The following is a 55,508-nucleotide window of genomic DNA, read 5'->3' as shown; positions in this document are numbered from 1 at the left end:
TCGGTCCGGGGATGGGTTCGACGATCGATCCGGCAGTATGGCCGGCGACGCCACGGGCGACGGGAATGCCGACACGCCGGCTTCCCGCGCGCTGGCTCATGTGGCCGCCCAATGCGCGGGCGCGGCGGTCGACCCGGCGTGGCGCGTGACGCTGAACTTCCATCCGGACCGCCTGCATGACGGCGTGCCGTTGCTGGCGGCCATGGCGGCGGATGGGGTCTATCGTTCCCAGTTCGAGACCGGCACCAGCAATGGCGGTCTGACCGCCCATCCCGGCGGCGACCGCTGGCACTGGGAAAGCCGGATCTTCGGCCGCGCCTACGACGATGCGCCGCCATCGGACCGGCCCAAGTACGGGGCGCTGAATTACCGGAACCTGCCGGTCGGCGCATCGCCACGATTCGGCTCCGCGCATTTGCGGCTGGCGGCCCCGGTGCTGGCGCGCACGACGTTCTGCTATCCGGACAGCGTGTTCGAACCGATCCATTTCGGCGTCGCCGCCCGGCTGGATCTGGTCGCGCGACTCGAGGCGGCACAAGGCCAGGGCGACCCGCTCGATCACTATATCGAGGCGCACGTGCATGGTCCACTGGTCATCGCCCGGGATGTGGAGGCCATCGTGCTCGATCCTTGCTTTCGCGGTACCGAGACCGAGGCGCTGGCACGCGCGCTGCCCTGCGACGTGGAATGGCACGCGGGCTTCGCGGTCCGGGCGGAGGTGTTGCAGCAACATGCCGACTATCGCGGCGCGGCCATCGCCGCGATAGCAGTGGTCCTCGCGGCGGACGGCCAGCTGACCCCCGCAACAATCGGCGCGGCAGCGCGCGCGGGTCGGCACGATCCACAAGCGCTGAAGCGGGTGTGGCACTGCCTGGCTCGCTATGGCAGCCACGACCTCGGCAGCAGCGACCCGTGCACCTGACGACAATGCCCGCCCCCGTCCTCGAAACCGGCGCCAGCTCTGGCAGAATGCGTAGCATGAGCAAACGCGACGCCTCCTCCATGCTGCTGTCGGGCCACGCCTACAGTGCCCCGCGCTGGCGCTTCACGCGCTGGATCGCGGAGCCGGGGCGCGACACGCCCGCCGAAATTCGCAAGGCACTGGTCGGGAGTCTGTTCGGAACGCTGTCGATCTTCTTCGGCGGCGTGATCAATACGCTAATGGTGGCGCTGGTGATTACCCTCCATCTGAAGCGGCCCGAGTTCTATGCCTGGCTGGCGCTGGAGGCCGGCATCTGCGCGTCAAGGATCGTCGTGTTGTTCATGGCACGACGCGCCGCCCAAGCGGGGCGACCCACCCCGACCGACCTGCATCTAGTGCTGTCGCTGGCCTGGGCCGGCAGCGTCGGGCTGGGCGCCTACCTGAGCGTCACCAGCGGCGACTGGCTGGCGGCCGCGCTGGCCTGCCTGTCGTGCGCGGCCATGTGCGGCGGCATCTGCTTCCGTAACTACGGTGCGCCGCGCATGACGGCACTGATGATCCTGCTCAGTCTCGGCCCGATCTGCCTGGGCGCCATCGTCGCCGCCGAACCGTTGTTTCTGCTGACGCTGCTCCAGTTGCCGGTCTACATCCTGAGCATGACCAATGCGTCCTTGCGGATGAACGCGATGGTGGTGGCGACGATGCGATCCGAGCGCGAAAACGCCCATCGCGCGCACCATGACTCCCTCACGGGTCTGCTCAACCGCGCGAGCCTGCTGGCGGAGATCCGCGATGCCAGCACGCGGCGGCTGGCCGCGGGGCGCTTCCTGACCCTGCTCTACCTGGACCTCGACGGCTTCAAGCTCATCAATGATTCTCACGGCCACGGCTGCGGCGACGAGCTGTTGATCCGCGTAGGGGAACGCCTGCGCGGGGCCGTACCGGGGCGCGGCCTGGTCTACCGGATCGGCGGCGACGAGTTCGTGATCCTGCTGCGCAACGAGACCGAACACAGCGTGCAGGCGCTGGCGCAGGAACTGCTGCACGAGGTCGGCACGCCGTATCTGCTGCCTGACGGCCTGCAAGCGCAACTTGGCGTCAGCATCGGCATCGCGCACGTCCGCCCGGAGGCGCACACGGCTGACGCGATTCTCAGCATGGCCGACCGCGCCTTGTACCGCGCCAAGGCCCAGGGCAGGGGCCAGTATCGGTTTGCGGCGGCGTTATAGGTCAAATCGAATCGGTCATAGCTTCGAGTCCTGCAGATGGCCCGCGACGTCTCGGCGCGCAGTCTCGGCGCGTTCGACATCACCGTGGGGGCGTTCTCCGGCTGGGATTTCGACCCCGCGCACCCATGATCCCCAATCCCGTGGAAATCGCTCGCGAAATCCCACTAGTCAACTACCGTGACCTCCTGATCGACCCGGGACGTGGCACGGCATTCCTGCGGCGACATGGCATGCGCATCGACCTTGGCGGGATCGCCAAGTTGCCTGTCCTTCAGGCTGGCATGGCGGCATTACTGCGGCATCACGACCTGGCTGGCGCGATGATCAATGGCGGCGGCGACGTGCTGGTCAGTGGGCAGTTGCAGGGCCACGACTGGCGCATCGGTGTGCGTGATCCGCTTGCGCCCGGCCGACTGATCGGCGCGCTCGCGCTCAGCGAGGGCGTCGTGGCTTCATCGGGGGACTACGAGCGCGCCTTCGTCATGGCGGGACGACGCTATCACCATATCCTCGATCCCCGCACCGGGCAGCCTGCGGCAGGGCCGCATGGCGTGACGCTGGTGGCGCGCGGCGTCGAGGAGATCAATGGCCTTGGCGCTGCGATCATGGTGGCTGGCTCGCGTGCCGGCCGCCGCTTGCTGACCCCGTTGCGCGACGTCGACGCGTTGATCGTGGCGGGCGACGGACAGACGTGGATGTCAGACGGAATGGCCACGCGGTTGCGTGGCCTGACGATATTGCCCGCCTCGTCAGCACAACGAAAGACGTGTGATGCCGATGATTCATCGGCGCGACGCAATGTCTGGACAACTTGCCTCGACGCAGGGGCTTGCCTCCGATGGCGCGCCCTGCCGGGACCCGGCACGGGCCTCCGGGCGGGCCAGCGCGGTGGCTAGCCGGTACTGGAAGAAGAACAGGGCAACAATGGCAAACATCGCGATGGCCGCGATGCCGAACCGATAGGCGATCCACATGATGGCAACTTTCATTGACCTGTTGCCAGCGTAGAAAAATCCCGATTCAAACGGTGCAAAAAGCAAACGACGCTGCGTAAAGATCGCGTCAACATCAGTTCAGTCGACATCGCGTCTGCACATCCGTCGACGCCCTCCCCCACCGCCCGCACGTCAGAGATTTGCAGAGACCGGTCGGTCTAGTCACCGCGTCAATCTCCCCGGCATCTCAAAACGCTTAACTCGGATTCGAAAAGTCTGTGCGCTATCGTCTCCATTGATCAATACGATATGACTTGTCGCATTCCATCTGCGATAGTCCAGTTCAACTCCTGCCGGCGAGTCAGTTCCCCGGCGCCTTCCGTGCAGCCTTGCCCGCGCTGCGATTGACCCACAAACGTCCAGGCACGACACACCGGTGTCTGCCACCGCATCAAGGAACCGCTATGAAGAAATTAACGACCGCTTTCGGCGCGCCCGTCGTCGACAACCAGAATATTCAGACCGCCGGCCCGCGCGGCCCGGCTCTGCTGCAGGATGTCTGGTTCCTGGAGAAACTCGCCCACTTCGATCGCGAAGTGATTCCCGAGCGCCGCATGCATGCCAAGGGTTCCGGCGCCTACGGCACCTTCACCGTCACCAACGACATCAGCAAGTACACCCGCGCCAAGCTGTTCTCCGCCGTGGGCAAGCAGACCGAACTGTTCCTGCGTTTCTCCTCCGTAGCTGGCGAGCGCGGCGCGGCGGATGCCGAGCGCGACATCCGCGGCTTTGCCATCAAGTTCTATACCGAGGAAGGCAACTGGGACATGGTCGGCAACAATACGCCGGTCTTCTTCCTGCGTGACCCACTGAAATTCCCCGACCTGAACCACGCCGTCAAGCGCGACCCGCGCACCGGCCTGCGTAGCGCAGAGAACAACTGGGACTTCTGGACCGGCCTGCCCGAAGCGCTGCACCAGGTGACCATCGTGATGAGCGATCGCGGCATTCCACGTACCTGGCGCCATATGCACGGCTTCGGCAGCCACACTTACAGCTTCATCAATGCCAATTACGAGCGTTACTGGGTCAAGTTCCACTTCGTCACCCAGCAAGGCATCCAGAACCTGACCGACGCCGAGGCCGCGGAGATCACCGGCCGCGACCGCGAATACCATCAGCGCGACCTGTATGAATCGATCGAGCGTGGCGACTTCCCGCGCTGGAAGCTCTGTGTGCAGATCATGCCGGAGGCGGAAGCGGGCAAATATCGCTACAACCCGTTTGACCTGACCAAGGTCTGGCCGCACAAGGACTACCCGCTGATCGAAGTGGGCATCATGGAACTGAACCGGAATCCGGAGAACCATTTTGCCGAGGTGGAGCAGGCCGCGTTCGCGCCGTCGACCATCGTGCCGGGCATCGGCTTCTCGCCGGACAAGATGCTCCAGGGCCGCCTGTTCTCATACGGCGACACGCAGCGCTACCGCCTGGGCGTCAACCACGCGATGATCCCGGTGAACTCGCCGAAGGCCGCCACGCACGTGAACAGCTACCACCGCGACGGCACGATGCGCATCGACGGCAACCGGGGCGGCACCACGTCCTACGAGCCGAACACGCGCGGCGAATGGGTGGAGCAGCCCGACTTCCGCGAGCCGCCGCTGACGCTGGAAGGCACCGCCGACCACTGGAACCACCGCGTCGACGACGACTACTTCTCGCAGGTCGGCGCCCTGTTCCGGCTGATGACGCCGGCTCAGCAGCAGGTGCTGTTCGAGAACACGGCCCGCTCCATCAACGGCGTGTCGCGTCCTATCCAGAAACGCCACATCGAACACTGCACGGCGGCCGACCCCGCCTACGGTGCCGGCGTGGCCGCGGCCATCGAGAAGATCGAGAGTCAGAAGTAAGCAAGGCGCGCGCTTGCCCGGGCCGGCGTGGCCGGGCAAGCGCGGCAACATAGCGACGATAGCTTCAGGAGGTGCCATCGAAACGAACCGGCAACGGTGCCAAGGTCTTTTCGAGGCGACCTCATAAAGGAATGACATGGACAAGGCGAAGACCGATACACGAGACAAGCCGCAGGACACCAACCGCCCCGACACCCTGACAGCGGAAGACGAAGCGCGGATCGTCGCGGCACTGGGGCAAGTCTTCGAACTCGCGCGCAACGGTGACGGCGCCACGCTGGCCGGGCTGATAGCCAAGGGCATGTCACCGGACCTGCGCAACGAGAAGGGCGACAGCCTGCTGATGCTGGCGGCCTACCACGGTCACGCGGAAGCGGTCCGCATCCTGCTGGAACACGGCGCCTCGCCCGATCTCCGCAATGCAGCCGGCCAGACGCCGATTGCGGGCGCGGCCTACAAGGGCTATGTGGACATCATCGGACTATTGCTGAGCCACGGCGCGGATGTGGAAGGCGCCTCGCCGGACGGCCGGACGGCGCTGATGACCGCCGCCATGTTCGACCGGACCGAGATCGTCGAACTGCTGATTGCGCACGGTGCGAATCCCGACGCTCGCGATCAGCGCGGCATGACGGCCGCGGACGCCGCCGCCGCGATGGGAGCGGGCAAGGCTGCCGCGCATCTGGGGAAACCCCAGACGCGCCACTAAGCCATTCCGCTCAGCCGCGTCCCACGAACGGCATCTTGGTAGCCATCACCGTCATGAACTGCACATTGGCATCCAGCGGCAGGTTGGCCATGTGCAGCACCGAGCTGGCGATGTGGGCCACATCGATCAGCGGCTCCGGCCGAATCTCGCCATTGGCTTGCGGAACACCTCGCGCCATGCGATTGGCCATATCCGTCCCGGCATTGCCGATGTCGATCTGCCCGCAGGCGATATCCCATGCGCGGCCGTCGAGCGACAGGCTCTTGGTCAGCCCGGTGATGGCGTGCTTGGTGGCGGTATAGGGCACGGTGTTCGGGCGCGGCGCGTGCGCGGAAATCGAACCGTTATTGATGATCCGCCCGCCACGCGGGTCCTGCGATTTCATCATCGCAAACGCGCCACGCGCACACAGGAAGGCACCGGTCAGGTTGGTATCGACCACGGCCTTCCACTGCTCGACCGACAACTCGTCGATCGGAACGGCCGGCGCATTGATGCCGGCGTTATTGAAGAGCACATCTAGGCGGCCAAAACGCTCGCGGACGCGGGCAAAGAGTTGGTCCACCGACGCCGGATCGCCGACATCGCACTGCACCGCCAGCGCGGTCTGCCCCGCAGCGTTGGCCTGGGCGGCCAGCGCCTCCAGCGTCTCCGCCGTCCGGCCCGCCAGGACCACGCGATAGCCATCGGCCAGCATCGCTTGGGCCACGGCCTTGCCAATCCCACGGGCAGCGCCCGTTACCAATGCGACTTTTGTTTCTTGAGTCATGCTGTTGTCTCCGTTTATCAGGGTGTGCAGGGTGTCTCCGCCCGGTCGGTCGACTGGAGGCGCAGGCGTCGTCCGTTGATGTCGAGGTCCGGCATGGCCGGCGCCGTCGCCCGGTAGCTGCCCTGTGCCAGGGCCTCGCCCATCATGGCCTCGCAGCCTCGTGGCATGTAGAAATTGGCCGTGACGCGCCAGAGGCCCGCTTCATCGGCCTCCAGCAACACGCCGAAGCGCGTCGATGCCTTCACCAGCATCACGGCGGGTCCGCGCTCCGGAGCCAGATCCACGATATACGCATCGCACCGTTCGCCGGCCGATCTCAGGCAATCCGGCAGCCCACCCTGCGCATTGCCGCTTCGCCAGTCGTTGGAAACAAAGGTAGCGGGCAACGCGCGCCCCGTGGTGCGAACCGTCAGATTCTTGCCGATGGCGGCGGCGTCCAGTGGCGCGGCGGGCGGCACGATCTTGCCGGCGGCTCGCTTCTGCGTGACCGCTTCAATGCGCTCACGAATCGTTGCCGCGTTGGGCCCGGACGTATCGGCCCGCAGGCTCGCCAGTGCTTCCCGGCCGTAACGCGCCGCACGGAACTGCAGGTACTGGAAATCGAACTGTTCGGGCGATACCTTGCCGGCCTTGAGCCGTGCCACCTGGTTCCACACGGACAGCCGCGCCGGGTCCGCCACCGGCGTAAAGACAGCCACCAGCACCGCCAGCGTCACCCATGCCGTCAGCACATTGGTCGGCGCGATGCGCCGCAGCGAGCCATGACGCTCCAGCGCCGCCCACGCATAGCCCACCGCATAGCAACCCGCAACGATCAGCGCGGCCGCCACCAGCACCCGGCGATCCGACAGCCCATACTGGCCGATCCGCAGCGCCAGTGCGTAGCCAGCGATGGCGACCAGCGGCGCCAGCGTCAGGCAGCCGACGTACGTGGCCCGGCGCAACAGGCGGGGCAGCGGGCCCTCGCCCAGGCCACTCTTATAGACCGCGTTGATCAGTACGATCTGCACCGCCGCCACGCCCAGCAGCAGCGAGGCCGCCCAGCGCGTGGCCCAGAGCGGCGCCAACCCCTTGACCAGCAGCGAGAGCAGGAAACCCGTCACGATCAGCACCAGCAACGGCAATATCCACGACAACAGCGTCAGCACCAGCGTGCGCAGGCCACGGATAAAGTCATCGCGCACATCGGTGATATGGAGTCCGACTGCAAAGGCAATCGTCAACACGGGAATGTTGAACCACGCTTCCCGTAGCAACTCGCCCAGGAATTTGAGTTGTAGCAACAGGAACAACCCCGCGCCCAGCCAAAGGCCAGATAAAGGACGACAGCAAACAATGCCGCCAGATGGATTTGCAGACCCAGTTTCCAGCCCGTGCCGAAATACGCCGGATATGGCGCAAACCATGTGCCGGCCGACTCGCCGGCGACGATCAGCGCGTAACTAATAAAGACGAAGACGCTGGCATAAAACCATGCCGTCGCGCCGGGAAACACCGCCGCCCATGCGCCTGGGATATCGACGGGCGGGCCCGCGTCCTGCCCCGGACCGGCCAGTCGCCATGCGCTATGCCAGGCCAGCCAGGCCACCACCGCGCCGAGCGCGACGCACCAGACGGTCAGCCGGGACGCCCGGAGTTGCGCAAAGCCGAGGTTGGCCACCGGCGGAATCAGCAGCGATACCAGCAGGAGGGGACCATAAAACGGGCTCTGCGCCAGCAAGGTGCGCGCGGCCAGTTCCCGAAATAGCCAGTAGAGGAGAATGCCTTGTCCGGCACCCACCAGAATGCGCCCGAGTAATAGCGAGGTATTGCCCTGCCCGGCTTCGCTGCCGCCGCCTCCTGCCGAAATTGCGTGCATCGGTGCCCCTTTTTTTGATGTTTGGATTTGGCAATGCAGCGTCATGATAATCAGGTTGCGGCAGAAATGGCGCCCACTGCACCCCGCCATCTGATCTAAAGATATAACAACAAAGCATTTGGCCGTGCAGTGGCCTTCGCTTACGATCGGGCGGTCTTTTTCTCGCAGGACGGGCCGATCACGCCTGTCCGCCGCGCCTTCATCAGCCGCCCCCAATCATCATGTCAGCCGATCTCGCCCTGTCGCCTGCCTCCGCCACGCAGGCCGCCTCCCCGGCGGCCGCCACGGCCAAGGCAACCATCCGCTCCGCCGCCGATGTGGCCAAACTCGTCAACCAGGGCGGCGCAGCCGTCAGCAATGCACGCATCGTCGTGGCAATTGCGCTGGGCGGCATTTTCCTGGACGCCTACGACCTCGGCGCGCTGGCCTTCGGCCTGAAGGACGTGGCGCGCGAGTTCAACCTGTCCCCGGCGGGCACCGGCATGGTGGCGTCGGCCATCACGTTCGGCGCCATCGTCGGCGCGTTCCTGGGCGGGTACTTCACCGACCGCATTGGCCGCTACCGCGTGTTCATGGCGGACATGGTCTTCTTCGTGGTGGCCGCCATCGCCTGCGCGTTTGCACCCAACGAATACGTGCTCGCGGGCGCCCGCTTCGTGATGGGGCTGGGGGTCGGCATTGACTTACCCGTAGCCATGGCATTCCTGGCCGAATTCTCGAAACTGCAGGGCAAGGGCAACAAGGCCGCCCGGGTGGCGATGTGGTGCCCAACCTGGTACGCCGCCATCTGCGTCTCCTACCTGCTGGTGCTGCTTTGCTATTCGGTACTGCCGCAATCGCACAGCGGCCTGCTCTGGCGCATCATCCTGGGCTTCGGCGCGGTACCCGCACTGGTCATCATCGCCGTGCGCAGCCGTTACATGAGCGAATCGCCGGTCTGGGCCGCCAACCAGGGCGACCTGCAAGGCGCCGCGAAGATCCTGCGGCAGTCCTACGGGATCGACGCCGTCGTCGCGCCCGATGCCGTGGTGGAGCCGCCCAAGCGGCCGGCGTCGTGGCGCAACTACGGCCTGCTGCTGAAGGGTGTGTATGCACGCCGCACCGTGCTGGCCACGGTGATGTCGATCGCATCGTCGTTCGCCTACAACGCCGTGGCCTTTGGCCTGCCGGTCATCATCGCCAGCTTCCTGGCGCAATCGATGCTGACCACGATCCTGGTGTCGCTGGCGCTGAACCTGCTGTTCGCGTTTGTCGGCGGCCTGATCGGTGTGCACCTGGTGCCGAAGACCGGCGCCTGGAAGCTGACCGTGACGGGCTATGCCTTCCAGCTGGCCGCGCTGATCGGCCTGGCGCTGGTCGGCAAACCCGCCGGTGCCCCGCAGGTGGTGGCCGCCATCGGCTTCCTGGCGCTGTTCCTGTTCGGCCAGGGCTTTGGCCCGGGCGCGCACACCATGACCTACGCGTCGCTGAGCTATCCGACCTCGCTGCGCGGCGTGGGCGTGGGCTTCAACCAGACGCTGATGCGCGCCAGCTCCACGGTGTCGCTGTTCTTGTTCCCGGTGCTGGCTGCCGCACTCAGCACCAAGGTGTTCTGGGTCATCGCGCTGGCCCCGCTGGCCGGGCTGATTGCGCTGCTGGCGATCCGCTGGGAACCGGCCAACTACGACGTCGACGCGGAAGATTTCTGACGCGCGAACGCAAGACTTCGCGCAACATCGCACTACGGCCCTTCGGGGCCGTTTTTCGTTTGTGGTGTGCACATTCGTGGACATTGCAATCGGGGCTACAGCGCATGTGGAGGGCCGCCGTTAAAGGCGTCATCGCGGATCTCTCCCCTGCCATGTTCAACAAGCTCTCCATCCGTCTCCGCCTCAATGCCGCGCTCACGTTGCTCGCCGCGCTGCTGACCGCTATCGGCATCATCGGCGTCGTCGGCATGCGTGCGTCCGACGCCGACATCCGCGAAATCCATACCAACCAACTGGCTTCCACCGCATCGGCGACATCACCGGCGTGATCGAAGGCATCGCGTTCCAGACCAATATCCTCGCCCTCAACGCCGCCGTGGAAGCGGCGCGGGCGGGCGAACAGGGCCGCGGTTTCGCGGTGGTTGCGGGAGAAGTCCGCGCGCTGGCGCAGCGCTCCGCATCGGCCGCCAAGGAAATCGTGCAACTCATCAACGATACGGTGAGCCGCGTGGATGCCGGCACGCGCCAGGTGGATCAGGCGGGCTCGACGATGCACGACGTGGTGCAGGCCGTTCGCCGCGTGACGGACATCATGGGCGAAATCAGCGCGGCGTCCACCGAACAGAGTGCCGGCATCGAGCAGGTCAGCCTGGCCGTCAACCAGATGGACCAGGTCACCCAGCAGAATGCCGCGCTGGTGGAGGAAGCCGCCTCCGCCGCGCAGGCACTCGAAGAGCAGGCCGGCGTGCTGCGGGCGTCGGTGGCGTCGTTCCGGCTGCCGGCGGCCGTGGTCCGCTGAATCGCTGAATCGTGCTCAGCGGGCGGCGGCTTCCACCACTTCCGCCCGCTCCGCCACGATCCGCAGGCGATCGAAGTTCATGTTGGCGCCGGAGGTGATGGCAACCAGCGTTTGCGGCGCCCCGCCAGCCTGTTCGGCAAATCGCTTCAGTCCGGCCACGGCCAGTGCGCCGGCCGGCTCCACCAGGCTGCGCGTGTCTTGGAACACATCCTTGATGGCCGCGCACAACGCGTCGGTATCCACCGTCAGCACATCGTCCAGATGGGCCCGGCAGAGCCGGAAGGTCTCCTCGCCGACGCGCTTGACGGCGGTTCCATCGGAAAACAGCCCCACCTCGTCGAGCGTGATGCGCTCGCCAGCCGCGATCGACCGTGCCATGGCGCAGGAATCCTCAGTCTGCACGCCGATGACGCGGATCTCCGGCCGCACGGCCTTGACGTAGGCCGCTACGCCTGCGGCCATGCTGCCGCCGCCGATCGGCACGAAGATGGCATCGAGCGGCCCGCGATGCTGCCGCAGAATTTCCATGCCGACCGTTCCCTGCCCGGCGATCACATCGGGATCATCGAAGGCGGGGATGAAGGTCATGCCGTGCTCGCGCTGCAGGATCAGCGCGTGGTCACAGGCTTCGCTATACGATTCGCCGGCCTGGACGACCTCCACCATCGCCCCGCCATGGGTCCGCACCGCATCAATCTTGACCTGCGGCGCCGTGAGCGGCACCACGATGATCGCCCGCACGCCGAGCCGGGCCGCCGACAGCGCCACGCCCTGCGCATGATTGCCCGCGGAGGCGGTGATGACGCCGCGCGCCAGCGCATCCGCCGGCAGGTTGACCATCTTGTTGTACGCGCCGCGCACCTTGAACGAGAACACGGGCTGCTGATCCTCGCGCTTGAACAGGACCCGATGGCCCAGGCGGGCGGACAACCCGGGGGCGGAGTCCAGCGCGGTCTCCCTGGCCACGTCGTAGACGCGCGCGGTCAGGATGCGCTTGAGGTAGCCATCGGCGTCCCGGGCTCGGGGTTCTGGCGGACGGGCGGAGGATGGCGGTGCGAGAGGCGGCGCGGCGGAAAGCGTGGAGGGCCGCGCGGTGCGCGCGGCGGATGGCGGGGTGGTTCGGGCGGCGGTTAACGACATGGGGCGCTCCTTCCTGAAGGGGAAAATACCCGGGAGGCGGCCACAAAAAACCCGCCTCGGTGGGCGGGTTGTGTTGTCTACCTGTCGACGCGCGCTAACCCACCATTCGAGGAATGGTGCGAATAATCGCGGCAATGCGGGCGGCACTACGGACGTCGAGATGGACGTCGCTGCGGGAGCCGGTGCGGATGTCGAGGTAGCACATGAAGGTGAGTGTCCGCATTTCGCGTAACGGTGTCAATCCCAAAATCGCCGCGGCCAGCCCATGCACGGGGCGTCGTGTTGTAGCCGCGCCGACGACAGGGTGCGCATCGCCACCGCGGACGTCAGCGTGGCGCAAGGTCGTATTAGAATCGTCGCTGTCGATCCGTTCGGCACTGACGAAGCCAGTGGTCATGTTCCGGGTGCGGAATTGCCCCGGACTGGCTTTGCCCGGGTGTCGCAACGTTTTCCCCATTTTTACCGTTATCAGGCCAGCGACCATTGGGTCCCGGGCCGAGGAAAACATGACCGCGTTTTCATACGATGTTCCCCTGGCGCCAGACTCCGCGGACCGCGGACGTACCGGCGCCCGCCCGGCCACGGGCGAGGCCGGGGCGCTGCTGGAAGCTTCCGGCGCGCTGGCCATGCGGGTCGACATCCAGGGTCGCATCCTCGAAGCCACGGAAGCCACGGCCGATCTGCTGGTTTACCCCCACGAATACCTGCTGCGCACCTCCGTGCTGGACATCATCGCGCTGGAATCGCGCGACCGCGTCGCCCGGTTGCTGCACGACACGGCGCAGGATGGCGCCCCGCGCCGGGAGCGCGTGCGCATCTTCGGCGGGATTGGCGCGAGCGGCTGGCTCGACCTGCGCATCGTCCATCACCCCTCCGGAACCGGTGAACCCAGTCTGCTGCTGTTCGGCTACGACATCACCGAGTGGGTGGAGAGCGAACGCGAGCTTACCGAGCGCGCGTTCCTGGACCCGCTGACCGGCGTCGGCAACCGGGCGTTTATCCGCAAGCGGATCGAAGAATATGCATCCGGCCCCGACGCGGGCCAGCCGTTCGCGGTCGCCCTGATGGACCTGGACGGCTTCAAGAACATCAACGATTCCCTCGGCCACGAATTTGGCGACGCCCTGCTGAAGGAAGTGGGCGCGCGGCTGGAGGACATCGTGCGCGGTCGCCAGAGCGTGGCACGCCTGGGCGGCGATGAATTCGTGCTGATGCTGGACGGCCTGGAGGCCGAGGCCGACGCCATCCGCATCCTGGAGCGCGTCATCCATGTCTGCCGCCAGCCGTTCCTGCTGGGCGGCTGCCAGGTGCGCATCACCACCAGCATCGGGCTGGCGTTTGCTTCCGGCGCCATGCAATCGGAGTCGCAGTGGCTGCGCCGCGCCGACCTGGCCATGTACGAGGCCAAGGCGCTCGGCAAGAACCGCTACTGTGTCTATTCCCCGGAGCTGGATCGCCGCCTGGACGAGCAGTTCCAGATCGAGCAAAGCATGTTCGAAGCCGTGCAGAACGGCGAGTTCCTGCTGCACTACCAGCCGATCGTCTGGCCGGGGTCGGCTCAGGTCTGCGCGGTGGAGGCGCTGATGCGCTGGGAACACGCGGGCAAGGAGATCCGGCCCGACGTGTTCATCCCCGTGGCCGAGAAGAACGGGCTGATCAAGCATCTCGGCGCCTGGGCGCTGCGTTGCGCGTGCGCGCAGCTCGCGGCCTGGGACGCGCAGGGCATCCACGTGGGCCACATGTCGGTCAACGTCTCGGCGGTGCAGTTCCTGCATCCGGGCTTCTTCGAAAGCGTGCGCAACGCAATCCACGACGCGCGCATCGGCGCGGACCGCCTGGTGCTGGAAATCACGGAAAGCGCGCTGATGACGGACCCCAAGGCGGCGGAAGACCTGCTGATGTCGCTGCGTGCGCTGGGCATCCGCTTTGCCGTGGACGACTTCGGCACCGGCTATTCCAGCCTGTCCTACCTGCGCCGCTTCCCGCTGTCGGCGCTGAAGGTGGACCGCAGCTTCGTGGCGGACATGGTGGACTCCCCGCATGCGCGCACGATCGTCTCCGCCGTGCTGTCGCTGGCGCGCGAGCTTGGGCTCGTGGCCATCGCCGAAGGCGTGGAAACCGACGCGCAGGGCGACCTGCTGGCCGCGCAGGGTTGCGACCTCGTGCAGGGCTGGCGCTACGCCCGCGCACTGAGCCCCGTGGACTTCGAACTGGCCGTGACCGATGGCCGCCTGGTCATGGGCCAGGGCGAAGTGTTCCTGCAGCGGGTGGCCTGATGTCCAAGACGGAGTTCTTCGAGACGTTGTGGGCACGCATGGCGCAGCAGGGAGACTTCCCGACGCTGCAGTACTGCGTCGACAACATCTTCAAGACACTGAACGCCGACCTGACCGTCGGCGAGATGGCCACGAGCGTGCTGTCCGATTTCAGCCTGTCCCAGAAGGTGATCCGGCTGGCCAACTCGGCCATGTACCGGTCCTTCGGCGGCGAAGTCACCACGGTCTCGCGTGCGATCCTGGTGCTGGGCGTGGAGGCCGTCAGCCACCTCACGCTCGGCATCCAGCTGCTCGACTATTTCCACGGCGTGGCGCCACAGCGCCCGCAGGCCGCCAAGGCGCTCCAGCGTGCGCTGGTCGCCGGCGAGATCACGCGCGCGCTGAGCCAGGCGCACGGCATCAACGAGGGCGAGGAAGCGGTCGTCTGCACGCTGATGCACCACATGAGCCGCCTGCTGCCGGTGTTCTATTTCCCGGATGAATGGGAGCGCGTGGAGGCGATGTGCGCCACGCATCCGATGACCGAGAACGAAGCCTGCCAGGAAGTCCTGGGCGTATCGATGGAAGAGATCGCCGAGGGTGCCGCGCGCAAGTGGCGCCTGCCCGGCCTGATCGCCCATGCGATGAAGCCCAGGACGCTGTCCCCGGACACGGTGCTGGAAACCCATGCCGACTGGCTGGCCGCCATCGCCCAGGTCTCCGCGCAGGCTGCCGCCACCATGGTGCGCGATGGCACGACTGACGCCGTCGAATCGTTGCTGATGGCGCACGCCAAGGTGCTCGGCCTGCATGGCAGCGACGTGGGCAGCGCGGTGCGCCAGGCGGACGTGCTCAATACGTCCATCGCAAAGGCCGAAGCGCCGGCGCACGACAACGCGCCCGCCACGCACCCCGGCAAGCCCGACGACACCCTCGAACGGCTGCGGCAGGGCTTGGCCGAGGTCCGGCGCGAAGGCGCCGGCCTGTCGGTGTCGCAACTGGCGCCAATGGTGCTGGAATCGACCATGCGCGCGCTGAATTGCTCGCGCTGTTTCCTCATGATGCTGAACCCCGCGACCAAGCGCTTTCACGCACGGCTGGGTTTTGGCGACGGCATGCGCGAAAAGCTGGCCGCCCTGTCCTTCGAGGAAGGCTTCGTGCCGGACATCTTCCACTTTGCCGGCTTGTCCGCCAGGCCCATGCTGGTCGAGGATTCGACCGACCCGGAAATCGCGCCCCGCATCCCGCGCTGGTACCGCGACGCGATTCCCGATGCGAGATCGATCCTGCTGGCGCCCGTGAAGATGCGCAACCGCTGCATCGCCCTGATCTACGGCGACTGGGGTGCCACGCGCCTCAATGGCGGACTGGGCGATCCGGAACTCGACATGGTGGACCAGCTGATGCAGGAGATCGCCGCCGGGGTGCTGCGCGCCGCGCCGCAGCGATAGCGTCTTCCGGGGCCGCGCCTGCGGGCGCTGCATCCACACGGCATCTCAGCGACATCTCAGCTCATAGCGGCACCTGGCCGATTGCCGACCGCACGCCATTGACGTGCCGGACCAGATTTGGCCGGGACGATACATGCTGCTTCAGCGGCGTGTCGATGTCGTAGCCGTAAATATTGGCGATGAACCCATAGATCGCCGCATCGACGCTGGTCGGCACGGCCCCGAACAGGAAGGGCTGCTCCCCGATCAGGTTGGCGACCACCGTCAGGTCCGCGATGCCGCGTGCGTACACCGCTTCCGGCTCGTACCGCCCGATCCCCTGGTAGTAATAGCGCTCGGCGTTGTACGCCTTGGCCGCCTGCAAGTCGGCCTCCTTCAGGTCCGGGTGGGTCTGCAGCAAGGCATCCCTGAAGCGCGGCCAGTAGCGCTCGTCGCGCCAGCGCGAATACGACATCACCCAGTACAGATCGTCCAGCGTGCGGCGCACCATGTGGTCCGTGTCGCGCTGCGCATCCGTCAGGGTGTCGTCGATGGTGAGGCGGTGGCGCGTCTTCAGATGGCGGATGATCGCGTCGCTGTCGCCGATCGTCTCGCCATCATCGTCCACATACGGCAACTGGCCGCGTGGCGCCGCCCGGGTGTCCAGGATATGCCGATGTGTGAACGGCAACCGGCACAGGTGAAGGACCGCGAACACCTTGAGGCCGTAGGGATTGTTGTCCTCCAGGCCAAACAGGTCCGGGTACGAATACAGGGTAATCATGTCGCTGCCCCCTTCCGCCTTGAGTCGCCGGTCTTAGCTTAGTCCATCGCCCCGCTACCGGCGTCGTGCGGCAACCCGCGCAACCCCGCCAAGCCTTCCCCCGTCACCCCATGTCACGCCGCGCCGCGAGACTCCCGGTGCATCAGCACCAGCACGCTATCCATGCGCATGTCCGCGCAGGCCACGGCCTCCGGGAGTACCAGCTTGCCCAGGCGGGTCAGCACGTTGCCCGGTGGCATCTCCACCGCCAGCCGCATCTCGCAGGCGCGCGCCAGCAGCAGCGTCTCGTGCCAGCGCACGGGCATGGCCATGTTGTGGGCGAGGTCCGCCGCAATGCGCACCGGGTCGCGCAGCTCCCGCGCCGCGCTGGCACTGAACACCCGTAGCCGGGGCCGATGCAGTGCGATGCCGTCAAACGCGCGCGCCAGTTTGGTAGCCGCATCATCCAGCAACGGGCAATGCGACGGCACGGCAATCGCCACCGGCTTGGCGGCGTGCGCGCCCGCGGCCAGCGCCAGCGCGGACACGCGAGCCATGGCATCGTGTGTGCCGGCGATGACCAGCTGCGTCGGCGCATTCAGGTTGGCAAGGTACACCGGCGATGCCTCGCCATGCACCAGCGCCAGGATTGCTTCCAGCGGCCCGCGTTCCAGTCCGAGGATCGCCGTCATGCCATAGCCCTGCGGGTAGGCCTCCTCCATCAGGCGGCCGCGCAGCGCCACCAGTCTGGCCGCGTCGTCGTATGCGATCACCCCGGCGATCACCGCCGCCGCAAACGCGCCGATCGACAACCCCGCGACGGCATCGGGCCGCCCGCCTTCGGCCAGCAGGGCACGTGCCGTCGCCACGCCGGCCGCAAGCAGGCAAAGCTGCACGGAGACGGTCGACGTCAGGCTCGCCGCATCGTCCATCGACAGGACATCGCGCCCGAGCGCCTCGCTGGTTTGCGTCAGGGTTTCGTGGACGGAAGGATGATCCGGCAGCGCATGGAGCATGCCGGGCCGTTGCGCGCCCTGCCCCGGAAAGGTCAGCAGCGTGCTCATGCCGGCTGCCACGGGTCCGCGCGGAGGACCGGGCCGGTGGCGGTCCTCAGCAAGACGCGGCCGCCAGTGCGCAGGCGCTCGCGCAGCGTGAACGCGCCGAATGGTGTGGCCACCTGAATGTCGAGCCGCGCCTCGTGCGCGCCGTCGATCAACGCGCCGAGCCATTGCGTCTCGGCATCCGACAGCGCTGTCGGGGAGGAAATGAGCAAGTCCACGTCGCTCCCCGGATGCAGCACGTCGATGTCCGACGCGAGCGCAAATCCGATCGCCCCGGTCACGCCCCAATCGAGTTGGCGATCATCGAGCCGTGGCGCCACGCGCGACAGTTCACGCAACGCTGGTATCTCCGCAAGGCGCGGATGATCGCGCCAGCGCGCCTGCCGGGCGATTGCCTCGGGCGACATGACGCGCGCGCACTGCGCGGCCGTCAGCCACGCGGCATGACGCTGCGCGCGCGAGCGCCCCCGCAGGCCGACCGGAATCCCGCCGTCCGATGCCTGATCACGCCGGACCACCACTGGCGCCCGCGCCAGCCATGCCACATCGGCCCAGTCCGGCAGCGACTCACCGGCAACGAAGGCTTCCGGGTCATCGATCCAGATCAGGTCGTGGGGCTGCGGGGTGCGCATCCGCGTTGTCGCCATGTTCATGTCGTCGCCATGCCGTCCTTATGTCGCCCTCGCCTCCGGCTTCACTCCCGCCATTGGCGCGCCAGCAATTCCCGCGTACGCGCCGATGCCTGGCGGTTCTCGCCACCCAGCCGGCTGCGCAGATCGCGATGCGGATCGGCGTCGATATCGGCGAGCGCGGCCTGCAAGGCATCGCGCACGGCAACCACGTCCTCGCCACGCGGCGCTGCCGCGTCGGCCACCTTCACACGCTGCCACAGCAAACCCAGCGTGGCGTAGTTGTCGATGTCATAGGCCATCGGCGGCACGGTCGCGGCAAACGCTTCCAGGTCGTCGACGCTGCGCATGGTGATGCGCGCGGCCGCCTCCTTGCCCATCGCATGGACCTGCACTCCCGGATCGGCCAGCGCCAGGATCCGGTTGGCCTGATAGCCGTGCGCGAGAAACGCGCCGGACATCGCCTTGCCCACCAGCAGCGCAATCACCGGATGGCCCTGCAACCGCGCCGTCGCGTAAGCATCCGCTGCGCTGGCCAGCGACTGATGGATGCCGAACGCCTCCTCGCGGCGGCCATAGGCCTGGCTGGGCGTATCGACGATCGCAATGATGGCGCGCTTGACCGGCGCGTCGCGGTCCGCGGCGACCACCTCATGCACGGCACGGGCCAGCGACCAGCCCTCCAGCAGGCCCACCTCGCCCTGGCGCGCACGCGGATAGGGGCTGTCCGCATCCGGCACGACGGCGATCAGCCGCGCCATTCGGCCGGCGATTTCGGCATCCGCCACCTGGATCGACGGCGGATAGCCGGGCAGGCGCGATGCGTTGCCACTCAGCGCGGCGAGCCACGCCTCGCCCCGGGACGTCTTGATATCGGTGCTCATTGCGAATCTCCGGCAACCAGGGGCGCATAAAGCGTACGGACCGTCTCCGGCGTGGCCTGCACCGCGGGGTTGTAGCCCGCCAGACGTTCCAGATAAGCGTCCTGCCGCGCGCTGCGCGGCACGGACGGCGTCGGCGATGACACCAGCTCCGCCACCACTTGCCGGATGGTCGCGCTGTCATCGTCGACATAGCGATCCGCCAGACTCGTGGCAATGCGCTGTTCGCCGCCCGTGAAGCTCCAGATAAACGGCCGGTCGCGCGAATCGTATTCGGCGATGCCCGCTTCCTGCTCGATCACCGCCGGGCCATTCAGGCCCAGCCGGGCTTCACGCGTCACCACCAGCGCGCTGCACAGCCCCGCCGCAATCGACATGCCGCCGAAACACCCCACCTGGCCGGCGATCACGCCGATCACGGGCTGGTAGCGCCGCAGGTCGACAATGCCGGCATGGATCTCGGCAATGGCGGCCAGGCCCAGGTTGGCTTCCTGCAACCGCACGCCACCGGTCTCGAACAGGATCACCGCGCGCATGGGGATGCCCTGCCGGTTATCCTCGGCCGCCAGCTCCAGCGCGCCGGCGATCTTGGCGCCGCCGACTTCGCCAAGGCTGCCGCCCTGGAAGGCGCCTTCGATGGCTAGCACGACGGCCGGGTGCCCATCGATCGTGCCTTTGGCGACGATGACGCCATCGTCACCCTGTGGCACCACGCCCTGGCGCTCCAGCCACGGCGACCTCAGGCCATCGAACGGACCGGCCAGTTCACGGAACGATCCGGCATCCAGCAAGGCGCGCGCCCGCGCACGCGCGCCGAGTTCGACAAAACTCTCGCGGGCCAGCAGTGCGTCGCGGTTCATGCGTCCCCCTTGCCGGCATTGCCAGACGAGTCGAGGGCTTCGAAGGCTTCGGCCAGCCGCATGCCGACCACACCCGGCGTGGCCCCGAAATCATGGATGCGGATGCGCATGGCCGCACGCGGCTCCGCGCTGAATACGCGCGTGAGCTGCGCATCCCACACGCGCGCATAGCCGTCGACCGAGGTCGTCACGTGGATCGATGTCTTGCCGGCATCGCCGGGTTCGATCATCACTTCGAGGTCGCCGGAGCCCACCACCCCTACCAGCACGCGCTGACGGGCCGGTGCGCCGGCAGGATATTCGAACTGGAGCTGTTCCATCATTGGTCTCCGCGTTGGTTGCCGCGTGCGTCGTCGCGTGCGTCGTCGCGTTCGTTGCCGCGTGGGTTGCCGCATTGGTTGGCGAATTGAGCGGCTTGCAGCCGGTCGAGGAAGAGCGTGGCGGCGAGCAAGTCCGCCGCGCCGCCCGGCGATGCGTTGCGGGCCAGCATGCCCGCTTCCAGCGCGCGCAGGCCACGACGCCCGGCCAGCGTGCCGATGCCGCCCGCATCGAGGATGGCGGCGGCGCCCGCCTGCATATGCGCCAGCCCTTCGCGCCCGGCACGCGCCAGCACGCAGGTATCGTCCAGCGACGCCATGATCGCCAGCAGCGCGTTGACGCGCGCGCTGGGCTCCGCGTCGCCGCGTGCGCGGCTGGCGTGCAGCATCGGCAGGCCGTAGCGCAGGACCTGCGGGAATCCCGCCTCGGCCTGCGCCCGCGCGCCGCCCACGTTGTACGCGCTGCATGCAAGCTCGCCCTTGTTACCGGTGTGCGAGGGGCGATGCCGATCGCTCAGCCGCGCGATGGCGCCCGCCGCGTCGGCAATCGCATGGACGCCGGCGCCAGCACGCAGCCAGCCCGCGGCGCCAGCCAGCAGCCCGAGGCACCAGATCGCGCCACGATGCGTGTTGACGCCACCGGTCGCGGCGAGCATGGTCGCCTCCGCCTCGCGGCCCAGCGCGCCAAGCCGCTCGCGCAATCCGCCATCGAGACCGATGGCATGCCGCCCCGCTTCGGCCATCGCCACGAACGCCTCACGCAGACTGTGCGCGGAGGTGATCATCAGCGAGAGCGTGAGATCGCGGTGTGCGCCGCTGCCGCGCGCATCGACGAGTCCCGGCTTCGGCGTCAGCGTGGCCTCGTCGACCAGCACGCCAACCGCCAGATCGCCGATGGCTTCCGCCGCCGGATCGGCCTCGATTTTCGCCAGCCGTTGCAACCCTTGCCGTGCCATCACCAGCTCCTGAAGCGTGCCGGCGGCGTGTACAGGCCGCCGGACCATTCGACGAGGTCGGCCATGCTCTTGGCCGCCAGCAGAGACCGCGTGGCGTCCGCGCGATGCACGCCCAGGTCCTCCGGCAGCGCGATCAGCCCATCGCTGCGCATCTTGCGCGTGGTGGCCGGATCATGCCGCATGCCGATCGGCGTCACGCCGGCCACGGCGGCGATCATCGCGCGACGCTCTTCCAGCGAGCGCGCCTTGTAGAGATAGGCGATGCCTTCCTCGGTCAGCACGTGCGTCACGTCGTCGCCATAGATCATCACGGGCGCGAGCGGCATACCGCTATCTTTCGCCACCTGCACCGCATCCATCGATTCGACGAACGTCGGCTTGCCGCCGGCCTGGAACGTCTCCACCATCTGCACCACCAGCTTGCGGCCGCGCGCGAGCGGGTCGTCGGTCTCGATCAGGTCCAGCCATGCCGGCGTGGCATGGCGCCGCCCGCCGGGGTTGTGGCCCATGTTCGGCGCACCGCCAAAGCCGGACAGGCGGCCGCGCGTGACGGTAGACGAATGCCCGTCGCCATCGATCTGCAACGTGGAGCCGATAAACAGGTCCACCGCGTACTGGCCCGCCAGCTGGCAGAACGCGCGATTGGAGCGCATCGCGCCGTCCGCGCCGGTGAAGAAGACGTCGGGCCGCGCGGCCACGTAGTCTTCCATACCCAGTTCGCTGCCGAAGCTGTGCACGCTCTCCACCCAGCCCGATTCGATGGCCGGAATCAGCGTCGGGTGCGGGTTCAGCGTCCAGTGCTTGCAGATCTTGCCCTTGAGCCCGAGCGATTCGCCGTAGGTCGGCAGGATCAGCTCGATGGCTGCGGTATTGAAGCCGATGCCGTGGTTGAGCGATTGCACCTGATGGCGCTCGTAGATGCCACGGATGGCCATCATTGCCATCAGCACGTGCACCGGCTTGATCAAGCGCGGGTCGCGCGTGAACAGCGGCTCGCAGAAGAACGGCTTGTCCGCCTGCACCACATAGTCGATCCAGGAGCCGGGAATATCGACGCGCGGCAGGTCGGCCGGATCGTCGACGATCTCGTTGACCTGCGCGATCACGATGCCGTCGCGGAACGCGGCGGCTTCCACGAGCGCGGGCGTGTCCTCCGTACTGGCGCCCGTATAGAGGTTGCCGTCACGGTCGGCCTTGTAGCCGGCGATCAGCACGATCTGTGGCGTCAGGTCGACATAGAGCCGCGCATACAGCTCGATATAGGTGTGGATGGCGCCAACCTCGAGCTGCCCGTCCTCCAGGAACTGGGAGATCCGCACGCTCTGCGTGCCGGCAAAGGCGAAGTCCAGCTTGCGGGCGATGCCGCGCTCGAACAGGTCCAGGTGTTCCACGCGGCTCACGCTGGGAATGATCATGTGCAGGTCGTGCACCTTCGCGGCGTCGACCTCGGCCAGCGAGCGGGAGAGGAAGTCGGCCTGCTTCTGGTTGTTGCCCTCCAGGACCACGCGGTCGCCAGGCATCGTGATCGCTTCGAGGAACGGGACCATGTCCTCGGTGGGCACCACCTTGCCGCTGGCCAGGCGTGCGCCCAGGCCCTGGCGGCGACGTTTCTCCGCGCGGCGGGTGTCCCATTGTCGGGTTGGATCTGGCATCGCGTCGTCTCCGTGGCTTCGCCGTGTGTCTGTCGATGCTGGACACGATACGTCCGGTCCGCAAGGCAAACAATCACGCCCGGCGACGGATCGTTACGCTGGGTGTAATGGCGCGCACGCGGGGGATTAACCAGAGCGTAACGATCCACGCGCCGGGTTGATTGATGCGACCGGGCCGGCTCCCTAGCATCCAGCCGTGCCCCCTGCGCCCTTCCCCTGCGCTTCCCCTCCCCTCGCTGGCGGGCACGACCGAAAACATCAGGCTGCGAGCCCCGGCCCCCTCACACCACGCCGATGCCGACAGCCACACAGGAGACACAACATGATCATCTATGGGACTGCGCTGCTGGCGCTCTGCCACCTCGCCGGCCTGTTCCTGGGCGACCTGCTTGGCATTGCCATCGGCGTCAAGGCCAATGTGGGCGGCGTGGGCATCGCCATGCTGCTGCTGATCGCCATCCGCCTCTATCTGCACAACCGCGGACTGCTGCCGAAGGAGACTGAAGCCGGCGTCGGCTTCTGGGGCGCGATGTATATCCCGGTGGTGGTGGCCATGGCGGCGCAGCAAAACGTGGTGGCCGCGCTGCGCGGCGGGCCCGTCGCGCTGCTGGCCGCCGTGCTAGCCGTGCTGGCCGCGGCATGCTGCATCGCGGTATTGAGCCGCACCGGCGACCACGAGCCGCTGCCGCCCCTGTCGGACGACGGGGCCACGCCCCCGCCCGCGCCGGTATCGACGCAAATGGCAGCCCATCGCTGATCCGGGAGACGAACATGGCCTCGATTTCGCTGATTCACATGCTTCAGGATGTATTGCTGCACAACGGGCTGGTGACGGCCTTCGCCACGGTGGGCATTGTGATGTGGGTATCGTCGCAAGTGTCGCGACGCCTCACCGCCGGCCGCATCCATGCGTCCGCCATCGCCATCCTGATCGGGCTTGGCCTCGCGTACTACGGCGGGGTGATGACGGGCAAGGAAAAGGGCCTTGCCGACTTCACGCTGTTCTCCGGCATCGGCCTGATGGGCGGCGCGATGTTGCGGGACTTCGCCATCGTCGCGACGGCGTTCGAAGTGCAGGTTACGGAGGCGCGCAAGGCGGGCCTGGTGGGCGCGGTATCGCTGCTGCTGGGCACCGTGATCCCGTTCGTGGTCGGGGCGACGGTCGCGCACGCGTTCGGCTACAGCGATGCGGTGAGCATGACCACGATCGGCGCGGGCGCGGTGACCTACATCGTGGGTCCGGTGACCGGTGCCGCGCTGGGCGCCAGCTCGGACGTCATCGCACTGTCCATCGCCACCGGCCTGGTCAAGGCGATCATCGTGATGGTCGGCACGCCGTTCGCGGCGGGCTTCCTGGGCCCGAACAATCCGCGCGCGGCGATGGTATTCGGCGGTCTGGCCGGCACGGTCAGCGGCGTCTCCGCAGGCTTGGCCGCGACCGATCGCCGGCTGGTGCCCTACGGCGCGCTGGTGGCCACGTTCCACACCGGGCTCGGCTGCCTGATGGGCCCCTCGGTGTTGTTCCTGGCGACGAAGGCGCTGGTCAACTGATGCGCGCAGCGTCCGATTGAGTCAGCATGCGGCAGACGGCGGCGAGCGCGAGCAGGTTTGGATCGCGCTCGCGCCGTCGCAGGAAGCTCAGCCCGATCGTCTGCTTCAGGCCGTACTCCGGCGTCAGTGGCACAAAGGCGACGTTCTTCGCAAACACGTCGCGCACGCGGCCCGGCAACAGCGTGTAGCCGATGCCGCCGCCCACAAGGTTCATCAGCGAGAAAATATCGCCGACCTTCATCACCACGTTCGGCATGAAGTCGGCGATGCGGAATGCTTCGGCAAATCCACTCGAGGTCACGAAGCCCTCGCCCAGCGAGACGAACGGCTCGTCGCGGCAGGCGCGCAGGTCAATGGCTTCAAGCTGCGCATAGTGGGAATCCGCGGGCGTGGCAAAGAAGATGTCGTCCTCGAACATCGGGATCGACTCGATCTCCGCGTCGGGCTCCGGCAGTGCCATCAGCGTGGCGTCGATGGTGCCCTGCCTGAGCTTGTACAGCAGGTCCGCGTTGGAGCCGAGCACCAGTTCCGTCTGCAGCGCCGAGCGGCGCATCTTGATGCCGATCACCACCTGCGGCACCGTCCTGATGGTGAGCGAATAGAGCGAGCCGATCTTGAGCTGATCGGCCGAATAGCCCGCCGCCTCGCGCGTGATGCGGATGCCGTCCGACATCGTTTTCAGCACGTCGCGCGCCACATCGGCCAGCACGTGGGCGGCTTCGGTCGGCAACAGGTTGCGCCCCTCGTGGCGGAACAGCGCGCAGCGCATGCCTTCCTCGAGGGAATGCAGCGCACGATGCACGCTGACCGCGCTGACGTCCAGCGCTTCGGCGGCCTTGGCCAGGTTGCCGGTCTCCATGAAGGCCAGCAGGGCCTCAAGCTTGCGGAAGGTGATTTCTTCGCTGATGCGCGGGGGCATGGGGGCAATGGCGGCGAGGTGAAGACACCGCCATGATACGCCGGCCGGGAAGTCTGCAGACGGCCCTGTCTTAGTCGATGGTGCCCAGCAAATCGACGGCATCGCTTCGCTGCCGGATGCGGTACTTGTCACCGGTGAACGCTTCAAAGATTTGCTGATGCGCCAGGAAGGCGCTGGACCCGTCGCGGCCGCGGTAGCTTTCCGCCCACGCAATCAGGTCCGCGAACGATTGCTCGCTCGCGCCCCCGCGCATGCCGCGCTGGTGGATATTCGCGACGCATTCGTCCTCGTCGACGCACAGCCAGATCAGCGCGGTGGCATGGCCGACAATCTCGCGCACGATCCACCCGTAGATGCCCTCGATGACCCAGCGCGGCTGCGCGGCCTGTTGCTGCGCCAGCGCGAGCACCACCTCGCGCGGACGCGATAGGTCATAGCCACCGGGCTCGAAGTTGAGCCCATCCAGGTCGATCCATGGGGCCTGCATCCGCTGCGCAATACGCGCCGCCAGCCAGCTCTTGCCGGCGCCGGAATTGCCAATAACGATGGTGCGGACGAGGTCCATGCGCGGTGGCGCCACGTTGGTGCGGCTACTTGATGAAGAAGATCGTCTCCACCGCATCGTCTTCCGACATCACGATGTTGGTCGTCGTCTCATCGTCAAAGTAGTACGTGTAGCGGGTGCGCCCGGCAAAGTTGTTGACCTTGACGGGCTCGCCCAGAAGCTTCCTGAGCTTGCTGACGTCGTCGCCGATTTTCACGCCGCCCACGCTGCCACGGAACGGTGCGTCGATGCGATACGTCACCACACGGTCTTTTTCGAAGAAGACCCAGATACCCCGGGTCTTCAGGCGGAGCTGGAATTTCTTCGGGCGGCCCGGCATATTGGGCACCGCACTCTCCATCGGCTCCGGTTCCAACGTCGTGCCCAGTGCGCGCTTGACGTCTTCCACCGAGTCGCCGAGCTTGACCGGCAGGTCCGTGATCGTCGGCGCGGCCGCCAGGGCGCCATGAGAGACACTGCACGCAACGGCTACGGCAACGGCTGCAACAAGACCCCTGAATCGCATGTACGCCTCCGACTATGTTGTGGGATGAGGACTGCACCCGGCAGCGTATCAGGCGCACGCCGCCGCGCAATTTGGATTGAAGGGGGTATGTTGGCTGCCTGCAACGCGGCTGGATGTCTTCCATTCAGGACATCCAGCCATGCCGCACCGCAAGATTGCGGGAGCTTCGATTCGCGTTCTTGTGGGATTGACGCGAGGTCAGGCCGAGATCAGGCCGTCCTGGCTTGCGCGCTCGCGGGCGTCGCGCAGACCTCCGGATGGTCCGCCAGCGGCACGAACCTGCCGGTCCTAGCGTCGAGAGCGAGGATGCCGCCAGTCTCGATGTCGTAGATCCATCCGTGCAGGTCCACGCGGCCCTCGGCCAGCGCCTGCGCCACGGAAGGATGGGTCTGGATATGGGCGAGCTGCTCGACCACGTTCTCGCGCACCATGTCGTCCACGCGATCGCGGTCCGATGCGTGCGGCCGGGCCAGGCTGATGCGCCTGGCGCCATCGGCGTGGCGCAGCCACTGGGCCACCGCAGGCATATGGTCGAGACACTGGCACGTGGCCACCGCCGTCATCGCACCGCAGTCGGAATGGCCACAGATCACGATGTCGCGAACCTTCAGCCCCGCCACGGCGTACTCCACGCTGGCCGACACGCCACCGGGCTGCAGCCCGTGCGCTGGCACGATATTGCCCGCATTGCGGATCACGAACAGCTCGCCGGGCTCGGATTGCGTCAGCAGCTCGGGCACCACGCGGCTGTCCGAGCAGGCGATGAACAGCACGCTGGGATGCTGCTGCGTCGCCAGCTGCCTGAACAGCTGCGAGCGCTTGGGGTATTCCTCGCGCTGGAACTTCAGAATTCCTTCGATCAGGTCTTTCACCGGATGCTCCCTCTGGCTGATTCGGCTGGGATCACGTCGGATGCAAGCATGGCGGCAATCGGCCATTGGGTCAAAGACCGGTTTATTATCCTTGCCATTGGCAATACCAATACCTCTACCCATGCTGCTACGTCACGTTCGCTACTTCCTGGCCGTTGCCGAGGCCGGCAACTTCACGCGTGCGGCGGAGGCGCTGCACGTCTCGCAGCCCACGCTGTCGCAGCAGATTCGCCAGCTGGAGGAAACGCTTGGCGCGCCGCTGTTCGACCGCTCCGGCCGCACGGTACGGCTGACCGATGCCGGCGAGGCCTACCTTATCCATGCGCGCCGCGCGCTGCAGGACCTGGAAGCCGGACGGCGCGCCATTCACGATGTGGGCGAGCTGACGCGCGGGAATCTGCGGCTGGCGATGACGCCCACGTTCACGCCTTACCTCGTCGCGCCACTGATCGTCGCCTTCAACGCGAAATATCCGAACATCACGCTGAGCGTGCGGGAAATGCCGCAGGAACGCGTGGAGCCGTTGCTCGCCGACGACCAGATCGACATCGGCATCGCCTTCGACGATATCCATCTGCCCGATCTGGAAGCCACGCCGCTGATGGAAGAAGCGCTGGCCTATATCGTGGGCGCCACGCACGCGCTGGCGCGGCGCCGCACGCCGCTGGACGCGACGGCGCTGGCGGACGAATCGATGGCGATGCTGACGCGGGAGTTTGCGACGCGCGGCTATATCGCCCGCTACTTCGGCTCACTGGGGATCGCGCCGCGCATCACCATCGAGGCCAACTCGGTGAGCGCAGTGCTTGACGCCGTGCGCAGCGGGCGCCATGCCACGGTGCTGCCCGCCGCCATCGCGGCGGATCATGCGGACCTGCGGATACTGCCACTGCACACGCCGCTGCCGCCGCGACGCGCGGCGCTGCTCCAGCGAAAGGGAGCCTACCGGACCGCTGCGGCGCGAGCCTTCGTCGAATTCGCGCTAAACAGCGACCTCATGCCGAAGCCACGCAAGGCCGCCCGGACCGGGGCGGCGAAGGTGGCGATGCAGCCGACAGGCTTGGGAAAGAAACCGGGCCGATGAAGGGGAGATGAAGAGGGATGAGAAGGGACCGATGATCGCATCGACAACCGCGTCGACCATCCGCCCCGTCATTCCTCCGGTGTGCCCAGCACGCGGTTGATGCGCAGCGCCACCAGCGTGCCGACGACGCCGGACAGCAAATACACGCTGACCGCGCCGAGCCCGAACTGGGAAGACAGGCCGAGGGCCACCAGCGGCGCGAAGGCGGCGCCGAACAACCAGCCGAAGTCCGTCGTCAACGCGGCCCCCGTGTAACGGTAGCGCCGTTCGAAGTTGGACGTCACCACACCTGCCGACTGGCCGTACGACAAGCCAAGCAAGGCGAAGCCGACCAGGATGAACAGGTCCTGCCCCGTCGCGCCTCCATCGAGCAGCCACGGCGCGAACAGGCTGAAGATGCCGATAAGGACCGCCATCACCGCCAGCGTGGTACGCCGGCCGATGCGGTCCGCGATCCAGCCCGAGATCAGCGTGCCGATGAACGCAATCCCCGCGCCGGCGATCTGGACGGCCAGCACATCGCTGATGTCCTGCGTCCGATGCAGGCTGACCCACGACAGCGGAAACACGGTCACGAGGTGGAACAGCGCATAGCTCGCCAGCGCGGCAAACGCGCCCAGGAAGATGTTGAAGCCCTGGGCATTCACCATCTGCAGCGTGCTGATCGGCTCCAGTTCCCCTTCATCGAGCAGTTGCGTGTATTCGTGCGTCACCACCAGCCGCAGCCGCGCAAACAGCGCCACCACGTTGATGGCGAATGCCACGAAGAATGGATAGCGCCAGCCCCATTCGATGAATTCCTTCGGGTCCAGGCTGGCGTGGAGAAACAGGAACAGCGATCCCGCCACGATGAAGCCCGTGGGCGCGCCGAGCTGGCCCACCATCGCGTACCAGCCCCGCTTGTGCGCCGGCGCATTGAGCGCCAGTAGCGACGGCAAGCCATCCCACGATCCGCCGAACGCGATGCCCTGCAGGAAGCGGAAGAACGCCAGCAGATAGATCGATGCGCTGCCCAGCGACGCGTACGAGGGCAGGAAGGCGATGCCCACCGTGGCCGTGCCCAGCAGGAACAGCGACGCCGTCAGCTTGATGCCGCGCCCCCACCGGCGCTGGATCCGCATGAACAGGCCCGTGCCGAACGGCCGGCCGATGAAGGCGAAGGAAAAGATCGTGAAGCTGTAGAGCAGCCCGGCCAGTTCTCCCGCAAACGGAAAGTAGACCGAGGGAAACACCAGCACCGAGGCAATGCCGTAGACGAAGAAGTCGAAGTATTCGGACGCGCGGCCAATGACAACCCCGGTGGCAATTTCGGCGGGCGCCACCTGATGGTGGCCAGGCGCCGGAGGTGCAGTCGGCGATGCGCGATGCTGGTGAGTCACGCTGGGCATCGTGGGGTCTCCTTTGGCACGCGAGAGGGATTTCGTACTGCACTCAAAGTCCGTCACTGACAAGAATAGCGCCTAAACTGCCATAGGAAATCGAAAGATAGTTGCGTCGAGCGGCGCTCGACGTTCCTCAAACGCCACTTCCGCGACCATGCGACGCTTCGATTCTGCGGCACAACCGCAACGTGCGACGGGAAGACTGCTTTTGCGATGTGCTGCGCTCGGCCTGTCCGCGGGGCTGGCCGGGTGCAATGCAGTGCTGCTTTCGCCATCCGGCGACATGGCCGTGCGCCAGCGCGACCTCATCCTCATCGCCACCTGCCTGATGCTGCTGATCATCGTTCCGGTGATCGTGCTGACCTTGCTGTTTGCGTGGCGCTATCGGGAAAATGCCAAGAACGCCCCATACAGCCCCGAGTGGGACCACTCCACCGTGCTGGAACTGGCGATCTGGGCCGCGCCGCTGCTCATCATCATCGCGCTTGGCGCCGTGACCTGGGTGAGCACCCACCAGCTCGATCCGTATCGTCCGCTGAAGCACCTCGACGCAAATCGTACGGTGCCCCCGGACGCCACGCCGCTCACCGTCGAGGTGGTGGCGATGGACTGGAAGTGGCTGTTCCTGTATCCGGAACAGGGCATCGCCACCGTGAACGAACTGGCCGCGCCGGTGGATCGCCCGATCGCATTCCGGATCACTGCCACGTCGGTGATGAATGCCTTCTTCGTGCCTGCGATGGCCGGCATGGTCTACGCGATGCCCGGCATGGAAACCAAGTTGCACGCCGTCATCAACAAACCCGGCGTCTATGACGGACTCTCGGCCAACTACAGCGGTGCGGGCTTCTCGCACATGCGCTTCAAGTTCCACGGCCTGTCCAATGAAGAATTCGACCGGTGGATTCAGCAGGTCAAGGCCGCCGGCACGCCGCTGTCGAAAGAGACCTATCTCAAGCTGGCCGAGCCCAGCGAGAGCGTGCCCGTGCAGCGCTTTGCGAGCGTGGCGCCGGATCTCTACAACACGATCCTGAATCGCTGCGTGGACGGCGGCGCGTGCCGTTCAGACACGATGGCGCTGGACACCAGTCGCGGCAAGTTCGATCCCTCGGCATACATCTGCACGGCCAGCAACACGGCCATCGATGCGCCGGATTTCGCGGCCGGCCCGGTGTCGAACGACGGCACGCGGCTGCTGCGATAGCCGCCACCGGCCGTCCACGACCCGAAACGCTTTCGCCAATTTTCATCGGCCACCGGCCCAGGTAACGACCATGCCCGAGCGCTCCGATCTCGCCACGACGATGTTTGGCCGCCTCTCCTGGGAGGCCATCCCGCTGCATGAACCCATCCTGCTTGCCACCTTCGCCGCCGTGGCGATCGGCGGGCTGGCGCTGGTGGGGGCGCTGACCTACTACCGCGCCTGGGGCTACCTGTGGCGCGAATGGTTCACCAGCATCGACCACAAGAAGATCGGCGTGATGTACATCGTGCTGGGGGTGGTGATGCTGCTGCGCGGCTTTTCCGATGCGGTCATGATGCGGCTGCAGCAGGCCGTGGCGTTCGGCGACAACCTCGGCTACCTGCCACCGCACCACTACGACCAGATCTTCACCGCGCATGGCGTGATCATGGTCCTCTTCGTGGCCATGCCGCTGGTGACGGGACTGATGAACTTTGTCGTGCCGCTGCAGATCGGCGCGCGCGACGTGGCGTTTCCCTTCCTCAACAACTTCAGCTTCTGGATGACCACGGGTGGCGCCATCCTGGTGATGATGTCGCTGTTCATCGGCGAGTTTGCCCGCACCGGGTGGCTGGCCTATCCGCCGCTGTCCGGCATCCTCCACAGTCCGGACGTCGGCGTCGATTACTACATATGGTCCTTGCAGGTGGCGGGGATCGGGACATTGTTATCGGGGATCAACCTGCTGGTGACCATCGTCAAGATGCGCGCGCCGGGCATGACGCTGATGCGCATGCCGATCTTCACGTGGACGTCGCTGTGCACCAACGTGCTGATCATCGCCGCCTTCCCGGTGCTGACCGCCGCGCTGGCGCTGCTGGCGCTGGACCGCTACGTCGGCACCAACTTCTTCACGGCCGACCAGGGCGGCAGCGCCATGATGTACGTGAACCTGATCTGGATCTGGGGCCACCCGGAGGTCTACATCCTGGTGCTGCCGGTGTTCGGCGTGTTCTCCGAGGTCGTGGCCACGTTCTGCCGCAAGCGCCTGTTCGGCTACGCGTCGATGGTATACGCCACCGTGGTGATCACCGTGTTGTCCTACCTGGTGTGGCTGCACCACTTCTTCACGATGGGGTCCGGTGCCAGCGTCAACTCGTTCTTCGGCATCACGACGATGATCATCTCGATCCCCACCGGGGCCAAGATCTTCAACTGGCTGTTCACGATGTACCACGGCCGCATCCGCTTCGAGGTCCCAATGCTGTGGACCGTCGGTTTCATGATCACGTTCGTGATCGGCGGCATGACGGGCGTGCTGCTGGCGGTGCCGCCCGCGGATTTTTCGCTGCACAACAGCCTGTTCCTGATCGCCCACTTCCATAACGTGATCATCGGCGGCGTGCTGTTCGGCCTGATGGCCGGCATCACCTACTGGTTTCCCAAGGCCTTCGGCTTCCGGCTGGTGTCGTTCTGGGGCAAGTGCTCGTTCTGGTTCTGGTTTGTCGGCTTCTACTTCGCGTTCATGCCGCTGTACTGGCTGGGCCTGCTGGGCGTGACGCGCCGCATGAACCATTTCGAGGACACCTCGCTGCAGATCTGGTTCCAGCTGGCCGCGTTCGGCGCGTTCCTGATCGCGCTGGGCATCGGGTGCTTCCTGATCCAGCTCTTCGTCAGCTTCCGCCGCCGCGACGCCCTGCGCGACACCACCGGCGATCCGTGGGATGGCCGCACGCTGGAATGGTCCACCTCCTCGCCGCCGCCCCAGTACAACTTCGCGTTCACGCCGCTGGTCCACGATGCCGACGCCTGGTGGCAGATGAAGCAGTACGGCTACCAGCGGCCGGAGCAAGGGTTCATTCCCATCCACATGCCGAAGAACACCGCCGCCGGCATCATCCTGGCGGGCCTCAGCACCCTCTGCGGCTTTGCGCTGATCTGGCATATCTGGTGGCTGGTGGTGGCGTCCTTCGCGGCCACACTGATCACGGCCATCGTCCATACCTTCAACTACAAGCGCGATTACTACATTCCGGCCGAGGACGTGGTCCGGACGGAAGCCTCGCGCACCACCCTGATGGCCGGCCATGGTTGACACGACCCTCCCCCTCTCCACGGGCGGCGCCGCGGCGCCCGGCAGCGCACAGCCCACCGAATTCCAGTTCTACCTGACGGAGGAGCACCATCCGCAGAACGGCACACTGCTCGGGTTCTGGCTGTACCTGATGAGCGATTGCCTGGTCTTTGCCTGCCTGTTTGCCGCCTACGGCGTGCTGGGGCGCGAATACGCCGGCGGGCCCAGCGGCGCCGAACTGTTCGAACTGCCGCTGGTGGCGCTGAACACCACGTTCCTGTTGCTGTCGTCGATCACGTATGGCTTTGCGATGCTGCAGATGCAGCAGAACCGCGTGGCCCCGACCCAGATCTGGCTGGTCATTACCGGCGTGCTGGGTGCGGCGTTCCTGTCCGTGGAGCTGTACGAATTCGCGCACCTGATCCACGAAGGCGCCGGGCCGCAGCGCAGCGCGTTCCTGACGTCGTTCTTCGCGCTGGTCAGCACGCACGGGCTGCACGTCACGTTCGGGATCGTGTGGCTGATCACGTTGATGATCCAGGTCGGCAAGCATGGCCTGATCGCGGCCAACAAGCGGCGGCTGATGTGCCTGTCGATGTTCTGGCACTTCCTGGACGTCGTGTGGATCGGCGTCTTTACCTTCGTCTACCTGATGGGATCGCTGCCATGAGCGCGCATGAGGACACGCTGGGGGGCCACGCCGGCGGGCATGGCCACGACCATCATGAAGAGATCGGGCCGCACGCCACGCTGGGCGGCTACCTGACGGGGTTCGTGCTGTCGGTGTTCCTGACGGCGATCCCATTCTGGCTGGTGATGGCCAAGGTGTTCGACAAGACGTCGACCACGGCCATCGTCATCCTGCTGCTGGGCGCGGTGCAGATCGTGGTGCACATGATCTACTTCCTGCACATGAACGCGCACTCGGAAGGCGGCTGGAACATGCTGTCGCTGATGTTCACGCTGGTGCTGGTGGTCATCACGCTGACAGGATCGCTGTGGGTGATGTTCCACCTGAACAGCAACATGATGCCGTCCATGCAACATGCGGACCAGCTGCCGGCCCGGGGCGCGATGGTCCCGCCAAAGGCCCCGTAGCCGGCAACCGCGAGATCCCGGTGGCGGTCAGGCCGCCAGCCGGAACGTCGACACCGCTTCCTTCAGACGCTGGGCCTGCTCTTCGAGCGAGCCCGCCGCCGCAGCGGCCTGTTCCACGAGCGCCGCGTTCTGCTGCGTCACCGTATCCATCTGCGTGACGGCCAGGTTGACCTGTTCGATGCCGGCGCTCTGCTCGGCGGATGCCGCGCTGATCTCGCCCATGATGTCGGTCACGCGCTTCACGGCGCTGACGATCTGCTCCATCGTCAGGCCAGCCTGCGACACCAGCTGGGACCCCTTCTCCACGCGCTCGGCCGAATCCCCGATCAGCGACTTGATCTCCTTGGCAGCCGTGGCGCTGCGCTGCGCCAGGCTGCGCACTTCGCCTGCCACCACCGCGAAGCCGCGGCCCTGCTCGCCGGCACGCGCCGCTTCCACGGCGGCATTCAGTGCCAGGATGTTGGTCTGGAAGGCGATGCCTTCGATCACGGCGATGATGTCCACCACCTTGCGCGACGACACATTGATCTCTTCCATCGTGTGGACCACCTGGCCCACCACCTCGCCGCCCTGCGTCGCCACTTCGGACGCGTTCACGGCCAGCGAGCTGGCCTGCCTGGCGCTGTCCGCATTCTGGCGCACGATGCTGGTCAGCTCTTCCATGCTCGATGCGGTTTCCTGCAGCGACGACGCCTGTTCTTCCGTGCGCTGCGACAGGTCCGTATTGCCGGCGGCGATCTGGCTCGTGCCGGTAGCGATGGACTCGGTCCCGTTACGCACTTCGCGCACGATGCCCAGGATGTTGTCGTTCATCTCGCGCAGCGCGTCCAGCAGCTGGCCGGTCTCGTCCGTGCTGTCCGAATCGATGCGGCTGGTCAGGTCGCCGGCGGCCACGGTGCGGGCAAAGCCCACGGCGCGGTGCAGCGGGCGCGTGATGCCGATCGTCAGCCACCATGCAAAGGCCACGCCGATCGCCAGCGCCACGATGCCCAGCGCGATCAGCCCGTTGCGGGCGGTCTGGTAGATGCGGTTGATCTCTTCGGCGGTGCTGTCGATCGACTCGCGCTGGATATCGAGCAGCTTCTGGATCTCGCCCAGGTAGGCGTCGCCGGCAGGCACGAACTCGGCCTCCAGGACCTTGTTGGCGTCGTCGGTCAGGCCATCCTGCTTGAGCTTGGTGATCTTGTCGCGCGAGTCGTTGTACGGGTTGCGCACCGTCAGGATCTTCTGGAATGCGGCTTTCTCCGCATCGGACGTCAGCATCGGCTGGATCTTGTCGCGCAGCGCGGCGATCGTATCGGCGGACGTCTTGGTTTCGGCGGCGAAGAACTTGCCGAGCGTGGGATCGCTGCTACGCGCCACAGCCGTGGTCCGGCGCACGCTGGCGTACATCAGCCGATACCAGTCGCTGACCAGGCGTTCCTTCGCCAGCGGCTGCTGCATCATCTCGTGCGTACGTCCGGCCACTTCCTGCAGGCGCAGCACGCCCAGCACCGTCATGAGCGTGCACAACAGCAAGACCACGCCAAAGCCGATGCCAAGGCGTACACCAATACCGAGATTCTTCATGTCTTCTACCTGATTCACTGGTGAGTGGCATGCCGTGGCGCCAGAAGGCACCCGGCCGCTCCATTGTCTGCACTGCGCCTGAATGTCAGCACATACGGACGTTGGATACCCTAACGGCAGTCGGCAGAAGAACTTAAGGGAAAACCCGAAGAGGCACTAGCGCGACTTCGTCGGCAGGCCCGTGGGGCTGAAGATATAAGGCACCAGCGACAGCGCCACCAGCACCACGGCCGAGAGGAAGATCGCCGCATAGGTCCCCGGCACCGTCCATCCGCCCAGATGCCCGGCGTTCGCGATCAGGCCAAAGCCCCAGGACGTCAGCGCCGAGCCCAGGAACACGAACGTGTTCAGCAGGCCCAGGCCGCGGCCCCGGAGCGGTGCGGGAATCAGCGCACGGCCCTGCGCCATCACCAGCGGATGCAGCATGCCGATTGTGGACAGCAGCGCCATCAGCGCGACGGCGGCAGCGACGCCGGTGTCCGGCCAGATCGCCAGCAGGATGCCGCCCGACATCGCCAGGCAGGCCCAGCCGCCGATCGTCGCCTTGAGCGAGCTGCCGCGCACCAGCACCGGCAGGAGGAATGCGGTGGCAAAGCCGGCAAGGCTCAGCAACGTCAGCGCCACGCCGCGCGTGCCAGCATTCAGGCCATAGACATTGGCGAGATACGGTCCGCTCCACGCATTGCGGAATGCCGTGCCGGCGGCCATCGCCACGCATAGCGGAATCAGCGTCCACAACGGCCGCAGCGCCAGCAGCTTCGCGCTTCCGGCCAGCATCGCGCCCATCGGCACGTGACGTGCCTCGGCATGGCCCTCGTCGCGGACAAAGCGCCACACGCCATAGCAGGCCCCGACCATGCAGACGGCCGACAGCCCCATCGCGGGGCGCCATCCCATCCATTGCGAGGCCCAGCCCAGCGGCGCCGTGGCGCACAGCGCGCCGATCATGCCCATCGCATTGGATCGGCTGACCACCCGCATGTATTGCTTTTCGGAGAGCTGCTCCGACGCATAGTGCAGCAGCCCCATGAACACCGGCGCACAGGCCAGGCCGAGCCCCATCTGCGCGAGCATGGCCACGGTGCCGCTGGGCGCGAGCACAAACCCGATGGCCGATGCCGCACCCACGCCCAGCAGCAGCGCGGTGGGACGGCCCACGCCGAAGCGGTCGAACGCGATGCCGACGGGAATCTGCGCCACCGCAAAGGCCAGGAAGAAACAGGAGGACAGCGCACCGAAACCGGCCGGGGACAGCCCGAAGTCGTGCTGCAGTTCGGGGGCCATCACCGCCAGGCAGCTGCGGTAGAACTGGCTCAGGATGAAGGCGAAAGTCAGGAGGGCGATGCCGCGTCGGGCGACGACATCGGAACTGGCGGACACGGCATCCTGCACAAAATTCGAAGGGTGGGGGCGATCGCGCCGGTCGCTGGCCGGGGTGTTCAACTCGGAGGCTCGTCAGGATGGGGGGACATGCTGCGCCCGGCGCGCACGGACCGCGGTCGGTCCGACTGTCCGACTGTCCGACTGTCCGAGTCCGACGATAGCGGGGGGCGCGAACGCCATCGTCCTGAAGGTGCAGGCCACTATTCTACGCGGCCTGCATGCGTGACAAGCACCCGTTATTCGCGCGCCGGCAACAAATCCTGCAAATCGCGCAGCGTCGTTCCGCCTGGCGAAACCGGCGTACCGGGAGGGAGGTTGGCCACGCGCGCGGTGCCGGCCGGACTGGCTGCCGCAGCAGCCGGCGTGCGCTGGACGCTGGCGATGGTCGGATCGATCCGGCCATCTCTGCCAACCGACACCATGCTGCAGCCGGCGAGGATGCCGTCTTTCTTCAGGCTGTTGCTGACGTCCGCGGCAAACACCATGCCGCGTTCCGCCAGGGAGACGTCGGGATGGCCGCGCTCGAAGGTGAAGCTGCCCCGCCACGCATTGCGTGACGAGCGCACGTCGTCCAGCGTGGCGCCGAACACCACGCGGCTCTGCGTGGCGCTGCCCGCGGCCCCGGTGATACGCAGCACTGCGTTGGCCCGGTTCGCACTGGCCCGGGCAAGCTGGCCAGCCTGATCCAGCGCCGGATCCGCCGGACTCTCGAACTGCGCCTCCACGCCGCATTGGGACGCCAGCTCCTGGAACTTGGCGCGGAACGCCGTCGCAAACGGCCGGCCATATCCCATCTGCGCCCCGGTCACGACATAGATGCGCGTCGGGCGTTGCTCATACTCGGGCGCGCGGCTGGAATTGACGCGGGTCCGCATCGAACACGCGCCCAGCGTCAGCGCCGCCAGCAACAGCGCGCACACGGGCCCGCGACGGGAAAATCGAAATCGCACCATGTTCAGAGATCCCCGCGCGCGTAGGTGAAGTGATAGGGGCTCGCAACGGACTGCATGCGGAATGTCTCGCCAGTCTTCAACACGCGGTAGCAGGCATGCATGTCATCGAACTTCGGATTGCTGACCAGCAGGCAGACTTCGTTGGCATCCTGCGCCACCCGCACGCGCCCGCCCGAGTACTGGCGGGTCCGCGTGTTCTCCACGGAGAACCCGCCGTTGGCGGCAAAGTTCATGTTCAGTGCCGTACCGGACGGCGCGTAGACGGTGATGCGTCCGAGCTTGGCGACGTGCGCGCTCAGTTCGCTGCCGGTCAGGCGACGGCTGCTGCCTGATGGCGACGCGGGAGCGGGGGCGGCGGCGGCGGCCGCAACGTTGGCCGCGCGAAACGCCGCCAGCGCGGCCACCGCGCGCGTCGGGGCTTCGGCAATCCACGCTGCCGGCACCGCGCCCGGCGGACGCTGCCCCTGGGCGTCGTCCAGATCGCGCACACCGACGAGGCGCCCCTCCATGTCGAAGACCCCGCCGCCGCCAGCGCGCTGCGCCAGCGCGGCAGTCAGTCCTATCCGCTTGATATTGCCGGCATCGTCGCGATCCAGCGTCGCCACCAGCCCGTCGCCAAGCGTCAGGTCCCTGCCCGATGCACCAATGGCGATCACACGCTGGCCCACTCTCAGCGTGCCTGCCGGTGCGATCTGCACGGCAGGCGCCGGCAGGCCCTTCGCCTCGATCAGGCAAACGTCGCGCTCCACATCGGCATGCACCAGCCGTGCGCCCAGCACGGTGCGCTCCCGGGACACGGTGATGGACTTGCCGCGCGCCAGCGCATCGCACGCCGTGACAAGCTGGTCTGGCCCGATAACGATGGCACTGTCATTGCGCAGGCTTTGCCCCTGCGCATCCAGGACATTGAGCGTCCACACACTTGCGGCGCGCTTCTCGAAGATGGCTGCCGGCTCCATGGCGACGGCATAGCCGGTTGCCGCCATGCCCGCCAGTGCGGCGATGCCGAACCTCAACCGGCGCCACAACGCGCCGGATCCGGAGTCATGACCCATTTTTGTGCTTGCTCCCATTCGCCTTGTTCATTGTTGTTCTGAACTCGCCGCGCGGGTGGAGAGCGGGGCGAGTCGACCCTTCTACGGCTAGAGGCGGCGCCAATATAAATGAAAAGACAGCATTTACGCGTCGTTCCCCGCCGAAGGGGGGACATTGTGCCGACGTCAACACATGCAAGGGGCTGCTGAATGTCTCGCACGACATTGCCACCGCACCTTCCCGCGTCTGGATCCGGGCAATCGCCACCGTCCATTGATCGAAAACTACAAACACTGTGCTTGGCGTTGGCTCCGTAGTCGAATCGGGAGGACTTACCTACTATTCACAGACGCCACGGCGACGCCGACGTGGAGATGCGACGACGGTGGTCACCAACCCTCACCGCAAACTTTCCCGACCCTGGAGCCCCAAATGTCCAACCCGAAGCTCGAAGTCCTGACGCCCCAGAACAGCCAGCTGATCTTCATCGACCATCAGCCGCAAATGGCTTTCGGCGTGCAGTCGATCGACCGCCAGGTGCTCAAGAACAACACCGTGGGCCTGGCCAAGGCCGCAAAGATCTTCAATATCCCGACCACGATCACCACGGTGGAAACGGAATCGTTCTCGGGATTCACCTACCCCGAGCTGCTCGACGTGTTCCCGAACCAGAAGCTGCTGGAGCGTACCTCGATGAACTCGTGGGACGACCAGAAGGTGCGCGACGCGCTCAAGGCCAACGGCCGCAAGAAGGTCGTCGTGTCCGGCCTGTGGACCGAGGTCTGCAACAACACCTTCGCGCTGTGCGCCATGGCCGAAGGCGACTACGAGATCTATATGGTGGCCGATGCCTCCGGCGGCACCAGCAAGGAAGCCCATGACTACGCCATGCAGCGCATGATCCAGGCCGGCGTGGTGCCGGTGACGTGGCAGCAGGTCCTGCTGGAGTGGCAACGCGACTGGGCGCACCGCGATACGTATGACGAAGTGATGAAGCTGGTCAAGGAGCACTCCGGCGCCTACGGCATGGGCGTGGACTACGCTTACACAATGGTGCACAAGGCCGCGCAACGCACCGCCACGCCGCACGAGGCGATTGCCGCAGTGCCGGCGAAGTAAGTTACAAAGCCAGGTCACAAGGCCAAATAACGAATCGGCCGAAAGTCGGCCTTGGGCCCAGGCGGTGTGCGGCACGCACGCCACCTGGGCTTTTCCCGCAACACATTCCTGCTGCCCGCGCACGGAGGCCCGGCGCGCGCCTCCAAGCCCCATGTCCGTTACCCGCCGCCAATTCATCGCCTCCGCCGCCGCGCTCGGCGCGGCAGCCTCCTCGGAGATCCTCGCCATGTCCCCCACCACGCCTGACCTCATCCTCGTCAACGGCAAGTTCGCCACGCTCGACCGCGCCAACCCGCAGGCGGACGCCGTCGCCATGCGCGATGGCCGCTTCGTCGGCGTCGGCACGCGACAGGACATCATGAAGCTGGCCGGGGCGCAGACGAAGGTCGTCGACCTGAACGGCCGACGAGCCATCCCCGGGCTGATCGACAGCCACATGCACATCATCCGCGGGGGCCTGAACTACAACATGGAACTGCGCTGGGACGGCGTGCGGTCGCTGGCGGACGCCATGCGCATGCTCAAGGACCAGGTTGCCCGCACGCCCGCGCCGCAATGGGTACGCGTGGTGGGCGGCTTCACCGAGCACCAGTTCGCCGAAAAGCGCCTGCCGACCATCGAGGAGCTGAACGCGGCAGCACCCGACACGCCGGTGTTCATCCTGCACCTGTATGACCGCGCGATCCTGAACGGCGCGGCGCTGCGCGCGGTGGGTTACACGAAGGACACGCCCAATCCGCCGGGCGGCGAGATCGTGCACGACAAGGCTGGCAACCCGACCGGCCTGCTGCTGGCCAAGCCGAACGCGACGATTCTCTACGCGACGCTCGCCAAGGGGCCCAAGCTGCCGCCGGAGTACCAGAAAAACTCCACGCGCCACTTCATGCGCGAGGTGAACCGGCTGGGCGTGACCGGCGTGATCGATGCTGGTGGTGGCTACCAGAACTACCCCGAGGACTACAACATCATCGAGGAACTGCACAAGGACGGGCAGCTCACGGTGCGGCTGGCGTACAACCTGTTCACGCAGAAGCCGAAGGAAGAACTCAGCGACTTCAAGACGTGGACGTCGACGGTGCAGCCGGGCCAGGGCGATGACCTCTATCGCCACAACGGCGCCGGCGAGATGCTGGTCTACACGGCGGCGGACTTCGAGGACTTCCGCGTCGAGCGCCCGGACATGCCGCCGTCGATGGAGGGCGACCTCGAGCCCGTGGTCCGCCTGCTGGCGGAAAAGCGCTGGCCGTGGCGCCTGCACGCCACCTACAACGAGACGATCACGCGTGCGCTGGACGTCTACGAGAAGGTCGCCAAGGACATCCCGTTCGACGGCCTGAACTGGTTCTTCGACCACGCCGAGACGATCACCGACCGCAACATCGACCGCATTGCCGCACTGGGCGGCGGCATTGCCGTGCAGCACCGCATGGCGTACCAGGGCGAGTACTTCGTCGAGCGCTATGGCGCCCGCGCCGCCGAAGCCACGCCGCCGGTCAAGCGCATGCTGGAGCGCGGCGTGAAGGTGGGCGCCGGCACCGATGCGACGCGCGTGGCGTCCTACAACCCGTGGGTGTCGCTGTACTGGCTGACCACCGGCAAGACCGTCGGCGGTCTGTCGATGTATCCGCAGGCCAACCTGCTGGATCGCGACACGGCGCTGCGGCTGTGGACCGAAGCCAACACGTGGTTCTCCTCCGAAGTGGGCAAGAAGGGCCAGATCAAGGTGGGCCAACTGGCGGACCTGGCGGTGCTGTCGGCTGACTACTTCGCGGTGCCGGGCGACGAGATCCAGGACATCACCTCGGTGATGACGATCCTCGGCGGCAAGGTGGTGTATGGCGACGGCGAGTTCGGCAAGCTGTCTCCGGAGATTCCGCCGGCCATGCCGGACTGGTCCCCAGCCCGCCACGGCAGCCAGTACCAGCCGCGCCCGCAGACGAAGGCAAAGCAAATGGCGCTGAACACCGCGTGCGGCTGCGCCAGTTCCTGCGGCGTGCACGGCCATGCGCACGCGAAGGCGTGGACGTCGAGTGTGCCGACCGCGGACGAGAGCAGCTTCTGGGGCGCGCTGGGTTGCTCGTGCTGGGCGTTCTGACCAATCCACGACGCCGTCAACGCGGAGACCGGCCATGCCCCCATCAACGCCCTCCCCTTCTTCCTCTTCCCTACAGCCGGCTGCGGCCGGCGACGGCTCCCACCGCCTGCCGCGCTGGCTGCGCTGGGTGGCGCTGCTGTTGCTGTGCGCCGCCTACCTGCAGGGCGGACTCGTCAAGCTGTTCGACTTCTCAAGCGCCATCGCCGAGATGCAGCACTTCGGCCTGTCGCCCGCCGCACCGATGGCGGCGGCGGTGATCGTGCTGGAGCTGGGGGCGTCGCTGATGATCCTCACGGGCTTCTACCGCTGGCTCGGCGCACTGGCGCTGGGCGTCTTCACGCTGGCGGCGACATTCATGGCCAATCGCTTCTGGCAAGCGCCGCCCGAGGCGCAGTTCATGCTGGCCAACGCCTTCTTCGAGCACCTCGGTCTCGTCGGCGGCTTCCTGCTCGTCGCCTGGCACGACCTGCGCGTCCGATCTCGCGCCGGAGGCTGAGCCTCATGACCAGCCCTGCCGCCGACACCGCGCCCACCGGGGGCGGCACCTTCGCGCCGCTGGCCCAGGGCACGTTCGCTGTCCTGTGGGTCGCGACGATCCTCGGCAACATTGGCAGCTTCATGCGCGACGTGGCCAGCGCGTGGCTGGCCACGGACCTCTCTTCGTCGCCCGCTGCCGTCGCCACCATCCAGGCGGCGGCCACGCTCCCCGTATTCCTGTTGGCGATTCCCGCCGGCGTGCTGTCGGACATCCTCGATCGCCGGCGCTTCCTGATCGCGATCCAGTTCGGCATGGCGATGGTCAGCGGCACGCTCATGATCCTGGCCTCGCGGCAGGCGCTGACCATCGAGATCCTGATCGGCATGGCATTCCTCGGCGGGATTGGGGCGGCGATGATGGGGCCGACGTGGCAATCGATCGTGCCGGAACTGGTGCCGCAGAACACCCTGAAGCGCGCCGTGGCGCTCAACGCACTGGGCGTCAACATCGCCCGCGCCATCGGCCCCGCCGCCGGCGGCCTGTTGCTGGCGGCCTTCGGCGCGGCCACCACGTATGGCTTCGATCTGGTCAGCTATGTCTTCGTGGTCGGCGCGCTGCTCTGGTGGAAGCGTCCGGTGCGCGCCACCGATCCGCTGCGCGAACACTTCTTCGGCGCGTTCCGCGCCGGTCTGCGTTTCACGCGGGCGCACAGCAAACTGCACGTGGTGCTGGCGCGGGCCGCCGTTCATTTCGCCTTCGGCAGCAGCGTCTGGGCGTTGCTGCCCCTCGTGGCCCGGCAGCTGCTGCACGGCGGCGCCAGCCTGTATGGCGTGCTGCTGGGAGCCGTCGGCATGGGGGCGATCCTCGGCGCGCTGATCATGCCGCGCTTGCAGCGGCGCCTCGATGCCGACGGGCTGGTGCTGCTGTCGGCCATCGTCACGTCGCTGGTCATGGCGACCCTGTCCGCCGCGCCGCCAGTGTGGATCGCGCTGCCGCTGCTGCTGCTGCTGGGCGCCGCGTGGATCATGGCGCTGACCACGCTGGGCGGCGCGGCGCAGGCGATCCTGCCCAACTGGGTGCGAGGCCGCGCACTGGCGGTCTACCAGATGGTCTTCAACGGCGCGATGGCGGCGGGCAGCCTGGTCTGGGGCTTCGTTGCGCAGGAGCTTGGCACGCCACGTGGTCTGCTGATCGCCGCAGCCGGGTTGATGGTGGCGGCGCTAGTGCTCCACCGGATGCGGCTGCCGCGCGGCGAGGAAGACCTGGGCCCCGCGCGCCACTGGCCGGAGCCGGAGATGGCGGGAGAAATCGCGCACGACCGGGGGCCGGTGATGATCCTGATCGAATACTGCATCGCCGCGCAGGACCGCGATGCCTTCCTGCGTGCGGTACACAAGCTGTCCGAAGAACGCCTGCGCGACGGCGCGTTCAACTGGGGCGTCATGGAAGACCCGGCCGATCCGGAACTGCTGACCGAGTGGTTCCTCGTGGAATCCTGGGCCGAGCACCTGCGCCAGCACCAGCGCGTGCCCAATGCCGATGCCGACCTGCAGCGCGACGTCACGCGCTACCACACCGGCGCCCAGCCACCGCGCGTGCGGCACCTGCTGGGCGTGGGACTACCTGCCAAGTCAGCTAAGTAAATTCACTTAGAGGTTGTTTCAAAATGAAGCGAAGCGGTCCTGGCTAGGGCGAAGCAGGGGTTTCGGATCGCACGTGATCCGCCTGCGTAGCGGTATGCGCCTGCGAGCGCATACGCGCCCTGCAAGGGTGTGGCCGCGGACAGTACAAGTGGTACGGCAAGGCCGCGCAACGACGCCAGGATCGTTTTGAAACGACCTCCTACTGAAGTGGTATCGCGCGGCCGCGGACAACTTGCGCCCAGCGAGCCGTGTCCATACCGACCAGCGCATTCATCTGGTCCGGGCCGCCGGCGACAACCTCGAAGCCATCTTCCGCCAGCCGCTGCGACGTGGCCGGGTCACGCAGCGTGTCGTGCACGGCCGCAGCCAGCATTGCCAGCGCGGGCGCCGGCGTACGGGCCGGTGCGATCATCCCCACCCATGAATACGTGACGAAGCCAGGATAGGTCTCCGCGAACGTCGGCACGCCGCGCAGACGCGGATGGCGTGCGGTCGCGCTGATGGCCAGCGCGCGCAGCTTGCCGGATTCGATATAGGTCAACACCAGCGGCAGGCTGGCGAACATGGAATCGACGTGGCCGCCGAGCAGGGCGTTGAGTGCCGGGCCGCCGCCACGGTATGGAACGTGAAGGGGGGCGTGGGAGGGGTGAGGGCCTTGTTTGCCCGCCGTCTCATGGAACAGTTCGGCGGTCATGTGATTGGAGCTGCCGGCGCCGACGGAGGCGTACGACAGCCCCGTCTTTTTCGACGCCGCCACATAGTCGGCCAGTGTCCGGTACGGCGAGTTGGCCGGCACCACCAGCACCATCGGCGCGCGGACCATGTAGGACACCCCGGTCAGGTCGCGCCCGGCCCGGTATGACAGATCGGGATAGACCAGCGGCTCGGTTGCGTAGGAGTCGTAGACCAGGCCGATGGTGTAGCCGTCAGCGGCACTGCGCGCGACGATGCCCGAGCCGATGGTCCCGCCCGCCCCGCCGTGGTTTTCGATCACCACGCTCTGGCCCAGCCGCCGGCTGACGCCGTCCTGGATCTGCCGCGCCGTCTTGTCGACCACCCCCCCGGGTGCGAACGGCACGATCAGCGTGACCGGCCTGGCCGGATACGCCTGGGCATAGGCGGAAGATAATGGCGACAATAATACGCACATCATTATCACAATAATCAAACGATTCATGCTCGCGCGCGATATCCCGGGCGACAAACATAATGTCGACGCCATAATTCAATTATTGATATAAAGGCAACACTGCACGAATCAATTTAATCCAATTAATCCTTGTTTGTTGACTGGTCATAATGCTAGCATTCGATCGACGCCTGAACGCGTCGCTTCACAACATTTCACACTGGTGGTTTCACAGATGGATCGCTTCCTCAGCTTCGAGGCCTTTGTTCGCGTGGCCGACACCTTGAGCTTTGCCGAGGCCGCCCGCCAGCTCGGCGTGACGAATTCCGTGATCAGCCATCGCGTGCAGCAACTGGAAAAGCACATCAACGCGCCGCTTTTCCACCGCAGCACGCGGCACGTGCGGTTGTCCGAGGTGGGCGAGACGTACTACCGCCGCTGCGCGGAGATGGTGGCTGACCTCTCCGACCTGACCGACCAGATGCGCGACCTGCGGGCCTCTCCCGCGGGCCGGCTGCGCATCCAGGTATTGCCGGGATTCGCCATTCGCCATTTCGCGGCGATCCTGACGGCATTCACCGAAAAATATCCCGACATCGAACTCGACGTGGTAGTCAACGACCGCGTGGGCAACCCGATCGAGGACGGTGTTGATGTGTCGTTCCAGATTTTCCCGGCCCTGAATGATTCCCTGATCGAGCGCCGGCTGTTCACGGTTCGCCGCATGTTCTGCGCGGCGCCGGAATATCTGGAAAAACACGGCGCCCCCGTGCAGCCGTGCGACCTGACGATGTTGCCGGTAGCCCTGTATTCGGCCTACCCCACGCGCAACAAGTGGAAGTTCCTCAAGGACGGCAACACCACGGAAGTCGAGCTGAGCGCCAAGATGCGGACCAACTCGGTGCATCTGCTGCGTGACTACGCCCTGACCGGCGCCGCCATCGTCTGCCTGCCCAGCCTGGTGGCCGGCGACGAGCTGATGGCCGGCACGCTGGCACCCGTGCTGCAGGACTACGCGCTGCCGCCGCTTTCGTTTTCGGCGGTCTATCCGGCCACGCAACGGCAGGCACTCAAGGTGCGTGTTCTGGTCGACTTCCTCGCCAGTTGCTTCCAAGGCGACCCACCCTGGGACGTACCTCTGATTGAACGCGGCTGGCTGCCCGGCAACTGATCATTTGCGAACCGCGAATTGAGCAATCGCGGCTGCGCTGTTGATCGCACGCGCCTGCCTGTCCAAGATGGCGTCACCCCCCACGCACGGGTGCGCGCGTGTCGCCCATCCGACAGGAAGACAGTGCAATGCAGAACCAGCTCTTTATCGATGGCAGATTTGTCGATGCCCTCGATGGGGAAACGCTCCCGGTGGTCAACCCACACGATGGGAGCCTGATCACCGAAGTCGCCGCAGCCTCGCATCTCGACGTGGACGTGGCCATCGCCGCCGCGCGGCGGGCGCAGCCAGCCTGGTCGCGCATGGCCGCCAGCGAGCGCGGCCGGCTGCTGGGCAGGCTCGCCGACGCCATCGACGCCGACCGCGAAAACCTGGCGGTGCTCGAGTCGCGCGACACCGGCCACCCGATCCGCCACACGCGCACGCTGGATGTGCCGCGCACCGCCGCCTGCTTCCGCTACTTCGCCGGCATGGCGGACAAGTGCGAAGGCAGCGTCATCCCCGTCGAGGCGGGCTTCCTGAACTACGTGGTGCGCGCGCCGATCGGCGTGGTCGGGCAGATCGCGCCGTGGCACTTCCCGTTGATGTTCACGGGCTGGAAGATGGGTCCGGCGCTGGCCGCCGGCAACACCGTGGTGTTCAAGCCGTCGGAGCTGACGCCGCTGTCCGCGCTGCGCGTGGCGGAACTGGTGGCCGAAGCCGGCTTTCCGCCGGGCGTGGTCAATATCGTGACGGGGGGCGGCAACACGGCCGGCCAGCGCCTGGCCAACCATCCGGACGTGGACAAGATTGCGTTTGCCGGGTCGACGGTAACCGGGCGCCGCATCGTGGAGGCCTCGCGCGGCAATCTCAAGCGCGTGCAGCTGGCGCTCGGCGGCAAGGGCGCGAACATCGTGTTCGAGGACGCCGACCTGGACGCCGCCGTGCAGGGTGCCGCGTGGGCCATCTTCCACCATCACGGCCAGGCTTGCATTGGCGGGTCCCGGCTGATCGTGCATGACAGGATCGCCGATGCGTTCCTTGAGCGCTTTGCGGCGCTGGCGCGATCGATCCGGCTGGGCAACCCGATGGACCCCGAGACCGAGATGGGGCCGCTGATCTCGGCAGCACATCGCCATCGCATCCTGCATTACGCCGATATTGCGCGCAGCCAGGGCGGGCGGGTGATCGCCGGCGGCAAGGCGCCTGGCGACGCGGCACTGGCCAACGGGTTCTATGTCGAGCCGACGCTGGTGGAAGCGCAGCCGCAGCACCGCGCGGCGCAGGAGGAAGTGTCCGGCCCGTTTGTGACGGTGATGCGCTTTTGCCATGACGAGCAAGCCCTGTCGATGGCCAACGACACGCCCCACGGCCTCGGCAGCGGGCTCTGGACGCGCGACCTGTCGCGCGCACATCGCTTTGCCCGCGACATCCGCGCAGGCATGTGCTGGATAAACTGCTGCAAGCGCGTTCACCCGGCCAGCCCGTTCGGCGGCATGGGCGAATCCGGCCATGGCCGCGAAATGGGCTTCGAGGCCATGCGCGACTACACCGAGGCGCGCTCGGTGTGGATCAACGTGGATGCCGGCATCCCACCGCATTTCGTGCGCTAGCGCAGGCCGCCCGCTCACCCCGACGGCGCGGGCCTCACCGGCCTCGGCGAGCCCCCCGTTGACGCCATCGCTTGCGGTTCACGAACACTGTGCTCGGCGTTTGACGCGTAGTCGCGCCGGGCTGAAACACCTACCATGCTCTCATCGCTATCCCCCGCATGGAGTTCCCGATGAAGGTCTACCTTGTCTCCCTTGGCGCCGGCATCCTGGTCGGCATCATCTACGCGCTGATGCAGGTCCGATCACCCGCGCCGCCGGCCGTGGCGCTGATCGGACTGCTGGGCATGCTGATTGGCGAACAGGTGGTGCCGCCGATCAAGCGGATGATGGCCGGCGAGCCCGTGACGACCGCGTGGTTCCGGACCGAATGCGTCCCCAAGATCACCGGGACGCCGCCGCCGACGACGCTGGTGGCCCGCCGCGATGCCGCCGATGTCCATACGCCGGAATCCGACCGCTCGCACTGACGTCCCGCACTGACATCCCACGCCACGCAGCCGTCCGCGCCGATGCCACGCCCTCCCGCACCTCTCGCCCGGCTGGCGGCGCTCTGCCTGGCCGTGTCCAGCGCGCCGGCCCTGGCCGACGGTACCGTCACCGTCTATGGCCGCATCAACACGGCCATCGAATACAGCCGTGCCAGCACCGCCACGGATGGCACCGCGCTGGGCAGCGTGGTGCGCCAGACCAACAACCGCTCGGTCTTCGGCCTGCGCGGCGAGGAAGATCTCGGCGGCACGCTGAAGGCGGTCTGGCAGATCGAAAGCAATGTGTCGATGGATACCGGGCAAGGGCAGATCGCCGGGCGCAATTCGCGCGTCGGCCTGCAGGGCGACTACGGCTTGCTGTTCATGGGCCACTGGCACACGCCCTACACCGAATCGACGATGGCGTACGACCCGTACTACCCGACCACCGCCGGCTACATGGCGCTGATCAGCAACGGGTCGACGTCGAGCTCGAACAACGTGGAAGACACGAGTTCCTTCGACCGGCGCCAGAAGAACATCCTGCAGTATCGCTCGCCGCAATGGGGCGGCATGAGCCTGTGGCTGGGCTGGGGCTTGCCGGAAGAAAAGACCACCGTGCCGCGCAATCCGGCGCTGTACTCGGCCGCGGCGGTCTATGACCGTGGCCCGCTGAATGCCACGGTGGCCTACGAGATCCACCAGCACTACCAGGCCGCCGGACGCAACGACGACGCGCTGAAAGTCGGCGTGGCCTACCAGCTGTTCACCGGCACGCGCATCGCCGCGGTCTACGAACACCTGCACTACCGCACGGACACCGGCGACCTGCAGCGCAACGCGTACTACACTTCGCTGGTGCAGAAGCTAGGGCCCGGCAGCGTGCGAATCGGCTTTGCGTTCGCCGCCAACGGCACGGGGTCGTCCGTCGACACCATCGGCTTCTTCCGGAGCGGCGCGGAAACCGGCGCCACGCAGCTGACCGTGGGTTACGACTATCCGATGTCGAAACGTACCGCGCTGTTTGCCTACTACAGCCGCATCGACAACAAGCGCAATGCCATCTACGATTTCGCGATCAACGAGCTGGGCATCCGTGCCGGGGCCGACCCGCAGACATTCGCGCTGGGCATGCGGCACAATTTCTGACGCATTGACGATGCGGCCTGCGCAAGCAGGGCGCACGCCCTCATCTCTCCTGGAGACACCGATGATCCGCACGCTTCGCCGCGCGCTGGCCTGTGCCACGCTTGCCGCCGCCTCCCTGACCGCCAGCGCCGCCGCGCCGCAAGTGGGCGGCGCATCGCCGGGCTTTGCCCGCACGCAGATCGGCGATGCGGAAATCACCGCGCTGTCGGACGGTTCCGCCGTGCTGCCGGTGGACCAGTTGCTGCTGAACATCGGCCCGGAGCGGATCAGCCAGGCGCTGGCGTACCACCACTTGGCGGTGCCCACGCCTACCTCCTTCAATGGCTTCCTGGTCAACACGGGCGGCAAGCTGATCCTGATTGATGCGGGCGCCGGGCAGTTCTTCGGCCCCACACTGGGCAAGCTGGCCGACAACCTGAAAGCCGCCGGCTACCAGCCCGAACAGGTCGACGAGATCTACCTGACCCACCTGCATCCGGACCACGTCGGCGGCCTGCTCCGTCACGGCGAGCGCGCATTCCCGAACGCGGTGGTGCGCGCCGACCAGCAGGAGGTGGATTACTGGCTCAGCGAAGCCAACCTGAGCCGCGCCACCGGCGACGACAAGGGCTTCTTCGAGTCCGCGATTGCCGCGATGGCGCCGTATCGTGCCGCCGGCAAGCTGCAGACATTCTCCGGCGATACGAATCTGGCCCCGACCCTGCGCGCCGTGGTCACCCACGGCCATACGCCCGGCCACACGATCTACGTGCTCGAAAGCAAGGGCAAGAAAATGGTGTTCTGGGGGGACCTGATCCACGTGGCGGCTGTGCAGTTTTCGCATCCGGCCGTGGCCATCAAGTTCGACGTCGATCCGCGCAACGCCGTGCGCCAGCGTAAGCTGGCCTTCGACGCCGCCGCGAAGGATGGCTACGCCGCCGCCGCTGCGCATCTGGCGTTCCCCGGCATCGGCTATGTGCAGAAGCAGAAGAACGGCACGGGCTACGAGTGGATTCCGCTGCCGCCCGAGGTCCGCTGAAACGGATCGGACGGCGCAAGGCTGGGTGCACCCGTCAGCGCGTGGGTGCGGCCTCCCGCTCGCCGATTTGTTGCCCGCCGATCTGCCGGTCGCCGTCGGCTGGCAACGCACGGGCCAGCTTGCAGCCCCGGTCGAGGAAGTCGCTGGCATGGCCGGTGCTGCCGACTGCCTTGTCCACGGGATCGTCGACGACGACAAACCCCGAGACCCCGCCGGGCTGCCGTACGTACGCCATGAACACGCCACGGTCGGCCATGTTGGCCGTGGCCGGCGCGTCCTGGCCCTGCCTGACCACGTCGAACGGATTGACGGCCAGCGTCGGCTGCGTCGCCGGGATCAGGATCGCGCGCACGGACCGGCCCCGGAAGCGCAGGTCGCGCCAGCGCGTATCGATGGGGCCGCTGCCGCCCGACAGGAAATCCCGGGCAGCCTCGCTGATGCAATCCAGATGGATGTGAAGCTGGTCCTGGCTGCGTGAGGCCTTCGAATTAATCGCGAGGCCCGGCAGGGTATCGGGCAATGGCTTGCCGACCGCGCGGGCCACGGCGCCGCGTACGTCCCAGCCGAACGCCCACTGATTGGGCTGCGCGGCATCGCCCCAGATGCGGGCATCGTCCACGCCCGTGACGGGCTGGTCGGGAATGACCAGGTAGTGGGATGCGCCGATGGCGTCCTTGTACAGCACAAAGCCCTGCTGGCGATCCACGACCACGCAGTCAGGGTGCGTCGGCGCCGGAGGCGTCAGGCAACGTGCCTGCACGTTCTTCCACAGCCCGTCCCGCGAGAAGCCGCCGACCAGTCTTTCCAGAAGGCCTGCATCGGCCCAAATGGGGCCCGACATCGCCAGCAACAGGCACGACAACAGAAGGCGTTTCACGGAACGTCGTCGGGGACGGAAGCAGGCAGAAGCGGTCAGCGGGCGTTGCGGCCGCCGTAGTACGCGCCAGTCCGGGGATTGGAGATCAGATAGTCCTGGCTGCGGGCCCAGCGTTGGGCGGCCAGGAATGCCTCGGGTTCACGTTGACTCCAGTCGCTGACCATCAGCGGCGTGGCGTCCTCCTCGGTATTGAGGTAGACAGCCGCCTGGTGCAATGCGGCCCGGTCGCGGGATCCGGGAATCGTCGTGGTTCGAATCGTCACGCGCATCAGTGTCAATCCTTGAGCCCAGATACAGGAAATTATGCGCGCCTTGCCGTGACATTGCCATGACGGCGTGCGCGCCGGAATGCGCAGGTGGACCCTTCCATTCCCGGACTGGTCAGACTGCCGCGCCCGGACTGGATTTCCGGCCGGAATGCGGGGTTTCCCGACGTGGCGCGCACGCCACGCCAGTTGACACTTCGGGGGGAGCATGGCGATGACAACGTCGTCCAGGTGCCGATACCGAAGACGCCGGGGATGCCGGGGACACAGTGCTGGCGGCTACAATGCGCCTCTTGCCGCATCCGTCCAATCGTGTCCTGACCGCTCCATGCCAAATCCGAACCGGGCCTTCCTGCTGGGCCCGCTGCTGAAAGGGGTTTCCCGCTCGTTTTACCTCACCCTGCGGATCCTGCCCGCGGGCATGCGCGATCCGGTGGGCCTCGCTTACCTGCTGGCGCGCGCGGCGGACACCATCGCGGACACGTCGCTGATTCCACCGGCGCAACGGCTCGACCTGCTGCTCATGCTGCGCCAACGCGTCAACGGCATCGACGACCACGGTGCGCTGGCGCAGCGCCTGATCGCGGAGGTCGCCAGCCAGCAGACGCTATCGGACGAGAAAGTCCTGCTGGAGTCGCTCGGGCCCGCGCTGGACGTGCTGGCACAGCTTGACGAATCGGACCGCACCGCCGTGCGCGGCATCGTGACCACGCTCACCGAGGGCATGGAGTTCGATCTGCGCACGTTCCCCGACGAACGCTCCGGGCAAGTCGTGGCGTTGCCGGGCATGGCCGACCTCGACCGCTATACCTATCTGGTGGCCGGATGCGTGGGCGAGTTCTGGACGACCATGACGTATGCCCATTTGCCGGGCACGCTGAAGGAAGACCCCGCCGTGATGCTGGATCGCGGCGTACGCTTTGGCAAGGCGCTGCAGATGGTCAACGTGCTGCGCGACTGCGGCAAGGACCTGCGCATCGGCCGCTGCTACCTGCCGACGGCGGTGCTCGAGCGCTTCGGCCTGCAGCCGGGGGATCTGCTGCATGCGAACAACTCCCGGCGCGCCCAACCCATGCTCTTCGATCTGGTACGCGTGGCGCTCGACCATTTCCGCGCGGCGATGGCGTACACGCTGGCCATTCCGCGCACCAGCCCGCGCCTGCGGCTGGCCTGCCTGTGGCCGATCCTGATCGGCCTGGAAACGCTGCTGCTGCTCGTCGACAACGACGCATGGCTCGACCGGGCCAGGGTCTCGAAGATCCGTCGCGGCAAGGTCTACCGCGTGATCGCCGGCTCGCTGGCGCTGGTAGCGTCGGACCTCATGCTACGCGGCTGGATGGAAGGACTGATCGGACGCATCGAGGCGCGTCTGTCCCGATCGCAATAGAGAAGCCCCGCACAAGGCGGGGCTTCTCGTGCCGCGGCAAAAATTGCGGCTTACTGCGTGGCGGCGGCAGCCGGCGCCTTCTTGTGCGACTTGCCGGACTTCTTGGTCGTGCTCTTCGTATCCGTCAGCGCCGACGACGTGCTCTGCTTCGCGCCCTGCGTGTACGGATCGAACTTGTCCCCCGAGCGCGCGGTGTCAGGGACGTAGCCATCCTTGTTGGTGGCGCGGGCCGGATCGGGGACGTAGCCGTCCTTGTTGGTCGTCCGCATGTTGTAGTCGTAACGGTCGGCAGGATTTGCCGGACCCGCCGCGCTTGCGATCCCGGGGACGAAAACCGCAACTGCCAAAGCCATGGTGATCAACTTCATGGATACCTCCTGCCAGTTCATTAAAATCATCGCGCGCGCAGGGCGCACGGGCCAACAATAAGCGTAGCTCCCCGATTTCCAAACCGCCATATCTCGCCGTGCATGCCGCGTGAATTCTTGCAAAGCAGCAAAACCATGCCCCGCGGCGTGCGCGGGGTGGCTGTGCTGGTTCCCGTCACGGACGCAGCAGGTCGAAGCCGGCTAGCACCATCACGCCGCTCAGCGCCTCCAGGGCAACGGAGTCTTGTCCGAGTATCAGGATGGCGGCTGCGGCCCAGGCCGTGGCGCAGAAAAGGAGAAAGCGTCTGTTCATGATAGGGCGGCGGAAGCACCTCACGCGGTCGGGTCAGCCAGCCATTTGGGGACCGATCCGGCGCGGTGCCGGGTCAGTATAAACCCTGAACTCGAAGTCAGCTTCGGTCGGTCGAAGCGCGGAAAATTGCGCTGCAAAAGGCATTTTTCGCTCCCGCCATGCGACGAATACTCAACCGTCGCCCAACAAAAAACGCGCCCTTCCGGAGCGCGTTTTTTGCATGGGGCGAGGTGTCACGCAAAGGTGTAATAGCAGCCCTATTGCGCGGTCCAGCCACCGTCGGCGGCCCATGCGGCGCCGCGCACTTCATCCCCAAACGGCGAACAGAGCATCAGCACCAGGTTGCCGAGTTGCTTCGGCGTGACGAATTGGCCTGACGGCTGCTTGTCCGACAGCAGGCGGGCTTGCGCCGCTTCCGTGGTGATGCCGTCGCGCGCCGCGATATCGGCGATCTGCTGCGCGACCAGCGGCGTCAGCACAAAGCCCGGGCAGATCGCATTGCAGGTGACGCCGGTGCGCGCCGTCTCCAGCGCCGTCACCTTGGTCAGGCCGACCAGCCCATGCTTGGCCGCCACATAGGCCGCCTTGCCCGTCGACCCCACCAGGCCGTGCACCGACGCGATATTGACGATGCGTCCCCAGTTGCGCGCGCGCATCTCCGGCAACACCAGCCGGGAGGTATGGAAACTCGAGGTGAGATTGATCGCGAGGATGTCGTCCCACTTGTCGACCGGAAATGCCTCGATCGGCGCCACGTGCTGGATGCCGGCGTTGTTGACGAGTATGTCGACGCCGCCGAAGCGCTCGCGCGCCAGGGCGACCATGGCTTCGATCTCGTCCGGACGGCGCATGTCGGCCGGGTGATGCACGGCGCGCGCGCCGGCGGCTTCGATCGCGGCGAGCGCCGCGTCCACGTCGCCAAAGCCATTCAGGACGATGTTGGCGCCGGCTTCGGCCAGCGTGAGGGCGATGCCGAGGCCGATGCCGCTGGTGGAGCCGGTGATCAGTGCTGTCTTGCCTTGCAGGTTCGTCATGAGAAATTCCTTAGATGAGGCCGGTCAGGTAGAACACGGCGATCACGAAGAACACGGCCATCGTCTTGATGACGGTGATGGCGAAGATGTCGCGATAGGACTCGCGGTGCGTGAGGCCGGTCACAGCCAGCAGCGTGATCACCGCGCCGTTGTGCGGCAGCGTGTCCATGCCGCCGCTGGCCATCGACACCACGCGGTGCAGCACTTCCAGTGGGATCTGCGCGGCCTGCGCGCCCTGGATGAAGACGTCCGACATGGCCGCCAGCGCAATGCTCATGCCGCCCGAGGCCGAGCCCGTGATGCCCGCCAGCGTGCTCACCGACACCGCCGCGTTGACCAGCGGGTTGGGGATGCTGCGCAGCGCGTCGCTCACCACCAGGAAGCCCGGCAGCGCCGCGATCACGCCGCCGAAGCCGTACTCCGAGGCGGTGTTCATCGACGCCAGCAGCGCGCCGCCCACGGC

53 protein-coding genes and 3 pseudogenes are annotated in these 55,508 nt (G+C 66.5%); 27 read left to right on the top strand and 29 right to left on the bottom strand.

Features of this window, described 5'->3' with window-relative positions:
* The first annotated feature begins 37 nt into the window (after nucleotides 1–37).
* The 5 genes from AC1DOX_RS25930 to AC1DOX_RS25910 all read left to right on the top strand — a co-directional run bounded on the left by AC1DOX_RS25930 (nucleotide 38) and on the right by AC1DOX_RS25910 (nucleotide 5,708).
* A complete protein-coding gene (locus AC1DOX_RS25930) occupies nucleotides 38–922 on the top strand; it encodes a DUF3626 domain-containing protein (protein WP_441623085.1) in 885 nt (294 codons plus the stop codon).
* A 56-nt stretch (nucleotides 923–978) separates the two neighbouring features.
* Complete coding sequence (locus tag AC1DOX_RS25925; RefSeq protein WP_441623083.1) at nucleotides 979–2,151, top strand: diguanylate cyclase domain-containing protein; 1,173 nt, start codon at nucleotides 979–981, stop codon at nucleotides 2,149–2,151.
* 125 nt (nucleotides 2,152–2,276) lie between these two features.
* Nucleotides 2,277–3,047, top strand: coding sequence for an FAD:protein FMN transferase (locus AC1DOX_RS25920; RefSeq protein ID WP_441623081.1), 771 nt, complete (start codon nucleotides 2,277–2,279; stop codon nucleotides 3,045–3,047).
* Nucleotides 3,048–3,550: 503 nt separating this feature from the next.
* Nucleotides 3,551–4,999: a catalase gene (locus AC1DOX_RS25915; RefSeq protein ID WP_477101564.1), complete on the top strand. Its 1,449-nt coding sequence runs from the start codon at nucleotides 3,551–3,553 to the stop codon at nucleotides 4,997–4,999.
* A gap of 136 nt (nucleotides 5,000–5,135) precedes the next feature.
* Nucleotides 5,136–5,708, top strand: coding sequence for an ankyrin repeat domain-containing protein (locus tag AC1DOX_RS25910; protein WP_441623077.1), 573 nt, complete (start codon nucleotides 5,136–5,138; stop codon nucleotides 5,706–5,708).
* Nucleotides 5,709–5,718: 10 nt separating this feature from the next.
* Here AC1DOX_RS25910 and AC1DOX_RS25905 read toward each other — a convergent pair whose 3' ends face one another.
* The 3 genes from AC1DOX_RS25905 to AC1DOX_RS25895 are packed head-to-tail and all read right to left on the bottom strand — an operon-like array spanning nucleotide 5,719 to nucleotide 8,380.
* A complete protein-coding gene (locus AC1DOX_RS25905; RefSeq protein WP_441623075.1) occupies nucleotides 5,719–6,477 on the bottom strand; it encodes an SDR family oxidoreductase in 759 nt (252 codons plus the stop codon).
* A 17-nt stretch (nucleotides 6,478–6,494) separates the two neighbouring features.
* Nucleotides 6,495–7,760, bottom strand: coding sequence for a DUF4153 domain-containing protein (locus AC1DOX_RS25900; protein WP_441623073.1), 1,266 nt, complete (start codon nucleotides 7,758–7,760; stop codon nucleotides 6,495–6,497).
* Nucleotides 7,697–8,380, bottom strand: a complete 684-nt coding sequence (locus AC1DOX_RS25895) for a hypothetical protein (RefSeq protein WP_441623071.1) — start codon at nucleotides 8,378–8,380, stop codon at nucleotides 7,697–7,699. Before AC1DOX_RS25895 ends, AC1DOX_RS25900 begins: the two co-directional genes overlap by 64 nt.
* A 176-nt stretch (nucleotides 8,381–8,556) precedes the next feature.
* Between AC1DOX_RS25895 and AC1DOX_RS25890 the strand changes: the two genes are divergently transcribed.
* From AC1DOX_RS25890 to AC1DOX_RS25880, 3 genes and pseudogenes are all read left to right on the top strand, one after another.
* Complete coding sequence (locus AC1DOX_RS25890; RefSeq protein ID WP_092142657.1) at nucleotides 8,557–10,023, top strand: MFS transporter; 1,467 nt, start codon at nucleotides 8,557–8,559, stop codon at nucleotides 10,021–10,023.
* Nucleotides 10,024–10,127: 104 nt separating this feature from the next.
* Nucleotides 10,128–10,352 carry a Tar ligand binding domain-containing protein gene (locus AC1DOX_RS25885; RefSeq protein ID WP_441623069.1) on the top strand — a complete coding sequence of 75 codons (225 nt, stop codon included), beginning with the start codon at nucleotides 10,128–10,130 and terminating at the stop codon, nucleotides 10,350–10,352.
* Nucleotides 10,331–10,822, top strand: a pseudogene (locus tag AC1DOX_RS25880) (methyl-accepting chemotaxis protein); the annotation flags it as partial. The gene AC1DOX_RS25885 and the pseudogene AC1DOX_RS25880, both read left to right, overlap by 22 nt.
* A gap of 27 nt (nucleotides 10,823–10,849) precedes the next feature.
* Here AC1DOX_RS25880 and ilvA read toward each other — a convergent pair.
* Nucleotides 10,850–11,962, bottom strand: a pseudogene (ilvA, locus tag AC1DOX_RS25875) (threonine ammonia-lyase, biosynthetic); the annotation flags it as partial.
* 94 nt (nucleotides 11,963–12,056) lie between these two features.
* Nucleotides 12,057–12,470 (bottom strand): hypothetical protein, encoded by a 414-nt coding sequence (locus AC1DOX_RS25870; RefSeq protein WP_441623067.1) that lies wholly within the window; start codon nucleotides 12,468–12,470, stop codon nucleotides 12,057–12,059.
* Between AC1DOX_RS25870 and AC1DOX_RS25865 the strand changes: the two genes are divergently transcribed.
* Together AC1DOX_RS25865 and AC1DOX_RS25860 are read left to right on the top strand one after the other, a co-directional pair.
* Nucleotides 12,469–14,238 (top strand): putative bifunctional diguanylate cyclase/phosphodiesterase, encoded by a 1,770-nt coding sequence (locus tag AC1DOX_RS25865; RefSeq protein ID WP_441623065.1) that lies wholly within the window; start codon nucleotides 12,469–12,471, stop codon nucleotides 14,236–14,238. The genes AC1DOX_RS25870 and AC1DOX_RS25865 overlap by 2 nt on opposite strands.
* Nucleotides 14,238–15,668: an HDOD domain-containing protein gene (locus AC1DOX_RS25860; RefSeq protein WP_441623062.1), complete on the top strand. Its 1,431-nt coding sequence runs from the start codon at nucleotides 14,238–14,240 to the stop codon at nucleotides 15,666–15,668. Before AC1DOX_RS25865 ends, AC1DOX_RS25860 begins: the two co-directional genes overlap by 1 nt.
* A gap of 61 nt (nucleotides 15,669–15,729) precedes the next feature.
* On the opposite strand, the gene AC1DOX_RS25855 is transcribed toward AC1DOX_RS25860, so the two are convergent.
* The 8 genes from AC1DOX_RS25855 to mdcA all read right to left on the bottom strand — a co-directional run bounded on the left by AC1DOX_RS25855 (nucleotide 15,730) and on the right by mdcA (nucleotide 22,766).
* Nucleotides 15,730–16,431 carry a glutathione S-transferase C-terminal domain-containing protein gene (locus AC1DOX_RS25855; protein WP_441623060.1) on the bottom strand — a complete coding sequence of 234 codons (702 nt, stop codon included), beginning with the start codon at nucleotides 16,429–16,431 and terminating at the stop codon, nucleotides 15,730–15,732.
* A 113-nt stretch (nucleotides 16,432–16,544) separates the two neighbouring features.
* Complete coding sequence (gene mdcH / locus AC1DOX_RS25850; protein ID WP_441623058.1) at nucleotides 16,545–17,474, bottom strand: malonate decarboxylase subunit epsilon; 930 nt, start codon at nucleotides 17,472–17,474, stop codon at nucleotides 16,545–16,547.
* Nucleotides 17,471–18,124 (bottom strand): malonate decarboxylase holo-ACP synthase, encoded by a 654-nt coding sequence (locus AC1DOX_RS25845; protein ID WP_441623056.1) that lies wholly within the window; start codon nucleotides 18,122–18,124, stop codon nucleotides 17,471–17,473. Before AC1DOX_RS25845 ends, mdcH begins: the two co-directional genes overlap by 4 nt.
* Nucleotides 18,125–18,165: 41 nt before the next feature.
* On the bottom strand, nucleotides 18,166–18,984 hold the full coding sequence (mdcE, locus tag AC1DOX_RS25840; RefSeq protein WP_441623054.1) for a biotin-independent malonate decarboxylase subunit gamma: 819 nt from the start codon (nucleotides 18,982–18,984) through the stop codon (nucleotides 18,166–18,168).
* Entirely contained in the window at nucleotides 18,981–19,841 is an 861-nt protein-coding gene (locus AC1DOX_RS25835) for a biotin-independent malonate decarboxylase subunit beta (RefSeq protein WP_441623052.1), read from the bottom strand. The genes mdcE and AC1DOX_RS25835 overlap by 4 nt, the downstream gene beginning before the upstream one ends.
* Entirely contained in the window at nucleotides 19,838–20,161 is a 324-nt protein-coding gene (locus AC1DOX_RS25830; RefSeq protein WP_092142687.1) for a malonate decarboxylase subunit delta, read from the bottom strand. The genes AC1DOX_RS25835 and AC1DOX_RS25830 overlap by 4 nt, the downstream gene beginning before the upstream one ends.
* A complete protein-coding gene (locus AC1DOX_RS25825; RefSeq protein ID WP_441623050.1) occupies nucleotides 20,161–21,114 on the bottom strand; it encodes a triphosphoribosyl-dephospho-CoA synthase in 954 nt (317 codons plus the stop codon). Before AC1DOX_RS25825 ends, AC1DOX_RS25830 begins: the two co-directional genes overlap by 1 nt.
* Nucleotides 21,114–22,766, bottom strand: coding sequence for a malonate decarboxylase subunit alpha (gene mdcA / locus AC1DOX_RS25820; RefSeq protein WP_441623048.1), 1,653 nt, complete (start codon nucleotides 22,764–22,766; stop codon nucleotides 21,114–21,116). Before mdcA ends, AC1DOX_RS25825 begins: the two co-directional genes overlap by 1 nt.
* Before the next feature lie 322 nt (nucleotides 22,767–23,088).
* Between mdcA and madL the strand changes: the two genes are divergently transcribed.
* Both madL and madM read left to right on the top strand, forming a co-directional pair.
* Complete coding sequence (madL, locus tag AC1DOX_RS25815; protein ID WP_441623046.1) at nucleotides 23,089–23,523, top strand: malonate transporter subunit MadL; 435 nt, start codon at nucleotides 23,089–23,091, stop codon at nucleotides 23,521–23,523.
* A 14-nt stretch (nucleotides 23,524–23,537) separates the two neighbouring features.
* A complete protein-coding gene (gene madM / locus AC1DOX_RS25810) occupies nucleotides 23,538–24,317 on the top strand; it encodes a malonate transporter subunit MadM (RefSeq protein ID WP_441623044.1) in 780 nt (259 codons plus the stop codon).
* On the opposite strand, the gene AC1DOX_RS25805 is transcribed toward madM, so the two are convergent.
* The 4 genes from AC1DOX_RS25805 to AC1DOX_RS25790 form a co-directional block, all read right to left on the bottom strand.
* Complete coding sequence (locus AC1DOX_RS25805; RefSeq protein ID WP_441623042.1) at nucleotides 24,310–25,236, bottom strand: LysR family transcriptional regulator; 927 nt, start codon at nucleotides 25,234–25,236, stop codon at nucleotides 24,310–24,312. The genes madM and AC1DOX_RS25805 overlap by 8 nt on opposite strands.
* A 70-nt stretch (nucleotides 25,237–25,306) precedes the next feature.
* Entirely contained in the window at nucleotides 25,307–25,801 is a 495-nt protein-coding gene (locus tag AC1DOX_RS25800; protein WP_441623040.1) for a P-loop NTPase family protein, read from the bottom strand.
* A 25-nt stretch (nucleotides 25,802–25,826) separates the two neighbouring features.
* Nucleotides 25,827–26,306, bottom strand: coding sequence for a hypothetical protein (locus AC1DOX_RS25795; protein ID WP_441623038.1), 480 nt, complete (start codon nucleotides 26,304–26,306; stop codon nucleotides 25,827–25,829).
* 209 nt (nucleotides 26,307–26,515) lie between these two features.
* Nucleotides 26,516–27,178 (bottom strand): carbonic anhydrase, encoded by a 663-nt coding sequence (locus AC1DOX_RS25790; protein ID WP_441623036.1) that lies wholly within the window; start codon nucleotides 27,176–27,178, stop codon nucleotides 26,516–26,518.
* 121 nt (nucleotides 27,179–27,299) lie between these two features.
* Between AC1DOX_RS25790 and cynR the strand changes: the two genes are divergently transcribed.
* A complete protein-coding gene (cynR, locus tag AC1DOX_RS25785; RefSeq protein ID WP_441623034.1) occupies nucleotides 27,300–28,262 on the top strand; it encodes a transcriptional regulator CynR in 963 nt (320 codons plus the stop codon).
* A gap of 68 nt (nucleotides 28,263–28,330) precedes the next feature.
* Here cynR and AC1DOX_RS25780 read toward each other — a convergent pair whose 3' ends face one another.
* Nucleotides 28,331–29,650 (bottom strand): MFS transporter, encoded by a 1,320-nt coding sequence (locus AC1DOX_RS25780; protein ID WP_441623032.1) that lies wholly within the window; start codon nucleotides 29,648–29,650, stop codon nucleotides 28,331–28,333.
* A 148-nt stretch (nucleotides 29,651–29,798) separates the two neighbouring features.
* Here AC1DOX_RS25780 and cyoA point away from each other — a divergent pair, with 148 nt between their 5' ends.
* The 4 genes from cyoA to cyoD all read left to right on the top strand — a co-directional run bounded on the left by cyoA (nucleotide 29,799) and on the right by cyoD (nucleotide 33,999).
* Nucleotides 29,799–30,848: a ubiquinol oxidase subunit II gene (gene cyoA / locus AC1DOX_RS25775; protein WP_441623030.1), complete on the top strand. Its 1,050-nt coding sequence runs from the start codon at nucleotides 29,799–29,801 to the stop codon at nucleotides 30,846–30,848.
* A gap of 70 nt (nucleotides 30,849–30,918) precedes the next feature.
* Complete coding sequence (gene cyoB / locus AC1DOX_RS25770) at nucleotides 30,919–32,922, top strand: cytochrome o ubiquinol oxidase subunit I (RefSeq protein WP_441623028.1); 2,004 nt, start codon at nucleotides 30,919–30,921, stop codon at nucleotides 32,920–32,922.
* Nucleotides 32,915–33,571 carry a cytochrome o ubiquinol oxidase subunit III gene (cyoC, locus tag AC1DOX_RS25765; RefSeq protein WP_441623026.1) on the top strand — a complete coding sequence of 219 codons (657 nt, stop codon included), beginning with the start codon at nucleotides 32,915–32,917 and terminating at the stop codon, nucleotides 33,569–33,571. Before cyoB ends, cyoC begins: the two co-directional genes overlap by 8 nt.
* Entirely contained in the window at nucleotides 33,568–33,999 is a 432-nt protein-coding gene (cyoD, locus tag AC1DOX_RS25760) for a cytochrome o ubiquinol oxidase subunit IV (RefSeq protein ID WP_092142722.1), read from the top strand. The genes cyoC and cyoD overlap by 4 nt, the downstream gene beginning before the upstream one ends.
* A gap of 27 nt (nucleotides 34,000–34,026) precedes the next feature.
* Here cyoD and AC1DOX_RS25755 read toward each other — a convergent pair whose 3' ends face one another.
* From AC1DOX_RS25755 to AC1DOX_RS25740, 4 genes are all read right to left on the bottom strand, one after another.
* The gene (locus AC1DOX_RS25755; protein ID WP_441623024.1) at nucleotides 34,027–35,568 is read right to left on the bottom strand and encodes a methyl-accepting chemotaxis protein; all 1,542 of its coding nucleotides are present in this window, start codon (nucleotides 35,566–35,568) and stop codon (nucleotides 34,027–34,029) included.
* Nucleotides 35,569–35,724: 156 nt separating this feature from the next.
* On the bottom strand, nucleotides 35,725–36,948 hold the full coding sequence (locus tag AC1DOX_RS25750; protein ID WP_441623022.1) for an MFS transporter: 1,224 nt from the start codon (nucleotides 36,946–36,948) through the stop codon (nucleotides 35,725–35,727).
* 239 nt (nucleotides 36,949–37,187) lie between these two features.
* A complete protein-coding gene (locus AC1DOX_RS25745; protein ID WP_441623020.1) occupies nucleotides 37,188–37,904 on the bottom strand; it encodes a hypothetical protein in 717 nt (238 codons plus the stop codon).
* A gap of 2 nt (nucleotides 37,905–37,906) precedes the next feature.
* Nucleotides 37,907–38,959 carry a S1 family peptidase gene (locus AC1DOX_RS25740; protein ID WP_441623018.1) on the bottom strand — a complete coding sequence of 351 codons (1,053 nt, stop codon included), beginning with the start codon at nucleotides 38,957–38,959 and terminating at the stop codon, nucleotides 37,907–37,909.
* 412 nt (nucleotides 38,960–39,371) lie between these two features.
* Here AC1DOX_RS25740 and AC1DOX_RS25735 point away from each other — a divergent pair, with 412 nt between their 5' ends.
* The 4 genes from AC1DOX_RS25735 (at nucleotide 39,372) to AC1DOX_RS25720 (ending at nucleotide 44,274) form a co-directional block, all read left to right on the top strand.
* Nucleotides 39,372–40,058, top strand: a complete 687-nt coding sequence (locus AC1DOX_RS25735; RefSeq protein ID WP_092142736.1) for a hydrolase — start codon at nucleotides 39,372–39,374, stop codon at nucleotides 40,056–40,058.
* Nucleotides 40,059–40,209: 151 nt separating this feature from the next.
* Nucleotides 40,210–42,153: an amidohydrolase gene (locus AC1DOX_RS25730; protein ID WP_477101562.1), complete on the top strand. Its 1,944-nt coding sequence runs from the start codon at nucleotides 40,210–40,212 to the stop codon at nucleotides 42,151–42,153.
* A gap of 34 nt (nucleotides 42,154–42,187) precedes the next feature.
* The gene (locus tag AC1DOX_RS25725; protein ID WP_441623014.1) at nucleotides 42,188–42,649 is read left to right on the top strand and encodes a DoxX family protein; all 462 of its coding nucleotides are present in this window, start codon (nucleotides 42,188–42,190) and stop codon (nucleotides 42,647–42,649) included.
* A gap of 5 nt (nucleotides 42,650–42,654) precedes the next feature.
* Complete coding sequence (locus AC1DOX_RS25720; RefSeq protein WP_441623012.1) at nucleotides 42,655–44,274, top strand: MFS transporter; 1,620 nt, start codon at nucleotides 42,655–42,657, stop codon at nucleotides 44,272–44,274.
* Between the two features lie 199 nt (nucleotides 44,275–44,473).
* Here AC1DOX_RS25720 and AC1DOX_RS25715 read toward each other — a convergent pair whose 3' ends face one another.
* A complete protein-coding gene (locus AC1DOX_RS25715) occupies nucleotides 44,474–45,427 on the bottom strand; it encodes a tripartite tricarboxylate transporter substrate-binding protein (RefSeq protein ID WP_441623101.1) in 954 nt (317 codons plus the stop codon).
* A 211-nt stretch (nucleotides 45,428–45,638) separates the two neighbouring features.
* Here AC1DOX_RS25715 and AC1DOX_RS25710 point away from each other — a divergent pair, with 211 nt between their 5' ends.
* The 5 genes from AC1DOX_RS25710 (at nucleotide 45,639) to AC1DOX_RS25690 (ending at nucleotide 50,800) form a co-directional block, all read left to right on the top strand.
* Nucleotides 45,639–46,574, top strand: a complete 936-nt coding sequence (locus AC1DOX_RS25710) for a LysR family transcriptional regulator (protein WP_441623010.1) — start codon at nucleotides 45,639–45,641, stop codon at nucleotides 46,572–46,574.
* Nucleotides 46,575–46,702: 128 nt separating this feature from the next.
* Complete coding sequence (locus AC1DOX_RS25705) at nucleotides 46,703–48,166, top strand: aldehyde dehydrogenase family protein (RefSeq protein WP_441623008.1); 1,464 nt, start codon at nucleotides 46,703–46,705, stop codon at nucleotides 48,164–48,166.
* 170 nt (nucleotides 48,167–48,336) lie between these two features.
* Nucleotides 48,337–48,633 (top strand): XapX domain-containing protein, encoded by a 297-nt coding sequence (locus AC1DOX_RS25700; protein ID WP_441623006.1) that lies wholly within the window; start codon nucleotides 48,337–48,339, stop codon nucleotides 48,631–48,633.
* 42 nt (nucleotides 48,634–48,675) lie between these two features.
* Entirely contained in the window at nucleotides 48,676–49,782 is a 1,107-nt protein-coding gene (locus tag AC1DOX_RS25695) for a porin (RefSeq protein WP_441623004.1), read from the top strand.
* A 61-nt stretch (nucleotides 49,783–49,843) separates the two neighbouring features.
* Complete coding sequence (locus AC1DOX_RS25690; protein WP_441623002.1) at nucleotides 49,844–50,800, top strand: MBL fold metallo-hydrolase; 957 nt, start codon at nucleotides 49,844–49,846, stop codon at nucleotides 50,798–50,800.
* 34 nt (nucleotides 50,801–50,834) lie between these two features.
* Here AC1DOX_RS25690 and AC1DOX_RS25685 read toward each other — a convergent pair whose 3' ends face one another.
* The gene (locus tag AC1DOX_RS25685) at nucleotides 50,835–51,677 is read right to left on the bottom strand and encodes a CDP-diacylglycerol diphosphatase (RefSeq protein WP_441623000.1); all 843 of its coding nucleotides are present in this window, start codon (nucleotides 51,675–51,677) and stop codon (nucleotides 50,835–50,837) included.
* Nucleotides 51,678–51,712: 35 nt separating this feature from the next.
* On the bottom strand, nucleotides 51,713–51,946 hold the full coding sequence (locus tag AC1DOX_RS25680) for a CDP-diacylglycerol pyrophosphatase (protein WP_092142769.1): 234 nt from the start codon (nucleotides 51,944–51,946) through the stop codon (nucleotides 51,713–51,715).
* 205 nt (nucleotides 51,947–52,151) lie between these two features.
* On the opposite strand from AC1DOX_RS25680, the gene AC1DOX_RS25675 reads away from it, so the two are divergent.
* Complete coding sequence (locus tag AC1DOX_RS25675) at nucleotides 52,152–53,330, top strand: phytoene/squalene synthase family protein (RefSeq protein WP_441622998.1); 1,179 nt, start codon at nucleotides 52,152–52,154, stop codon at nucleotides 53,328–53,330.
* A 50-nt stretch (nucleotides 53,331–53,380) separates the two neighbouring features.
* Here the strand turns inward: AC1DOX_RS25675 and AC1DOX_RS25670 are convergent, their stop codons facing one another.
* The 4 genes and pseudogenes from AC1DOX_RS25670 to AC1DOX_RS25655 all read right to left on the bottom strand — a co-directional run.
* A complete protein-coding gene (locus tag AC1DOX_RS25670) occupies nucleotides 53,381–53,698 on the bottom strand; it encodes a hypothetical protein (protein WP_441622996.1) in 318 nt (105 codons plus the stop codon).
* A 175-nt stretch (nucleotides 53,699–53,873) separates the two neighbouring features.
* The gene (locus tag AC1DOX_RS25665) at nucleotides 53,874–54,011 is read right to left on the bottom strand and encodes a hypothetical protein (RefSeq protein ID WP_441622994.1); all 138 of its coding nucleotides are present in this window, start codon (nucleotides 54,009–54,011) and stop codon (nucleotides 53,874–53,876) included.
* A 257-nt stretch (nucleotides 54,012–54,268) separates the two neighbouring features.
* A complete protein-coding gene (locus AC1DOX_RS25660) occupies nucleotides 54,269–55,045 on the bottom strand; it encodes a 3-hydroxybutyrate dehydrogenase (protein WP_441622992.1) in 777 nt (258 codons plus the stop codon).
* A gap of 10 nt (nucleotides 55,046–55,055) precedes the next feature.
* Nucleotides 55,056–55,508: pseudogene (locus AC1DOX_RS25655) on the bottom strand (GntP family permease); the annotation flags it as partial.

The organism is Cupriavidus sp. 01L415 (assembly GCF_056400065.1).
Note: the sequence above shows the minus strand (reverse complement) of the source record. Positions and strands in the feature narration are given on the sequence as shown.

Bases quoted from the DNA above. Each gene is read 5' to 3' on its own strand.
- AC1DOX_RS25930 (WP_441623085.1), top strand. From the start codon at position 38: ATGGCCGGCGACGCCACGGGCGACGGGAATGCCGACACGCCGGCTTCC.
- AC1DOX_RS25925 (WP_441623083.1), top strand. From the start codon at position 979: ATGAGCAAACGCGACGCCTCCTCCATGCTGCTGTCGGGCCACGCCTAC.
- AC1DOX_RS25920 (WP_441623081.1), top strand. From the start codon at position 2,277: ATGATCCCCAATCCCGTGGAAATCGCTCGCGAAATCCCACTAGTCAAC.
- AC1DOX_RS25915 (WP_477101564.1), top strand. From the start codon at position 3,551: ATGAAGAAATTAACGACCGCTTTCGGCGCGCCCGTCGTCGACAACCAG.
- AC1DOX_RS25910 (WP_441623077.1), top strand. From the start codon at position 5,136: ATGGACAAGGCGAAGACCGATACACGAGACAAGCCGCAGGACACCAAC.
- AC1DOX_RS25905 (WP_441623075.1), bottom strand. From the start codon at position 6,477: ATGACTCAAGAAACAAAAGTCGCATTGGTAACGGGCGCTGCCCGTGGG.
- AC1DOX_RS25895 (WP_441623071.1), bottom strand. From the start codon at position 8,380: ATGACGCTGCATTGCCAAATCCAAACATCAAAAAAAGGGGCACCGATG.
- AC1DOX_RS25890 (WP_092142657.1), top strand. From the start codon at position 8,557: ATGTCAGCCGATCTCGCCCTGTCGCCTGCCTCCGCCACGCAGGCCGCC.
- AC1DOX_RS25885 (WP_441623069.1), top strand. From the start codon at position 10,128: ATGTGGAGGGCCGCCGTTAAAGGCGTCATCGCGGATCTCTCCCCTGCC.
- AC1DOX_RS25865 (WP_441623065.1), top strand. From the start codon at position 12,469: ATGACCGCGTTTTCATACGATGTTCCCCTGGCGCCAGACTCCGCGGAC.
- AC1DOX_RS25870 (WP_441623067.1), bottom strand. From the start codon at position 12,470: ATGTTTTCCTCGGCCCGGGACCCAATGGTCGCTGGCCTGATAACGGTA.
- AC1DOX_RS25860 (WP_441623062.1), top strand. From the start codon at position 14,238: ATGTCCAAGACGGAGTTCTTCGAGACGTTGTGGGCACGCATGGCGCAG.
- AC1DOX_RS25855 (WP_441623060.1), bottom strand. From the start codon at position 16,431: ATGATTACCCTGTATTCGTACCCGGACCTGTTTGGCCTGGAGGACAAC.
- mdcH (WP_441623058.1), bottom strand. From the start codon at position 17,474: ATGAGCACGCTGCTGACCTTTCCGGGGCAGGGCGCGCAACGGCCCGGC.
- AC1DOX_RS25845 (WP_441623056.1), bottom strand. From the start codon at position 18,124: ATGAACATGGCGACAACGCGGATGCGCACCCCGCAGCCCCACGACCTG.
- mdcE (WP_441623054.1), bottom strand. From the start codon at position 18,984: ATGAGCACCGATATCAAGACGTCCCGGGGCGAGGCGTGGCTCGCCGCG.
- AC1DOX_RS25835 (WP_441623052.1), bottom strand. From the start codon at position 19,841: ATGAACCGCGACGCACTGCTGGCCCGCGAGAGTTTTGTCGAACTCGGC.
- AC1DOX_RS25830 (WP_092142687.1), bottom strand. From the start codon at position 20,161: ATGGAACAGCTCCAGTTCGAATATCCTGCCGGCGCACCGGCCCGTCAG.
- AC1DOX_RS25825 (WP_441623050.1), bottom strand. From the start codon at position 21,114: ATGGCACGGCAAGGGTTGCAACGGCTGGCGAAAATCGAGGCCGATCCG.
- mdcA (WP_441623048.1), bottom strand. From the start codon at position 22,766: ATGCCAGATCCAACCCGACAATGGGACACCCGCCGCGCGGAGAAACGT.
- madL (WP_441623046.1), top strand. From the start codon at position 23,089: ATGATCATCTATGGGACTGCGCTGCTGGCGCTCTGCCACCTCGCCGGC.
- madM (WP_441623044.1), top strand. From the start codon at position 23,538: ATGGCCTCGATTTCGCTGATTCACATGCTTCAGGATGTATTGCTGCAC.
- AC1DOX_RS25805 (WP_441623042.1), bottom strand. From the start codon at position 25,236: ATGCCCCCGCGCATCAGCGAAGAAATCACCTTCCGCAAGCTTGAGGCC.
- AC1DOX_RS25800 (WP_441623040.1), bottom strand. From the start codon at position 25,801: ATGGACCTCGTCCGCACCATCGTTATTGGCAATTCCGGCGCCGGCAAG.
- AC1DOX_RS25795 (WP_441623038.1), bottom strand. From the start codon at position 26,306: ATGCGATTCAGGGGTCTTGTTGCAGCCGTTGCCGTAGCCGTTGCGTGC.
- cynR (WP_441623034.1), top strand. From the start codon at position 27,300: ATGCTGCTACGTCACGTTCGCTACTTCCTGGCCGTTGCCGAGGCCGGC.
- AC1DOX_RS25780 (WP_441623032.1), bottom strand. From the start codon at position 29,650: ATGCCCAGCGTGACTCACCAGCATCGCGCATCGCCGACTGCACCTCCG.
- cyoA (WP_441623030.1), top strand. From the start codon at position 29,799: ATGCGACGCTTCGATTCTGCGGCACAACCGCAACGTGCGACGGGAAGA.
- cyoB (WP_441623028.1), top strand. From the start codon at position 30,919: ATGCCCGAGCGCTCCGATCTCGCCACGACGATGTTTGGCCGCCTCTCC.
- cyoC (WP_441623026.1), top strand. From the start codon at position 32,915: ATGGTTGACACGACCCTCCCCCTCTCCACGGGCGGCGCCGCGGCGCCC.
- cyoD (WP_092142722.1), top strand. From the start codon at position 33,568: ATGAGCGCGCATGAGGACACGCTGGGGGGCCACGCCGGCGGGCATGGC.
- AC1DOX_RS25755 (WP_441623024.1), bottom strand. From the start codon at position 35,568: ATGAAGAATCTCGGTATTGGTGTACGCCTTGGCATCGGCTTTGGCGTG.
- AC1DOX_RS25745 (WP_441623020.1), bottom strand. From the start codon at position 37,904: ATGGTGCGATTTCGATTTTCCCGTCGCGGGCCCGTGTGCGCGCTGTTG.
- AC1DOX_RS25740 (WP_441623018.1), bottom strand. From the start codon at position 38,959: ATGGGTCATGACTCCGGATCCGGCGCGTTGTGGCGCCGGTTGAGGTTC.
- AC1DOX_RS25735 (WP_092142736.1), top strand. From the start codon at position 39,372: ATGTCCAACCCGAAGCTCGAAGTCCTGACGCCCCAGAACAGCCAGCTG.
- AC1DOX_RS25730 (WP_477101562.1), top strand. From the start codon at position 40,210: ATGTCCGTTACCCGCCGCCAATTCATCGCCTCCGCCGCCGCGCTCGGC.
- AC1DOX_RS25725 (WP_441623014.1), top strand. From the start codon at position 42,188: ATGCCCCCATCAACGCCCTCCCCTTCTTCCTCTTCCCTACAGCCGGCT.
- AC1DOX_RS25720 (WP_441623012.1), top strand. From the start codon at position 42,655: ATGACCAGCCCTGCCGCCGACACCGCGCCCACCGGGGGCGGCACCTTC.
- AC1DOX_RS25715 (WP_441623101.1), bottom strand. From the start codon at position 45,427: ATGATGTGCGTATTATTGTCGCCATTATCTTCCGCCTATGCCCAGGCG.
- AC1DOX_RS25710 (WP_441623010.1), top strand. From the start codon at position 45,639: ATGGATCGCTTCCTCAGCTTCGAGGCCTTTGTTCGCGTGGCCGACACC.
- AC1DOX_RS25705 (WP_441623008.1), top strand. From the start codon at position 46,703: ATGCAGAACCAGCTCTTTATCGATGGCAGATTTGTCGATGCCCTCGAT.
- AC1DOX_RS25700 (WP_441623006.1), top strand. From the start codon at position 48,337: ATGAAGGTCTACCTTGTCTCCCTTGGCGCCGGCATCCTGGTCGGCATC.
- AC1DOX_RS25695 (WP_441623004.1), top strand. From the start codon at position 48,676: ATGCCACGCCCTCCCGCACCTCTCGCCCGGCTGGCGGCGCTCTGCCTG.
- AC1DOX_RS25690 (WP_441623002.1), top strand. From the start codon at position 49,844: ATGATCCGCACGCTTCGCCGCGCGCTGGCCTGTGCCACGCTTGCCGCC.
- AC1DOX_RS25680 (WP_092142769.1), bottom strand. From the start codon at position 51,946: ATGCGCGTGACGATTCGAACCACGACGATTCCCGGATCCCGCGACCGG.
- AC1DOX_RS25675 (WP_441622998.1), top strand. From the start codon at position 52,152: ATGGCGATGACAACGTCGTCCAGGTGCCGATACCGAAGACGCCGGGGA.
- AC1DOX_RS25670 (WP_441622996.1), bottom strand. From the start codon at position 53,698: ATGAAGTTGATCACCATGGCTTTGGCAGTTGCGGTTTTCGTCCCCGGG.
- AC1DOX_RS25665 (WP_441622994.1), bottom strand. From the start codon at position 54,011: ATGAACAGACGCTTTCTCCTTTTCTGCGCCACGGCCTGGGCCGCAGCC.
- AC1DOX_RS25660 (WP_441622992.1), bottom strand. From the start codon at position 55,045: ATGACGAACCTGCAAGGCAAGACAGCACTGATCACCGGCTCCACCAGC.